At 67.1% G+C, this 55,301-nt stretch carries 61 protein-coding genes and 1 other annotated feature (2 of these 62 only partly in view); of the genes, 32 read left to right on the top strand and 29 right to left on the bottom strand.

Features of this window, described 5'->3' with window-relative positions:
- Nucleotides 1–882: the 5' portion of a tyrosine recombinase XerC gene (locus tag J7D54_RS06550; protein WP_182764828.1), read on the bottom strand. It extends 24 nt beyond the left edge of the window; the window shows 882 of its 906 coding nt (coding positions 1–882); the start codon lies at nt 880–882; its stop codon lies off the left edge, out of view.
- A 92-nt stretch (nt 883–974) separates the two neighbouring features.
- Between J7D54_RS06550 and def the strand changes: the two genes are divergently transcribed.
- Nucleotides 975–1,580, top strand: coding sequence for a peptide deformylase (gene def, locus J7D54_RS06545; protein WP_182764829.1), 606 nt, complete (start codon nt 975–977; stop codon nt 1,578–1,580).
- On the opposite strand, the gene J7D54_RS06540 is transcribed toward def, so the two are convergent.
- The 3 genes from J7D54_RS06540 to J7D54_RS06530 are packed head-to-tail and all read right to left on the bottom strand — an operon-like array spanning nt 1,558 to nt 3,867.
- Nucleotides 1,558–2,556, bottom strand: a complete 999-nt coding sequence (locus J7D54_RS06540) for a cation diffusion facilitator family transporter (RefSeq protein WP_182764830.1) — start codon at nt 2,554–2,556, stop codon at nt 1,558–1,560. The genes def and J7D54_RS06540 overlap by 23 nt on opposite strands.
- A complete protein-coding gene (locus tag J7D54_RS06535; RefSeq protein WP_182764831.1) occupies nt 2,553–3,035 on the bottom strand; it encodes a transporter substrate-binding domain-containing protein in 483 nt (160 codons plus the stop codon). The genes J7D54_RS06540 and J7D54_RS06535 overlap by 4 nt, the downstream gene beginning before the upstream one ends.
- Nucleotides 3,036–3,093: 58 nt before the next feature.
- Nucleotides 3,094–3,867 (bottom strand): RNA methyltransferase, encoded by a 774-nt coding sequence (locus J7D54_RS06530; RefSeq protein ID WP_182764832.1) that lies wholly within the window; start codon nt 3,865–3,867, stop codon nt 3,094–3,096.
- A 26-nt stretch (nt 3,868–3,893) separates the two neighbouring features.
- On the opposite strand from J7D54_RS06530, the gene J7D54_RS06525 reads away from it, so the two are divergent.
- From J7D54_RS06525 to J7D54_RS06515, 3 genes are read left to right on the top strand one after another with little or no spacing between them, the layout of a single operon-like run.
- Complete coding sequence (locus J7D54_RS06525; RefSeq protein ID WP_182764833.1) at nt 3,894–5,612, top strand: bifunctional chorismate-binding protein/class IV aminotransferase; 1,719 nt, start codon at nt 3,894–3,896, stop codon at nt 5,610–5,612.
- Nucleotides 5,609–6,580 (top strand): bile acid:sodium symporter family protein, encoded by a 972-nt coding sequence (locus tag J7D54_RS06520; protein ID WP_182764834.1) that lies wholly within the window; start codon nt 5,609–5,611, stop codon nt 6,578–6,580. Before J7D54_RS06525 ends, J7D54_RS06520 begins: the two co-directional genes overlap by 4 nt.
- Nucleotides 6,573–7,169 (top strand): pentapeptide repeat-containing protein, encoded by a 597-nt coding sequence (locus J7D54_RS06515; RefSeq protein ID WP_182764835.1) that lies wholly within the window; start codon nt 6,573–6,575, stop codon nt 7,167–7,169. Before J7D54_RS06520 ends, J7D54_RS06515 begins: the two co-directional genes overlap by 8 nt.
- A 16-nt stretch (nt 7,170–7,185) precedes the next feature.
- Here J7D54_RS06515 and J7D54_RS06510 read toward each other — a convergent pair whose 3' ends face one another.
- Genes J7D54_RS06510 through fabG form a run of 5 tightly spaced genes read right to left on the bottom strand, consistent with a single transcriptional unit; the run spans nt 7,186 to nt 11,216 of the window.
- Nucleotides 7,186–8,373, bottom strand: coding sequence for an SPFH domain-containing protein (locus J7D54_RS06510; protein WP_182764836.1), 1,188 nt, complete (start codon nt 8,371–8,373; stop codon nt 7,186–7,188).
- 28 nt (nt 8,374–8,401) lie between these two features.
- Nucleotides 8,402–8,878, bottom strand: coding sequence for an NfeD family protein (locus J7D54_RS06505; protein ID WP_245244178.1), 477 nt, complete (start codon nt 8,876–8,878; stop codon nt 8,402–8,404).
- A complete protein-coding gene (locus tag J7D54_RS06500) occupies nt 8,875–9,660 on the bottom strand; it encodes an ABC transporter ATP-binding protein (protein WP_182764837.1) in 786 nt (261 codons plus the stop codon). The genes J7D54_RS06505 and J7D54_RS06500 overlap by 4 nt, the downstream gene beginning before the upstream one ends.
- A 51-nt stretch (nt 9,661–9,711) precedes the next feature.
- Complete coding sequence (gene fabI / locus J7D54_RS06495) at nt 9,712–10,485, bottom strand: enoyl-ACP reductase FabI (RefSeq protein WP_182764838.1); 774 nt, start codon at nt 10,483–10,485, stop codon at nt 9,712–9,714.
- 14 nt (nt 10,486–10,499) lie between these two features.
- Complete coding sequence (gene fabG / locus J7D54_RS06490; RefSeq protein ID WP_209455229.1) at nt 10,500–11,216, bottom strand: 3-oxoacyl-ACP reductase FabG; 717 nt, start codon at nt 11,214–11,216, stop codon at nt 10,500–10,502.
- 94 nt (nt 11,217–11,310) lie between these two features.
- Here fabG and J7D54_RS06485 point away from each other — a divergent pair, with 94 nt between their 5' ends.
- The 5 genes from J7D54_RS06485 to J7D54_RS06465 all read left to right on the top strand — a co-directional run bounded on the left by J7D54_RS06485 (nt 11,311) and on the right by J7D54_RS06465 (nt 16,711).
- The gene (locus J7D54_RS06485) at nt 11,311–11,628 is read left to right on the top strand and encodes a DUF3099 domain-containing protein (RefSeq protein WP_182764839.1); all 318 of its coding nucleotides are present in this window, start codon (nt 11,311–11,313) and stop codon (nt 11,626–11,628) included.
- On the top strand, nt 11,625–12,419 hold the full coding sequence (locus J7D54_RS06480; protein WP_182764840.1) for an SURF1 family protein: 795 nt from the start codon (nt 11,625–11,627) through the stop codon (nt 12,417–12,419). The genes J7D54_RS06485 and J7D54_RS06480 overlap by 4 nt, the downstream gene beginning before the upstream one ends.
- Nucleotides 12,416–13,204 (top strand): putative RNA methyltransferase, encoded by a 789-nt coding sequence (locus J7D54_RS06475; protein WP_182764841.1) that lies wholly within the window; start codon nt 12,416–12,418, stop codon nt 13,202–13,204. The genes J7D54_RS06480 and J7D54_RS06475 overlap by 4 nt, the downstream gene beginning before the upstream one ends.
- A gap of 203 nt (nt 13,205–13,407) precedes the next feature.
- Nucleotides 13,408–14,766 (top strand): glycoside-pentoside-hexuronide (GPH):cation symporter, encoded by a 1,359-nt coding sequence (locus J7D54_RS06470; protein WP_182764842.1) that lies wholly within the window; start codon nt 13,408–13,410, stop codon nt 14,764–14,766.
- Complete coding sequence (locus J7D54_RS06465) at nt 14,744–16,711, top strand: alpha-glucosidase (protein WP_182764843.1); 1,968 nt, start codon at nt 14,744–14,746, stop codon at nt 16,709–16,711. Before J7D54_RS06470 ends, J7D54_RS06465 begins: the two co-directional genes overlap by 23 nt.
- A gap of 2 nt (nt 16,712–16,713) precedes the next feature.
- Here J7D54_RS06465 and J7D54_RS06460 read toward each other — a convergent pair whose 3' ends face one another.
- On the bottom strand, nt 16,714–18,141 hold the full coding sequence (locus J7D54_RS06460) for a phosphoglucomutase/phosphomannomutase family protein (RefSeq protein ID WP_182764844.1): 1,428 nt from the start codon (nt 18,139–18,141) through the stop codon (nt 16,714–16,716).
- Between the two features lie 81 nt (nt 18,142–18,222).
- On the bottom strand, nt 18,223–19,821 hold the full coding sequence (gene abc-f, locus J7D54_RS06455) for a ribosomal protection-like ABC-F family protein (protein WP_182764845.1): 1,599 nt from the start codon (nt 19,819–19,821) through the stop codon (nt 18,223–18,225).
- 142 nt (nt 19,822–19,963) lie between these two features.
- Here abc-f and J7D54_RS06450 point away from each other — a divergent pair, with 142 nt between their 5' ends.
- Entirely contained in the window at nt 19,964–20,107 is a 144-nt protein-coding gene (locus J7D54_RS06450) for a hypothetical protein (protein WP_182764846.1), read from the top strand.
- On the opposite strand, the gene J7D54_RS06445 is transcribed toward J7D54_RS06450, so the two are convergent.
- On the bottom strand, nt 20,100–20,798 hold the full coding sequence (locus tag J7D54_RS06445; RefSeq protein WP_182764847.1) for an SOS response-associated peptidase: 699 nt from the start codon (nt 20,796–20,798) through the stop codon (nt 20,100–20,102). The two genes, J7D54_RS06450 and J7D54_RS06445, sit on opposite strands and share 8 nt — an antisense overlap.
- 26 nt (nt 20,799–20,824) lie before the next feature.
- On the opposite strand from J7D54_RS06445, the gene J7D54_RS06440 reads away from it, so the two are divergent.
- The 4 genes from J7D54_RS06440 to J7D54_RS06425 are packed head-to-tail and all read left to right on the top strand — an operon-like array spanning nt 20,825 to nt 24,429.
- Nucleotides 20,825–21,385, top strand: coding sequence for a DoxX family protein (locus J7D54_RS06440; protein WP_182764848.1), 561 nt, complete (start codon nt 20,825–20,827; stop codon nt 21,383–21,385).
- Nucleotides 21,382–22,638 carry a 3-phosphoshikimate 1-carboxyvinyltransferase gene (aroA, locus tag J7D54_RS06435; protein WP_182764849.1) on the top strand — a complete coding sequence of 419 codons (1,257 nt, stop codon included), beginning with the start codon at nt 21,382–21,384 and terminating at the stop codon, nt 22,636–22,638. The genes J7D54_RS06440 and aroA overlap by 4 nt, the downstream gene beginning before the upstream one ends.
- Complete coding sequence (rsgA, locus tag J7D54_RS06430; protein ID WP_182764850.1) at nt 22,635–23,618, top strand: ribosome small subunit-dependent GTPase A; 984 nt, start codon at nt 22,635–22,637, stop codon at nt 23,616–23,618. Before aroA ends, rsgA begins: the two co-directional genes overlap by 4 nt.
- Before the next feature lie 22 nt (nt 23,619–23,640).
- Complete coding sequence (locus J7D54_RS06425; protein ID WP_182764851.1) at nt 23,641–24,429, top strand: inositol monophosphatase family protein; 789 nt, start codon at nt 23,641–23,643, stop codon at nt 24,427–24,429.
- On the opposite strand, the gene serA is transcribed toward J7D54_RS06425, so the two are convergent.
- The 8 genes from serA to J7D54_RS06385 form a co-directional block, all read right to left on the bottom strand.
- Complete coding sequence (gene serA / locus J7D54_RS06420) at nt 24,430–25,620, bottom strand: phosphoglycerate dehydrogenase (protein WP_182764852.1); 1,191 nt, start codon at nt 25,618–25,620, stop codon at nt 24,430–24,432.
- 90 nt (nt 25,621–25,710) lie between these two features.
- Entirely contained in the window at nt 25,711–26,484 is a 774-nt protein-coding gene (locus J7D54_RS06415; protein WP_182764853.1) for an ABC transporter ATP-binding protein, read from the bottom strand.
- Nucleotides 26,481–27,308 carry an ABC transporter ATP-binding protein gene (locus J7D54_RS06410; RefSeq protein WP_182764854.1) on the bottom strand — a complete coding sequence of 276 codons (828 nt, stop codon included), beginning with the start codon at nt 27,306–27,308 and terminating at the stop codon, nt 26,481–26,483. The genes J7D54_RS06415 and J7D54_RS06410 overlap by 4 nt, the downstream gene beginning before the upstream one ends.
- Nucleotides 27,305–28,114, bottom strand: coding sequence for an ABC transporter permease (locus tag J7D54_RS06405; protein WP_182764855.1), 810 nt, complete (start codon nt 28,112–28,114; stop codon nt 27,305–27,307). Before J7D54_RS06405 ends, J7D54_RS06410 begins: the two co-directional genes overlap by 4 nt.
- A complete protein-coding gene (locus tag J7D54_RS06400; RefSeq protein ID WP_209455228.1) occupies nt 28,111–29,070 on the bottom strand; it encodes an ABC transporter permease in 960 nt (319 codons plus the stop codon). The genes J7D54_RS06405 and J7D54_RS06400 overlap by 4 nt, the downstream gene beginning before the upstream one ends.
- A 6-nt stretch (nt 29,071–29,076) precedes the next feature.
- A complete protein-coding gene (locus tag J7D54_RS06395) occupies nt 29,077–30,582 on the bottom strand; it encodes an ABC transporter substrate-binding protein (RefSeq protein ID WP_182764856.1) in 1,506 nt (501 codons plus the stop codon).
- Between the two features lie 66 nt (nt 30,583–30,648).
- Complete coding sequence (locus J7D54_RS06390; RefSeq protein ID WP_182764857.1) at nt 30,649–31,647, bottom strand: LacI family DNA-binding transcriptional regulator; 999 nt, start codon at nt 31,645–31,647, stop codon at nt 30,649–30,651.
- A 355-nt stretch (nt 31,648–32,002) separates the two neighbouring features.
- A protein-coding gene (locus J7D54_RS06385) for an IS3 family transposase (RefSeq protein WP_182764961.1) occupies nt 32,003–33,270 on the bottom strand; the annotation gives its coding sequence in 2 pieces (ribosomal slippage) (nt 32,003–32,967 and nt 32,967–33,270; 1,269 coding nt in all).
- Nucleotides 32,837–32,971, bottom strand: a sequence feature (AL1L pseudoknot). It overlaps the preceding gene by 135 nt.
- Nucleotides 33,271–33,502: 232 nt before the next feature.
- Here J7D54_RS06385 and J7D54_RS06380 point away from each other — a divergent pair.
- Together J7D54_RS06380 and J7D54_RS06375 are read left to right on the top strand one after the other, a co-directional pair.
- The gene (locus J7D54_RS06380) at nt 33,503–33,778 is read left to right on the top strand and encodes a DUF3800 domain-containing protein (protein WP_182764928.1); all 276 of its coding nucleotides are present in this window, start codon (nt 33,503–33,505) and stop codon (nt 33,776–33,778) included.
- Nucleotides 33,779–34,078: 300 nt separating this feature from the next.
- On the top strand, nt 34,079–34,600 hold the full coding sequence (locus J7D54_RS06375) for a ClbS/DfsB family four-helix bundle protein (protein WP_182764929.1): 522 nt from the start codon (nt 34,079–34,081) through the stop codon (nt 34,598–34,600).
- Between the two features lie 34 nt (nt 34,601–34,634).
- On the opposite strand, the gene J7D54_RS06370 is transcribed toward J7D54_RS06375, so the two are convergent.
- Nucleotides 34,635–35,093: a hypothetical protein gene (locus J7D54_RS06370; RefSeq protein WP_182764930.1), complete on the bottom strand. Its 459-nt coding sequence runs from the start codon at nt 35,091–35,093 to the stop codon at nt 34,635–34,637.
- Complete coding sequence (locus J7D54_RS06365; protein ID WP_182764931.1) at nt 35,093–35,512, bottom strand: hypothetical protein; 420 nt, start codon at nt 35,510–35,512, stop codon at nt 35,093–35,095. The genes J7D54_RS06370 and J7D54_RS06365 overlap by 1 nt, the downstream gene beginning before the upstream one ends.
- Nucleotides 35,513–35,969: 457 nt before the next feature.
- On the opposite strand from J7D54_RS06365, the gene J7D54_RS06360 reads away from it, so the two are divergent.
- Nucleotides 35,970–36,500 carry a hypothetical protein gene (locus J7D54_RS06360; protein WP_182764932.1) on the top strand — a complete coding sequence of 177 codons (531 nt, stop codon included), beginning with the start codon at nt 35,970–35,972 and terminating at the stop codon, nt 36,498–36,500.
- Nucleotides 36,501–36,522: 22 nt separating this feature from the next.
- Nucleotides 36,523–36,780, top strand: a complete 258-nt coding sequence (locus J7D54_RS06355) for a hypothetical protein (RefSeq protein WP_182764933.1) — start codon at nt 36,523–36,525, stop codon at nt 36,778–36,780.
- 173 nt (nt 36,781–36,953) lie between these two features.
- Here the strand turns inward: J7D54_RS06355 and J7D54_RS06350 are convergent, their stop codons facing one another.
- From J7D54_RS06350 to J7D54_RS06330, 5 genes are read right to left on the bottom strand one after another with little or no spacing between them, the layout of a single operon-like run.
- Nucleotides 36,954–37,475, bottom strand: coding sequence for a hypothetical protein (locus J7D54_RS06350; protein WP_182764934.1), 522 nt, complete (start codon nt 37,473–37,475; stop codon nt 36,954–36,956).
- Nucleotides 37,476–37,527: 52 nt separating this feature from the next.
- Entirely contained in the window at nt 37,528–37,872 is a 345-nt protein-coding gene (locus tag J7D54_RS06345) for a hypothetical protein (RefSeq protein WP_182764935.1), read from the bottom strand.
- A 53-nt stretch (nt 37,873–37,925) separates the two neighbouring features.
- Nucleotides 37,926–38,567, bottom strand: coding sequence for a response regulator transcription factor (locus J7D54_RS06340; RefSeq protein WP_182764936.1), 642 nt, complete (start codon nt 38,565–38,567; stop codon nt 37,926–37,928).
- Complete coding sequence (locus tag J7D54_RS06335; RefSeq protein WP_182764937.1) at nt 38,564–39,706, bottom strand: sensor histidine kinase; 1,143 nt, start codon at nt 39,704–39,706, stop codon at nt 38,564–38,566. The genes J7D54_RS06340 and J7D54_RS06335 overlap by 4 nt, the downstream gene beginning before the upstream one ends.
- Entirely contained in the window at nt 39,703–39,891 is a 189-nt protein-coding gene (locus J7D54_RS06330; protein WP_182764938.1) for a hypothetical protein, read from the bottom strand. The genes J7D54_RS06335 and J7D54_RS06330 overlap by 4 nt, the downstream gene beginning before the upstream one ends.
- 686 nt (nt 39,892–40,577) lie before the next feature.
- Here J7D54_RS06330 and J7D54_RS06325 point away from each other — a divergent pair.
- The 13 genes from J7D54_RS06325 to J7D54_RS06265 all read left to right on the top strand — a co-directional run bounded on the left by J7D54_RS06325 (nt 40,578) and on the right by J7D54_RS06265 (nt 49,382).
- Nucleotides 40,578–41,477 (top strand): DUF4192 family protein, encoded by a 900-nt coding sequence (locus J7D54_RS06325; RefSeq protein ID WP_182764939.1) that lies wholly within the window; start codon nt 40,578–40,580, stop codon nt 41,475–41,477.
- 454 nt (nt 41,478–41,931) lie between these two features.
- A complete protein-coding gene (locus J7D54_RS06320) occupies nt 41,932–42,189 on the top strand; it encodes a hypothetical protein (RefSeq protein ID WP_182764940.1) in 258 nt (85 codons plus the stop codon).
- A 14-nt stretch (nt 42,190–42,203) separates the two neighbouring features.
- Complete coding sequence (locus J7D54_RS06315; protein WP_182764941.1) at nt 42,204–42,521, top strand: hypothetical protein; 318 nt, start codon at nt 42,204–42,206, stop codon at nt 42,519–42,521.
- 27 nt (nt 42,522–42,548) lie between these two features.
- A complete protein-coding gene (locus J7D54_RS06310; RefSeq protein WP_182764942.1) occupies nt 42,549–42,821 on the top strand; it encodes a hypothetical protein in 273 nt (90 codons plus the stop codon).
- A gap of 4 nt (nt 42,822–42,825) precedes the next feature.
- Nucleotides 42,826–43,431, top strand: a complete 606-nt coding sequence (locus tag J7D54_RS06305) for a DUF6349 family protein (protein WP_182764943.1) — start codon at nt 42,826–42,828, stop codon at nt 43,429–43,431.
- 448 nt (nt 43,432–43,879) lie between these two features.
- Nucleotides 43,880–44,098 (top strand): hypothetical protein, encoded by a 219-nt coding sequence (locus tag J7D54_RS06300; protein WP_182764944.1) that lies wholly within the window; start codon nt 43,880–43,882, stop codon nt 44,096–44,098.
- Nucleotides 44,099–44,135: 37 nt separating this feature from the next.
- A complete protein-coding gene (locus J7D54_RS06295) occupies nt 44,136–44,486 on the top strand; it encodes a DUF3846 domain-containing protein (protein ID WP_182764945.1) in 351 nt (116 codons plus the stop codon).
- A gap of 32 nt (nt 44,487–44,518) precedes the next feature.
- Nucleotides 44,519–45,817 (top strand): toprim domain-containing protein, encoded by a 1,299-nt coding sequence (locus J7D54_RS06290; RefSeq protein WP_182764946.1) that lies wholly within the window; start codon nt 44,519–44,521, stop codon nt 45,815–45,817.
- 198 nt (nt 45,818–46,015) lie between these two features.
- On the top strand, nt 46,016–46,153 hold the full coding sequence (locus J7D54_RS06285) for a hypothetical protein (RefSeq protein WP_182764947.1): 138 nt from the start codon (nt 46,016–46,018) through the stop codon (nt 46,151–46,153).
- 66 nt (nt 46,154–46,219) lie between these two features.
- Nucleotides 46,220–46,975, top strand: a complete 756-nt coding sequence (locus J7D54_RS06280; RefSeq protein WP_182764948.1) for a ParA family protein — start codon at nt 46,220–46,222, stop codon at nt 46,973–46,975.
- 1 nt (nt 46,976) lies between these two features.
- Nucleotides 46,977–47,486: a hypothetical protein gene (locus tag J7D54_RS06275; RefSeq protein WP_182764949.1), complete on the top strand. Its 510-nt coding sequence runs from the start codon at nt 46,977–46,979 to the stop codon at nt 47,484–47,486.
- Between the two features lie 196 nt (nt 47,487–47,682).
- Nucleotides 47,683–48,285, top strand: a complete 603-nt coding sequence (locus tag J7D54_RS06270) for a hypothetical protein (RefSeq protein ID WP_209455227.1) — start codon at nt 47,683–47,685, stop codon at nt 48,283–48,285.
- Entirely contained in the window at nt 48,282–49,382 is a 1,101-nt protein-coding gene (locus tag J7D54_RS06265) for an ImmA/IrrE family metallo-endopeptidase (protein WP_182764951.1), read from the top strand. The genes J7D54_RS06270 and J7D54_RS06265 overlap by 4 nt, the downstream gene beginning before the upstream one ends.
- Nucleotides 49,383–49,441: 59 nt before the next feature.
- On the opposite strand, the gene J7D54_RS06260 is transcribed toward J7D54_RS06265, so the two are convergent.
- Together J7D54_RS06260 and J7D54_RS06255 are read right to left on the bottom strand one after the other, a co-directional pair.
- A complete protein-coding gene (locus J7D54_RS06260) occupies nt 49,442–49,924 on the bottom strand; it encodes a hypothetical protein (protein ID WP_245244175.1) in 483 nt (160 codons plus the stop codon).
- Nucleotides 49,878–50,195, bottom strand: coding sequence for a hypothetical protein (locus J7D54_RS06255; RefSeq protein ID WP_182764952.1), 318 nt, complete (start codon nt 50,193–50,195; stop codon nt 49,878–49,880). Before J7D54_RS06255 ends, J7D54_RS06260 begins: the two co-directional genes overlap by 47 nt.
- 430 nt (nt 50,196–50,625) lie before the next feature.
- Here J7D54_RS06255 and mobF point away from each other — a divergent pair, with 430 nt between their 5' ends.
- Nucleotides 50,626–55,301, top strand: the 5' portion of a protein-coding gene (gene mobF, locus J7D54_RS06250) for a MobF family relaxase (protein WP_245244216.1). The gene runs 190 nt beyond the window's last position; the window shows 4,676 of its 4,866 coding nt (coding positions 1–4,676); its start codon is at nt 50,626–50,628; its stop codon lies off the right edge, out of view.

Below are 55,301 nucleotides of genomic sequence, written 5' to 3'. Positions count from 1 at the left end.
GAAGGCCTCGCGCAGGCGCTCCGAGGTGACGTGGGTGTAGATCTGGGTGGTGGCCACGGACGCATGGCCCAGCATCTCCTGCACGCTGCGCAGGTCCGCGCCCCCCTCGATGAGGTGGGTGGCCATCGCGTGGCGCAGCCCGTGGGGGCCGATCTCGGCCCCCGGCCCGGCGGCCGCCGTCGCCTCGTGGACCACCCGCCTCGCCACCCGCGGGTCGAGCGCGCCGCCTCTGGCGCCCAGGAAGACGGTGTCGGGGCTCGACGGCGTGCTGACCGCTGAGCGCACCCGCAGCCAGGCCTCGACCGCGCGGAGGGCAGGGAGCCCCAGCGGCACCGTGCGTTGCTTCCCGCCCTTGCCCAGCACGCTGACGGAGCGACGCTCGCGGTCCACGTCGCGAAGCGTGAGCGTGCACACCTCGGAGACCCGCAACCCGCTCGAGTACAACACCTCGACCAGGGCGAGGTCGCGCACCGCGATGGGGTCGCCGTCCTCGGCCGCGCGGTTCTCGGCCGCGGCCAGCGTCTCGGACACGGCACCGCTGGCCAAGACCCTTGGCAGCCGCCGCTGCCGCTTCGGCGCCTTCAGCCGAACGGCCGGATCAGCCCCCACGACACCCTCCCGCACCGCCCAGGCGAAGAACCCCCTGACGCACGCGACGCGGCGCTGCAGGGTGGACGCGGCCGCGCCGTCGTCGCGCATGACGCCCAACCAGGCCCGCAGCGTCGAGAGCGTCACTTCGCCGGGCGCGACGTCGGCGAAGGTGGCCAGGTCGCGGAGGTCCGTGGCGTAGGCCCGCACGGTGTGCGGGCTGAGGCCGCGCTCCGCGCCGAGGTGCGCGGCGTAGTCGTCGAGCAGCGCCGACCAACCGTGGGCGAATTCCATACCTGCCATCCTCCCCCGGCAGTGGCAGCCGCGCGCCAGCGACACCCGGTGCGGCATACTTGACCGTCGTACCCGAACCTTGAAGGAGCACAATGGCTGAGGCCGATCTCACCCAGGGCGGCAACGTTCTGCCCATCACCCGTTGGGGCACCCCGGTGATGCACAAGCAGACGGAACCAGTCACTGAGTTCGGCGAGGAACTCCACCAGTTGATCCGCGACATGTGGGCCACCATGAGGGCGGCTGAGGGAGTTGGGCTGGCCGCCACGCAGGTGGGCGTCGGAACCGCCGTGTTCGTCTACGAATGCCCGGATGCGGACGACAGGATCCACCGCGGCGTGGTGTGCAACCCCGTCGTAACGCTGCCGGAGGGCAAGGACCGCAACCTGGACGCCGCTGAAGAGGGCTGCCTGTCCTACCCGGGCGGCTACCAGAGCGTGGCCCGCCCCGATCTGGCCACCTGCACGGGCCAGGACGCCTACGGCAACGAGATCACGGTGAAGGGCACCGGCCTGCTCGCCCGCTGCCTGCAGCACGAGACGGATCACCTGGGCGGCACGGTCTTCGGCGACCGCCTCTCCGCGCGCGCCCGTCGCCAACTGGACAAGAAGGTCGACGAGCTGGCGTGGCGCTATCCCGACGACTGGCCGGTCTCCCCCAAGCGCGCAGCGGTCCCTATGCCCCAGAGCGAGGACTGACCTCGGAGGTCGACGGCTCGTCGATGTCGGAGGGAAGCTGCTTCACGGGCACGACGACGGTGTCCAGCGCCTTCCAGTCCGTGTCGCACAGTTGATGGCGCAGCGCGTCGAGCTCGGTGATGCCCGGGTGGTGGCCCTCGGCGGGCACGACGAAGACCTCGGAGTGGAAGACGTGTCCCATGTCGCGCACCCGCACCGCCGCCTCCCCCACCCACGCCTGGCTCAGTGCCTTCTGACGCAGCTTGCCGATCACCGGGTGCGGGTCCCGGGAGGCGATGGGGGTGGCCCTCTCGTCGAGGAGCGTGGCGACGGCGATCCGGAGGTTGGTCACGCCGTCCTTGACGATGCTGGCCGACACCAGGATGGCGGCGGCTGAATCCGCCCACCAGAGCCCGAAGCCGATGCCCGCGACGCCGGCGACGGTGGCCAGCGCCGTGGACCAGTCCGCCTTCAGCATGTCCGCGTCCGCGGAAAGCAACTGGTCGTGCAGATCCTCCGCCAGCTTCATCTTCATGCGGCCGAGGATGACGGCAGGCACCACAGTCATCGACATCACGATCATCATGGGCCAGCCGGCCCAGAACGTCTGGCCGAACAGCGACATGACACCCACCGGGGGCCTCTCCCCCATGACCAGTGCGCTGGCGCCGTTGTACAGCAGCGACAGGCCGAACACCAGCAGCGCGACGGCGGCCACCACATGGCCGGCCGACATCGCCCGGTGATGGCCATAGGGATGCTTCGGGGACCTGTTCTTACTCGCCCGCCACACTCCGAGCAGGAACGCGATGGGCGGCAGCAGCGCCAACATGTCCTCGACGAAGGCCGTGCGCATGGCCTGCGACTGGCCCGCCACCAGGCCCACGGCGACGATGATGATGACCATCACGACGAGCGAGATCCACTGCAGCCGGATCGCCTTGTGCAGCGCCTCCGATTTGTCCGGCGGCAGCGCGGAGTATCCCCGGCCCTTCATGGCTTCAGCCCTTCCTCGATCAGGTGACGCTCCAGGCTGGACAACAGTGCGTTCTCCCCCAGGCGCGTGGCGAAGACGAGCTTCTGTTCCTTGCCGTCCGGGCCGGCAGCCTTCCCGTAGGGCCGCGTCATGGCCGCATGCGTCGTCCACGGCGACTTAGCGGTCAGGCCCCCGGCCACCACGTCGAGTTCGCCGAGCTTGATCTTCTCCATGAGTTCGCTTTCGGCGCCCTCGACCCACTCGATCTCCGCGCCGATCGACTCGGCGTACCCGGTGAGGATCTCGGCCTCGGTGCCGGTGACCTCACCCTCGTCCGAGATGTCGATGTGGGGCGGGTGTACCGAGACACCGACGGTGAGCCCACCGTCCATCGCCCGCAGCAGGGTGTCGTCGGGGTCACGCGGGTACTCCGGTTCACTGCAGCCGGCCAGCAGCAGCAGCGCCGTCACCAACGTCAGCAGTCGCAGCAGCGCCTTCATGCCCGCAGTCTGCCAGCACCGGGGGCCATTCGGCGGCCGATGGGGCCCGCCGCGCTGCTCAGCGCAGCTGGTAGGCGAGGATGGCTGCGGCTGTGGCCACGTTCAGCGAGTCGACGCGGTCCGTCATGGGGATCCGGACGTGGTGCTCAGCGGCGGCGAGCCAGCCTCGGCTCAGGCCTTGGCCCTCGGTGCCGAGCATCAGGGCCACCTTGTCTGGAGCCTCGAAGGCATCGAGCTCGACGGCCCCCGGGGCGATGCTCGAGGCCACGACGGTGAACCCGGCCGCGCGGATCCGCTCGAGGTCCGCGTCGCCGCCCATCCGTCGCCAGGGCACCACCAGCGAGGCGCCCATCGAGCCCTTGATGGCGCGGCGGTAGAGCGGGTCGGCACTACGCTCCGACACGACGACGCCGTCCCAGCCCAGCCCGGCGGCCAGCCGCATGATCACGCCGAGGTTGGCGTGGTCGACGATCTCCTCGCACAGGATCAGCCGCCGCCCCGCGAGCAGCGCGTCCCAGGGCGCCTCAGGCAGCCGGTCGAACGAGCCCAGTGCACCGCGGTGCACATGGAAACCGCTGACCTCCTCGATCATCTTCTCCGTGCCCAGGTAGACAGGCACGTCGGGATGGGCGGCCAGGAGGGGGGCCAGCTGCTCGAGCCACCGCGGTTGCAGCAACAGGGCGCGCGGCCGCGCGCCAGAGGTGAAGGCCCGCTCGATGATCTTCAGCCCCTCCGCGATGAACCGGTCCTCGGATCGTCGCAGCTGGGCATCGCGCAGGGCCACGAAGTCCGTCAGGCGCCCGTCTGCGGGGTCACTCACCTCGATGATCACGGTGTCAGGCTATAGCCTTGCTGCTCATGGACCCGTTCGTGCTGCTCGACGACGCCCTCGCCGGGCGGGCCACGCTCATGACGGATCTCGCCCGGGTCGACAGTGTCACTCTGGGCACCATCGACGCCTCCTTGGACGCCGGCTGGCGCGAGGGGTTGCACGCCTTCGCGTGGTTGCCGTACGACATGGGCGAGGCGGCCCTCGGCATCGGCGGGGACGCCCGCGGCGCCCTCTTCTGGTTCGCCGACCGCTCCGAGGTCGACGCCGAGGAGTTCCTGCCCCATTCCCCCGCCTGGCTGACCGGCACCGCCCATGACGTGGACCGGGCCCAGTTCAGCGCCGGCATCGAGGCGGTCAAGGAGGCCATCGCCTCAGGCGAGACCTACCAGGTCAACTACACGCACCGCATCCTCTCCAGAGCGGTGGGAGATCCGCGGGCGCTGTACCGCCGGCTGCGCTCGCGCCAGCCCGTCTCGTTCGGCGTCCTCGCGCGCCTCCCCGAACCGGCGGCCCCGTGGACGCTGAGCCTGTCGCCCGAACTGTTCATCAACGTCGAGGGTTCCCACGCCGTGAGCAAACCTATGAAGGGCACCGCGCCGGTGACGGAACACCCGAGCACGCTCAGCCGTGACCCGAAGAACCGCGCCGAGAACCTCATGATCGTCGACCTCCTCCGCAACGACCTGAGCAGGGTGGCGGTGCCGGGCAGCGTCGACGTGCCCATGCTCTTCGAGGTGGAGAGGGTGGGGAGGCTGTGGCAGATGACCAGCACCGTCCGCGCGGAACTCGTCCCCGGCACCACCCCGGGCCACCTCCTCGCCGCCACCTTCCCCTGCGGTTCCATCACCGGGGCGCCCAAGATCGCGTCCATGCACCTCATCCGTGCGCTGGAGCGCGACCGCCGCGGGCTCTACACCGGGAGCCTGGGCGTCATCGCCCCCCACGACGGCCCGCTCGGCTGGCACATGACGCTGAGCATCGCGATCCGCACCGTGGAGATCGACGGCAACACCGCCAGGCTGGGCATCGGCTCCGGCGTCGTGGCCGACAGCACCGCTGACGCCGAATGGGCCGAATGCCGGGCCAAGGCCGCGTTCGCCGGCTCGCTGCTGCCCACCGTCCACCTCCGGGAGGCCATCCGGGTCGTCGACGGGGTCGCGCCGCTCGCAGACCGGCATCAGGAACGACTTTCGCGCTCCGCCGCAGCCCTCGGCCTCCCTCCCGCCACGGGCGTCGTCCACGACGCTGTGCGCGACGCTCCCAGTCGGGGCGGGTGGCGGTTGAGCGTCGACCTCGCGCCCGACGGCGTGGTGACCGTGGGAGTCAGCCCGCTCGAAGCCGTCGCCACCCCGGTCCGGCTCATCCTGTGCGGTGAGCCGTGGGAGCCGACCCCGCTCGCGGGCTTCAAGACCACTGACCGCTCGCACTACGACCGCGCCTTGGCCGCGGCAGCCGAGCGCGGGGCCTTCGACGCCATCGGCTTCGACAGCGGCGGCAGGGTGCTCGAGGGTGCCCGGACCAGCGTCTTCGCCCTCCTGGACGGCCGCTGGGTGACACCTCCGCTCACCCTGGGCATCCTCGACGGCGTGCAACGGGCCGCCGTCCTCGCAGACCCCGCCCTCATCGGCGCCGACGAGATCGACGAGGCTGAGTTCACCGTCGACCGACTTCTCGGCGCGGAGCGGCTGATCGTGACCAACGGCCTGCGCGGCTGCCTCGAAGCGACCCTGGAGACCACGGAATGAAACTGAAGCTCGACCTGACCATGGTCGCCATCCTCGCCAGCCTCGCCCTGGGGCTCATCCTGCCGCTGGAGGGTGGAGCGGCCGAGGTCCTCGACATCGTCACGAAGGTCGCGATCTTCCTGCTGTTCTTCGGCTACGGGGCCCGGTTGTCGACGGAGGAGACGGTGGCCGGGATCAGGCATTGGAAGCTCCACCTCACCATCCTGGCCATCACCTTCGTGATGTACCCACTACTGGCCGTGCCCCTGGTGTCCGTTCCCGAGGGGTGGCTGTCGGAGCCGATCAAGATCGGCCTGATCTTCCTGTGCCTGGTGCCCTCGACTGTGCAGTCGTCGATCACGTTCACGTCGCTGGCCGGGGGCAACATCCCGGCCGCGATGGTGTCGGCCACCGCCTCCAACGTGTTGGGCGTGGTGATCACCCCGCTGCTGACGGTGCTGTTCATCCAGTCGTCCAGCGGAGGCTCCATCGGCATGCAGCAGATCTACAACGTCATGGTGCAACTGCTGCTGCCCTTCATCCTGGGACAACTCTCACGGTTCGTCACGGCCGGCTTCATGGCCCGGCACCGCAAGGGGCTCAAGTACGTTGACCAGGGTGTGATCGTCCTGATCGTCTACGGCGCGTTCTCCGACCTACGGGCCTCCGGCGCGTGGCGCACCCTCGGCTGGGTGGATGTGGCCTGGGTGCTGCCGGTGACCATGGGGCTGCTGGCCTTCACGTTCTGGTTCACCTGGCACCTGGCGGGCAAGCTGGGCTTCAACCGGCCGGACAGCATCGCGATCATGTTCTGTGGCACGAAGAAGTCACTCGCCACCGGGGTGCCGATGGCGATGGTGCTGTTCCCCACAGCGACCGTCGGCGTGGTCGTCATCCCACTGATGCTCTACCACCAGGTGCAACTGCTGGTGAGTTCCGTCCTGGCCAACCGGCTCGGACGACACCGACAGGAGGACGGCCATGCGTGACCTGGGCGATCTCGGCGACGACGAGGTCTTCGTCGAGGAGACCTTCTCCGGCGCACTGGGGAACAAGGCCCTGAAGGCCATGGAATTCGACGCCTGCACGTTCACGGGCGCCTCCATGCTCGAGGGCCGGCTCTTCGGGGCCATGTTCACGGAGTGCCGGTTCGTCGACTGCGACCTCTCGCTGGCAGACCTGACGAACACGTCGTTCGTCTCGTGCACCTTCGAGCGCAGCAAGTTCGTGGGCGTCGCCTGGGGCAAACTCGGGGCCTCGGGCCTCGGCCAGCCATACTTCACCGAGTGCAAGCTCGACCTCAGCAGCTTCCAGCGGGCAACCGCGGAGCGGTGGGTGTTCGAGCGATGCTCGCTGACCGATGTGGATTTCTCACAGACCAAGATGATGCGCACCCGCTTCACCGACTGCGACCTCACCGGGGCCCGCTTCGCCGACGCGGACCTGCGTGACGTCAACCTCAAAGGCAGCTACGGCTACGGCATCGACCTGGCGTCGTGCCGCACGAAGGGCGTGCGCCTGACCCCGGACGACGACGCGCTCGCCCTCCTGCGGCAGTTCGGCATCCAGTTCGACTAACTCTGCGGGGAACGCCTCAGAGCTGCTCGTCGGCTTGCTCGGCCTGCTGCTCCATGTGCTGAGGGTCTCCCAGCGGGAGGCTGTCGGCGGCCTGGGACAGCGCGGGACGGCCCGCGGTCTGCAGCTTGGCAAGCTTGTTCTGTTCGAGGGCCCTCGCATCGGCGATGGCCTTCTGCACCGTCTCGTCCGAGCGCTGCTTGTCCTTCTCGGCCTGCTCCTCGATCTCCGCGTGCACGTCGACCTTCTTCGGCGCATGGAACCGGGTGCTGGCCTGCGAGACGTAGTCGCGGACGTCCTGCGCCTCCCCGCCGGCGATCTGCCCGAGGCCCTTCAGCGCGTCGTTGAGTTCGCTGGGCACGATCCACATCTTGTTCGCGTCACCGTTGGCGAGCTTCGGCAGCATCTGCATGTACTGGTACGCCAGCAGCGCCTGGTCCGGCTGGCCGGCGTGGATGGCCTCGAACACGTTGGTGATGGCCTGCGCCTCGCCCTCGGCGCGGAGCATGGCCGCCTGCCGTTCGGCCTGGGCGCGCAGCACCTGAGCCTCGCGGTCGCCCTGGGCCCGGAGGATCGCGGCCTCGCGGTCACCGCCTGCCGACAGGATCTGCGACTGCCGCTGGCCCTCCGCCAGCAGGATCTGGGCCCGCTTGTCGCGCTCGGCGCGGGCGCCCTTCTCCATCGCGTCACGGATGGTGGGCGGCGGCTCGATGGCGCGGAGCTCGACGCGGTTGACCTTGATGCCCCACTTGCCGGTGGCCTCGTCCAGCACGGCGCGCAGCCGCTGGTTGATCTCCTCGCGCGAGGTCAGAGCCGCCTCGAGGTCCATGCCGCCGATGATGTTGCGCAGCGTGGTCATGGTGAGCTGTTCGATGGCGGCACGGTAGTTCTGCGCCTCATAGGCGGCGCGCACCGGGTCGACGATCTGGAAGTAGATGACCGAGTCGATCGACACCATCAGGTTGTCCTCGGTGATCACGCCCTGCGGCGGGAACGGGACGACCTCCTCGCGCATGTCGAGGGTGTAGCGGATCTGGTCGAAGAACGGTACGACGAGGTGCGGCCCAGGTTCGAGGGCCTTGCGGAACTTGCCCAGCCGCTCCACGAGCGCCACCTGTTGTTGGCGGATGATCTTCAGCGTGGCGGCCAGGATCAGCACGACGACCACCGCCGCGCCGATGAGAATGAACAGTGACGGGTCAGGCATCGCGTTTCCTAAGATGGTGTGGCTGTGGCTACTGCGTGAGTGGGCGGTTACTGGGATAGACGCTGAGGGTGACGCCGTCGATGGAGAAGACCTCGATCTCCTCACCGGCCTCGATGGTGATCGACGGGTCGAAGGAGCGGGCCTCCCAGACCTGGCCGTCCACCTTCACTTCGCCGGCGATCCCGGAAACCATGGCGGTGGCGCGGCCCTTCGAGCCGACGAGGGTGTCGAGGCTGGAGCGGTAGCCCTTGGAGGCGCGCACCTTGGCCAACAGCGTGGGCCGGAGCAGGAAGAGGGTGGCGACGGCGGTGATCAGGGCAACGGCGATCTGGAGCCACACGAGCCCCGGGAACACCAGTGCCACGATGCCGCCGGTGAGCGCACCGGCGGCGAGCATCAGCAACGTCAGGTCGAGCGTGAGGAGTTCGGCGGCGGCCAGCCCCATGGCCAGCAGCCCCCACCCGGCCCAGAGGTTGTCGCGGAACCAGTCCATGAACTCGTTCATCGCCGGCTCCGGGCGGCCCAGCGTCCGTCGTGCTGCGTGACGGTCAGCGGCATGTCGAAGGTGGCGCTCAGGTGCTCGTCGGTCAGCGTTGCTTCGACCGGCCCGGAGGCCACGACGAGGCCGTCGCGCAGCAGCAGCGCGTGGGTGATCCCCTCAGGGATCTCCTCCAGGTGGTGCGTCACCAGCACGGTGGCCGGCGAGTCCTCGTCGAGGCAGATCTCGGAGAGGGTGTCGACGAGGGCTTCCCGCCCGGCGATGTCGAGGCCGCTGGCCGGTTCGTCCAGGAGCAGCATCTCGGGATCCGTCATCAGGGCCCGGGCGATCTGGACGCGCTTGCGCTCGCCCTCGCTCAGGGTGCCGAAGGTGCGCCCGGTGAGCTGGTCGACGCGCAGGGAGGCGAGCAGGTCGTCTGCCCGAGCTTCGTCGTAGACGTCGTACTCCTCGCGCCAGCGGCCGAGGACGCCATACGCGGCCGACAGGACCACGTCGCGGACCTTCTCACGCGCCGGGATCCGCTCCGCGAGCGCGAGTGAGGTGAACCCGATACGGGGACGCAGTTCGAACACGTCGACCGCCCCGACCACTTCGCCGAGCAGCCCCACGACACCGTCGCTGGGATACATCTGCGCGGACAGCACCTGCAGCAAGGTTGTCTTGCCCGCGCCGTTGGGCCCGACGACCACCCAGCGCTCATCCTCGTGGATGATCAGCGAGATGCGGTCAAGGAGCACATTGTTGCCGCGCTTGATCGTCACGCCTGCCAGTTCTGCCACCGTTGCCATGGCACCAACCCTACCGGCCGACCAATCCCCAGGGATGCGGGACGCGCGGTGTCAGGCGCCGGTCGAGTGGAGCCCGCCGTCGACGTGCACCATCTCGCCGGTGGTGGCGGGGAACCAGTCGCTCAGCAGCGCCACGACGGCCTTCGCCGAGGGCACCGCGTCGGAGGCGTCCCACGACAGCGGGGCCCGCGCGGCCCAGATGTCGTTGAACGACGACGCACCGGGGATGGCCTTCTTCGCCACGGTGTCCACGGGGCCGGCCGCCACGAGGTTCACGCGGATGCCGTCCGGGCCCAGGTAGCGGGCGAGGTAACGCGAGGTGGATTCCAGAGCGGCCTTCGCCACGCCCATCCAGTCGTACGAGGGCCACGAGTAGCGCGCGTCGAAGGTGAGCCCGACGACCCCGGCCCCGCGGTTGAGCATGGGCTTGGCCGCCATGGTCAGCGACTGCAGGGAGTAGGCGGAGATGTGCATCGCGTTGCCGACCGTCTCCCAGTCGGTGCTGAGGAACGCCCCGCCCAGTGCCTTCTCCGGGTCCGCGTAGGCGATGGAGTGCACGATGCCGTCCAGCCCGCCCTCGAAATGCTCGCCCAGCATGGACGGCAGCGCCGCCAGGTGCTCCGGGTCCGTGATGTCGAGTTCGATCAGCGGCGGCACGGTGTCGAGTTTCGCGACGGCGCGCTGGGCGGGGCCGACCGCGCGGCCGGCCGCGGACACCACGACGTTGGCGCCTTCACGCTGGGCGATGTCGACCACCGCGTAGGCGATCGAGGTGCGCATGGTCACGCCGGTGACCAGGATGTTCTTTCCTTCGAGCAGACCCATTGTCAGTTCCTTCCTCAGTGACCCATGCCGAGGCCGCCGTCGACGGGCAGCACGGCACCGGAGATGTAACCCGCGCCGTCCGAGGCGAGGAAGAGCGCGGCCCTGGCCACGTCGTCGACGCTGCCCAGCCGGCCTGCGGGGATCCGCTTGTTGTAGTCCGCGATGAGCTCGTCGCCGAGCACGGCGGTCATCTCGGTCTCGATGAAGCCGGGCGCGATCACGTTCGAGGTGATGTTGCGGGTGCCCAGCTCGCGGGTGAGGCTGCGCGCCATGCCGACGAGCGCGGCCTTCGACGAGGAGTAGTTGATCTGTCCGGGCGAGCCCAGGAGTGCCACCACGGAGGAGATGAGGATGACCCGGCCGAAGCGGGCCCGCGTCATCTTCTTCGTGGCGCGGCGCACGACCCGGAAGGTGCCGGTGAGGTTGGTGTCGATGACGGCGTTCCAGTCGTCGTCCGACATCCGCATCAGCAGGGTGTCCTTCGTGACGCCGGCGTTGGCGACGACGATCTCGACCGGACCGAGCTCAGCCTCGATGTGGTCGAAGGCCTGGTCCACCTGGCCCTGGTCCGTGATGTCGCAGGTGACGCCGAGGACGCCATCGGGCACGCCGCCGGAGCGGTACGTCGCTGCGACGCGGTACCCGGCATCGCGGAATGCCTCTGCCATCGCACGGCCGATGCCCTTGGAGCCGCCGGTGATGAGTACTACGCGTCCTTGTTCTTCAGCCACGGAGAGCAACTTACCCGACGGCAGTCTTGCTTGTCGCCGTGTCCCGGCGTGCGGCCACTCGGCTGCGCAGTGACGCGAAGACTATGCTCGAAGTATGGCCAAGACGGACGACGCAGCGCTGATCACCAGCGCCGGGCGAAGTCGCAGCCTCGATCTGGCGGAGCGGCAGAAGCGCTACCTGATCACCATGGGCGTGCGCACGGCGCTGTTCGTGGCCTTCCTGATCGTCCCTGGCTGGTGGAAGGTCGTCACGCTGGTACTCGCGGCCGTGCTCGCGCTCGCGGCGGTGCTGCTGGCTAACCAGGTGGACCACCGGCCGCCCCCACCGGCCCCCGCAGAGCCGTCGGCGGACGCCAAGTCCCTCACCGCCGGTGACGTGGTCAAGGGCACCCTCGAGGAGGACGATTCGTGACCCGCACACAGGTCATCCGCTACGTCGCGATCACATTGATCGGAGTGCTGCTGGCCTTCACCTTCGTCCAACTCGGCCGCTGGCAGCTCGACCGCCTCGACCAACGTCGCGAGCGCAACGCCACCGTCGTGGCCCATGAGTCGCAGGAGGTGCGGCCCTACCAGGAGGTGATGAGCGGCGAGATCGGCGACGACGACCAGTGGTACCGCGTCACGGCCACGGGCGAGTACGTGCCCCAGCAGTTCCAGGTCCGTTACCGTTCGCTCGACGGCGTCTACGGTTCCGAGTTCCTGGCCGTGCTGGAGACGGACCAGGGTGACCACCTGCTGGTCAACCGCGGCTTCCTGCCCCGCCAGGGCGCCGCACCCGAGGCCGAGAAACCCACGCTGCCCACCGGGACCGTCACGATCACGGGCTTCGTGCAACGCAATCAGCGCGGCGACGTGGGCGCCATGACCCCGCACGACGGCCAACTCCGCCTGATCAACTCCGACGTCCTCGGCGACGTCATGGGTCTTGAGCTGGTCAACGGCTTCGTGTCCGTGATCGAGTCGAGCCCCGCGGACTCGTCCGGCCTCACCCCCCTCGGCCCCCCGCCGCTGGACGAGGGCAGCCACTTCTCCTATGCGCTGCAGTGGTTCGCGTTCACGGTGATCGGCATCATCGGCCTGGTCGTGCTCATCCGGGGCGACATCCGCGATCGTCGCAAGGCTCGGAAGAAGGCCCAGGCTGCACCCGCCAGCGTCGTCAGCCCTGTCGACCTGCCACGCGCCGACGAGCAGCACAGATGACGCACCCGCTCGACTGGCTGAGCTGCCCCCATTGCGACCAGCCACTCCACCGGCACGACGGCGCCCTGCGCTGCCCGGGCAACCACACCCACGACATCGCCCGTCAGGGCTACGTCAACCTCTTGGGCCACGCCGCGCCGAAGAACGCCGATACGCCCGCCATGCTCGATGCCCGGGCCCGCTTTCTGGGCAGCGGCCTCTTCAGCCCCATCGCCGACGCCGTGGCCGACGCGGCAGCGGGCGCCACGCGGGTCCTGGAGGTGGGCGCGGGAACCGGGTACTACCTGGCCCACACCCTCAACGCATTGCCCGACGCGCAGGGCCTCGCCACCGACGTCTCCGTCGCGGCCGCTAAGCGGGCCGCGCGCGTCCATCCCCGCGCCGGGGCCGTCGTCGCGGACACCTGGGCGGGGCTACCGGTGTCCGACGGCGCCGTCGATGCCCTGCTGTGCGTTTTCGCCCCCCGCAACCCCGCGGAGTTCGGGCGGGTCCTCGAGCCCGGGGGCCGGCTGGTCGTGGTGGTGCCCCTCCCCACCCACCTCCGCGAGATCAGGGCACGCCACGGGCTACTGGACGTGCCGGAGGACAAGGCCGAAGCCGTCACCGCCGCCTTCCCTGGCTGGGACGCCGGCACGGCGACGGTCGAGCGCACCGCAGACCTCACCGCCGAGCAGACGCACGACCTCATCGCCATGGGCCCCAACGCCTTTCACGGTTCCCCGGCGGAGGTCGCCCCGGGCACGTGCAGTATCGCTGTGACGGTCCTCTGCCTGACCCGGCCCTGAGACACACCGGCCAGAGGCCGTGGGCGGACCCTGCTGGCCCCTTCAACGGTGGGAGTAGGCTCTCGATCTACTACGTTCGAGGTACTTGGGGGTTCCAATGGGTTGCAGCGTGGCCCTTTTCCGGGGTCTATGGCCCATCTGCGTCACTAGGGTGTGCAGCATGACGTTGGACCCCGACCAGGGCAGCTTCCGGGTTGACCACAATGACGCGTAACCGTTGGGGCTTCGGCCTGGGCACTCTGGGGCGCGACATGGTCGCAGCTCTGGTGTCGATGTACCTCCTGTTCTACCTCACCGACGTGCTCGACGTCAGCGGCGCGCAGCTCGCCGTCGTGACGGTCATCCTCGTGGTGATGCGCATCTTCGACGCCGTCAACGACCCCTTCATGGGCGTGATCGTGGACAACACCCACACCAGATGGGGCAAGTTCAAGCCGTGGATCTTCTGGGGCGGGCTGCTCTGGGGCATCGCCACTCTGATGATCTTCTTCGACACCGGCGTCGACGGCTGGAACTACGTGATCCTGTTCACCGTCCTGTACCTGGTGTGGGAGATCGCGTTCACCATCAACGACATCGCCTACTGGTCCATGCTGCCCTCGCTGACGCGTGATCAGAAGGAGCGCGAACGCATCGGGGTGGTGGCCAGGATCTGTGCCAACGTCGGCCTGTTCTCCATCGCCGTCGGCCTGGTACCGCTCACGCGCTGGTTGACCGACGTGTTCGGCTCGGAGCGCACCGCCTGGTTCGCACTGGCCGTGGCACTGGTCGTGATCATGTTGGCGTTCCAGTCGCTCAACCTCCTCCTCACGCGCGAGAGGGTCACCACCAGGCCTGAAGCCACCCCCCTGCGCGAGCTCTTCACCGTCATCTTCCGCAACGACCAGCTGATGTGGGTCACGTTGGCGATGGTGGCCTACATGGCCGGCTACATCACCACCACGTCGTTCGGCCTCTACTACTTCAAGTACATCTTCGACGACGAGGGCGCGTACCCCATTTTCGCGGCTGTGCTCGGCGTCACGCAGATCGCCGCCCTCGCCCTCTTCCCACTGGTCTCCAGGGTGCTGAAGCGCCGCCAGATCCACCTGCTCGCCACCGTGCTGTGCCTCGCCGGCTACGTCGTGTTCCTCTTCTCCGGCACCTCGCTGCCGCTGGTGGCGGCGGCCGGCGTGCTGCTGTTCAGCGGTCAGGGCGCGATCCAGCTGCTCATGGTGATGTTCATCGCTGATTCCGTTGAGTACGGCGAGTGGAAGCTCGGCCGCCGCAACGAATCCATCACGTTCTCGCTGCAGCCGTTCATCTATAAGCTCAGCAACGCCATCGCCAGCGGCGTGGTGGGCGCCACCGTGATCATCTCCGGCATCGACGAGGCCACCAGCGCCGCAGACGTGACCGTCAGCGGCGCCACCACTATCCGGCTGTCGATGCTCGTGCTCCCCATGATCCTGATGGCCGTCAGCTACCTCATCCTCCGGGCCAGGTACACACTGGACGAAGAGTTCTACGCCCGCGTGGTGCGAGAAGTGAAGGAGCGCCATGTCGTACAGGCTGCTGACTAAGCGCAGCACCATCCACGACCTCTACCGCCACCCCATGGGGCGCGACATCGTGGACAAGCTCTTCCTCCAGACCGGCCTCCCCAGACGCCTCATCTACCTCTTCGCGGGCCTGCCCATCGGCGTCGTGGAGAAACTGACGGAGCGCATCAGCGGTCCGGGCATGGTGGACATGATCCTCGGCCTGGTCAACAGCGAGACGGAGCGCCCCCGCAGGGGCCGCGCCCCGGACCCGACGCCGTGGTGGCGCGAAGCGGTCTTCTACCAGGTCTACCCGCGCTCCTTCGCCGACTCCAACGGCGACGGGGTCGGCGACATCCGCGGCATCATCGGCAAACTCGACTACCTTCAGCAGCTGGGAGTGGACTGCCTGTGGCTGTCTCCCGTGTTCGACTCCCCGAACGAGGACATGGGCTACGACGTGCGGGACTACCGGGCCGTCATGGAGGAGATGGGCACCCTTGAGGACCTCGACGAGCTGATCGCCGAGTGCCACGACCGCGGGCTGCGCATCATCCTCGACCTCGTGGTCAACCACACCTCCGCGCATCATGAGTGGTTCCAGAAGGCGCTCAAGGACCCCGACGGCAAGTACGGCGGCTACTACTTCCTCGAGAAGGGCTCCCCGGACCAACCGCCGAACAACTGGCGCTCCTTCTTCTCCGGCCCCGCCTGGCGTTGGTTCCCCGAGGCCGAACGCTGGGCGTTGCGGCTCTTCGCCGAGGGGCAGGTGGACCTCAACTGGGACAACGACGAGGTGCGCGCCGAGGTCGCTGACATCGTGACGTGGTGGATGAAGCGCGGCATCGACGGCTTCCGGCTGGACGTCATCAACTACATCTCCAAGAAGCCAGGGCTGCCGGACGGGCATCCGTTCATCGGCGAGCTGCTCGAGTTCATCGGCGTGGAGCACTACTTCTACGGCCCGCGGCTCCACGAGTTCCTGCGGGGGCTGCGCCGGGAGGGGTTCACGCGCCGCGAGGCGCCGGTCTCAACCCCCCGTCGGAAACTGCCCGACGGCGAGCTCGGCGACCCACTGCCCCCGGACATGATCGGCATCATGGTGGGCGAGACCCCCGGCATCGGTATGGAACTCGGGCGGCTGCTGAGCGGTTACGGGCGCGGCGAACTTGACCTCATCTTCAACTTCGACGTGCTCGACAACCCCGGCCGGACCAGGTGGCACACCTACGACTACAAGCTCTGGTACCTCAAGCGCTTCTACCGCGCCTACGACCGGCACCTGGCCCCCAACGACTGGATCGCAGTCTTCCTCGACAACCACGACAACCCGCGGATGCTGTCCAAGTTCGGGGGTGGCCGCGAGGCAGACCCGGCCGTGCGCACGGCGATCGGCAAGATGCTGGCCACCATCCAGCTCACGATGCGCGGCACGCCGTTCCTCTTCCAGGGGCAGGAACTGGGTGCCACCAACCACGCTTTCGAGGACGTCGAGCAACTCCGCGACGTCGAGTCGATCAACCGGCACGCGGATCTGCTGACCGCGGGCATGAGCAAGGTCGAGGCGTGGAAGCAGATCCTCGCGGGCACGCGCGACCACGCCAGGGTTCCCATGCGCTGGGATCCCGACGGCGGGTTCAGCGAGGCCCCCGCGTGGTTGGCAGGCACGGACACCACACCGGGATTCTCCGCGAAGGAGCAGATGGAGGACCCGGATTCGGTGTTCGCGTGGCACCGCGCGCTGATCGCGCTGCGACGGAAGTTCCGCGCGCTCACGCTGGGCGACCTGCGGTGGGTCCACCGGCAGAAGAAGTACTACTTCGCCTACCAGCGCACGCTGGGCGCTCAGCGGTTCCTGATCGAGTGCAACACCACGGGGCGCAAGATCAAGCGGCCGCACGTGCGGGGCACGATCGTGCCGGTGCTGGGCGGCCCCCGCAGCCCCGTGATGGAGCCGTGGGAGGCGACCGTCAGCCGGATCTACTGACCTCAGAGGCCCAGGAAGGCACGCATCTCTTCGCAGGCGGCTTCGGCACGCTCCTGCGAGGGGAGCTCGCAGAAGATGCGCAGCAGCGGCTCGGTGCCGGAGAAGCGAGCGATGATCCACCCGTCCTCGAAGTACACCTTCGCGCCGTCGCGGTAGGACACGTCGACGACCTTCTCGGTGAATTCGGGGAGCTTCTTCTCCACCATGAGGGTGTTGAGGATCTCGGGCTTGCGCTCCTGCGGGAACTTGAAGTCCGTCTCCGCCATGTAGTGCGGGTCGAACTGGCCGGTGATCTCTTCGTAGATCTGGCTCATGGGCTTGCCCACCACGGCGATCATCTCGACGAGCAGCGCTGCGGCGTAGATGCCGTCCTTGCCGGAGATGTGGCCGCGCACGGTCAGGCCGCCGGAGGATTCGCCGCCGATGATGGCGTCGGTCTCGAGCATCTTGCCGGAGATCCACTTGAAGCCGACCGGCACCTCGTAGGACTGCTCACCGAACTGCTCGGCCACATCGTCGAGCAGCGACGTGGTGGCCACGTTGCGCACGACGGCGCCCTTCCAGCCCTTGTACTTGAGCAGGTAGTAGTAGAGGATCACAAGCAACTGGTTGGGGTGGAGGAAGTTGCCCTTGTCGTCGATCACGCCGATGCGGTCGGCGTCGCCGTCCGTCGCGATGCCCAGGTCGCACTTGTTGTCGAGGACGTAGCGCTTGAGGGACTCCAGCGTCGCGCTGGTGGGCGACGGCATGCGGCCACCGAAGAGGGTGTCGTGCCTGTCGTGGATGACCTCGACGTCTGCGCGGGCCGTCATCAGGATGGTCTGCAGCGACGTCTTGGACACACCGAACATGGGGTCCAGGGCGATCTTCAGGTTCGCCCTCTTGATCGCCAGCATGTCGACCTGCTCGACGATGGAGTCGATGTAGCCGTTGAAGGGGTTGATCTCGGTGATCTTCCCGGCGTCGAGTGCCTTCTCATAGGCGATGTGGCCGATGGCGTCTTCGCCTTCGCCCTCGAGCAGCCCCATCCGGCGTTCGACGTCCTGGGTGATCTCCTCGTCGGCGTCCTTGCCGCCGGCGGTGAACACCTTGATGCCGTTGTAGAGCGCGGGGTTGTGGGAGGCGGTGATGGCCATCCCGTAGGGCAGGCCCTGGTCCTTGACGGTCCACATGATCATCGGGGTGGGCGCCTGCGCCACCTTGATCACCTGCGTGCGGATGCCCTCGCCCGCGAACACCTCTGCGGCCCAGTGGGCTGCGACATCCGAGAGGAACCGGCGGTCATAACCGATCACGATGCCGGTGTCCGCCGCCCCTTCTTCCCTGATGCGCTGTGCAAGTGCCCCACACAGCAGTCGAACGTTGCTACGGATGAATTCGTCGCCGATGATCGCACGCCATCCGCCGGTACCAAACTTGATTCTCGCCACGACTTCACCCTAGACCCGCGCATCAGATGAGCCAGGCACAGTGCCCGGATTGCGAGCGAATGAACAGAAAGTGTGAACGTTCTAGGCCAGATCGATCAATTCGGCATAGTCATCGGTCCACAGGTCCTCCACGCCGTCGGGCATGATCAGCACCCGGTCCGGTTCCAGCGCATGCACCGCCCCCGGGTCGTGCGTGACCAGGACGACCGCCCCGGCATAGGTCCTGATCGCGTTGAGCACCTCGGCCCTCGACGCGGGGTCGAGGTTGTTGGTCGGCTCGTCGAGCAGCAGCACGTTGGCCGCGGAGACCACCAGCATGGCCAGCGCCAGACGGGTCTTCTCGCCGCCGGAGAGCACCTTGGCGGGCTTGGCCACGTCGTCGCCGGTGAAGAGGAAGGAGCCCAGCACCTTGCGCACCTCGGTGTCGCCGAGGTTGGGCGAGGCCGAGACCATGTTGTCCAGCACGCTGCGGTTGACGTCGAGCGTCTCGTGCTCCTGCGCGTAGTAGCCCACCCTGGCGCCGTGGCCCAGTTCGACGCGGCCCGCCGTCGGCTCCTCCATGCCGCTGAGGAGCCGCAGCATGGTGGTCTTGCCCGCGCCGTTGAGGCCGAGGATGACCACCTTCGAGCCCTTGTCGATGGCAAGATCGACGGCGGTGAACACCTCGAGCGATCCGTAGGACTTGCTGAGGTTGAAGCCGCGCAGCGGCGTCTTGCCACACGGGGCGGGCTCCGGGAACCGGATCTTGGCCACCGCGTCCACCTGCCGCTCCCCCTCGACGGAGGCCAGGAGCTTCTCCGCGCGCTTCGCCATGTTCTGCGCGGCGACCGCCTTGGTGGCCTTGGCCCGCATCTTGTCGGCCTGCATCATCAGCTGGCCGGCTTTGCGTTCGGCGTTGGCGAGTTCGCGCTTGCGGCGACGCTCGTCGGTCTCGCGCTGCATGAGGTAGCGCTTCCAGTTCATCGAGTAGATGTCGAGTTCTGCCCGGTTGGCGTCGAGGTGGAAGACCTTGTTGACCACCGCGTCGAGCAGTTCGGTGTCGTGGGAGATGACGATGAGGCCGCCGGGGAAACCCTGGAGGTAGCTGCGCAGCCAGACGACGGAATCCGCGTCCAGGTGGTTCGTGGGCTCGTCGAGCAGCAGGGTGTCGGCGTCTGAGAAGAGGATGCGAGCCAGCTCGATGCGGCGACGCTGCCCGCCGGACAGGGTCTTGAGGGGCTGCGCCAGGATTCGATCGGGCAACCCGAGGTTGGCCGCGATGCGGGCCGCCTCGGATTCAGCGGCGTAGCCGCCGGCGGCGACGAACGCGGCCTCGGCGCGGCTGTAGGCCTCCATGGCGTCGTCGCGCACCCGACCCTCGGCGGTGGCCATGCTCTCCTCAGCCTTGCGCATCCGGCGCACCACCACGTCTAGACCGCGGGCGCCCAGCACCCGGTCGCGGGCCAGCTGCTCGGGGTCGCCTGAGCGCGGGTCCTGCGGTAGGTAGCCGAGTTGCCCGGCGCGGGTGACGGCGCCGCCGGCCGGCTGGCCCTCTCCGGCCAGGATCCTGGTGAGGGTGGTCTTCCCGGCACCGTTGCGGCCGACGAGGCCGATCCGGTCACCGTTGATCACCTGGAAACTCACCGGGGACAGTAATAAACGCGCTCCCGCGCGCACTTCGACGTCCTTTACCTGCAGCACCCGCCCAGTGTTCCCCGCCGGACCCGGATCAGCCAAACCGACCTCTCCGGCAGAGCCGAGCCCAGTGCCCTGCGTCGGTGCAGAGCCCCCATCGACCGCCCCGAAGCCCGCCGCGACCACCCCGCCGGTGAAGTAGCCGTTCGTGCGCACCGCCCGCACAGGCCGCGGCGCCTGCCGTTCCTCCACGCTGACGACGGTGTACGCGGCCACGCCCGGAGCAACCGGCGGTTACGCGTTCACGCAGAGCGGCGAGTGGGTGTTCGACAACATCCTCACGTTCAGCTGACCGGCTCGATCAGTTCGGGTCCCTCGGTCCCCACCTTGTTCACCGTCCGCGACACCTTCCGGTGCCCCAGGTCCAGCGGTGCGGTCAACATCGCCACGGCGGCCTGGGCATCCGTGAATGCGGGGTCCAGCCAGTCGTCCCAGCTGTCGCGCGGCACCACCATGGGCATCCGGTCGTGCACCCAGCCCAGCTCATCCGTCGCCTCGGTGGTGATGATGGTCGTTGTGGACAGCCAGCCGTCCGGTCCCTTCCAGAACTCGTAGAGCCCGGCCATCACCATGAGCCCCGACGGGGGGCTGAGGAAGTACGGCTGCTTGACTGGCTTCTTCTTCCCCGCCACGTCCTCGGAGCGCCATTCGTAGTACCCCAGGGCCGGGAGGAGGCAGCGGCGAGCGGAGGCGGCCTTCCGGAACGACGGCTTCTCCGCGACCGTCTCCACCCTGGCGTTGATCAGCCTCGCGCCACCGTCGGGCGACTTCGACCAACTCGGCACCAGCCCCCACTTCAGCGGCACCAACTTCCGGGTGACCCCGCCATCCTCCGCCCTGTCGACGACGGCGGGCACCACGTCGGTGGGCGCGATGTTGAAACGCGGGGTGGCCACCTCGGCCATCTCCTCGTCGATGAAGGAGATCTCGAACTCCTCCACCAGTTCACTGGGATGAGCCGTCGCCGCATACCGTCCACACATGACAGCAAGGCTAGTAGGGTTGCTCCATGAGTCTCTTGCGATTCGTAGCCCGAAGCCTGTTCGCCAGCTACTTCATCTCAGAAGGTGTCAAGGCGGTCACCAAGCCTGCCGACACCGCGCCAGATGCCGAAGCGTTCACCCACACCTTCACGCCGCTCGTGCAGCGCATCGTGCCGGCCGACCTTGCGTCCTACGTGCCCGAGAAGGCCGAGACGTGGGTGCGCATCTCCGGGGTGGCCCAAATCGTGGGCGGCGCCATGTTCGCCACCGGCATTGGCCGTCGCCTCGGCGCGGCCATGCTCGCCAAGGCCAGCGTCCTGAACCTCGCCATCTCCATGCCCGCCAAGCAGGCCACCAAGGAGGCCAAGGAGCATGCGCGTCCGGAGATGCTGCGCAATGCGGCCCTCCTCGGAGCCGCGGTGCTCGCCACGCAGGACCTGCAGGGCAGGCCCAGCCTCGGCTGGCGTTCCGCGCACGCCGCCAAGGTCACGGAGAAGAAGGTCTCCGCCCTGAGCAACGACGTGAGCCGGAAGGCCCGGAAGCAGGCGAAGAGGATCGGTAAGAAGCTCGAGGCTGTCACTCCTTGACCAGCCATTCGCTTCCCTCCGCCTCCTCCCCCGTCATTGGGGAACTGATCGTTCCCGGTTCCAAGTCGGAAACCAACCGCGCCCTGGTTCTTGCTGCCCTCGCAGACGGGCCCAGCACGCTTCGCGGCGTGCTCGACTCGCGTGACTCGCAGTTGATGATCGACGCGCTGCGCGCGCTGGGCGTCTCCCTCGAGGCTCGGGGCGACGCGTTGCGCGTCACCCCGCCGGTCCGTTTCCGCGGTGCAGCCAACATCGACTGCGGCCTGGCAGGCACCGTCATGCGCTTCGTGCCCCCCGTGGCGTTGCTGGCGGACGGGCCCAGCTCCTTCGTGGGCGACCCGCACGCTTCGGAACGCCCCATGGGGCCCCTGCTGGACGGCATGCGCCAGCTCGGCGCCCTCATCTCGGCAGATGCCGTCCCGTTCCGGATGGTGCCGCCCGCGTCGCCGGGGTCAGAGGCGGTCATCGACTCCTCTGGTTCGAGCCAGTTCGTCTCCGGCCTGATGTTGATCGGCGCGCTGCTGCCGCAGGGGCTGACCATCCGCCACACCGGGAACACGCTGCCGTCACGTCCGCACATCGCCATGACCGCGCAGATGCTGCGCGACCGGGGTGTCACCGTCAGCGAGCCTGACGAGAGCACCTGGGTGGTGGCACCGGGCAGCATCCAGGCCCGCGACACCACCATCGAGCCGGATCTCACCAACGCCTCGGTGTTCCTCGCGGCGGCCGCGGCCACCGGCGGGCAGGTCACAGTGCCCGGCTGGCCGCAGCAGTCGCTGCAACCGGGGGCGCTGTTCCTGGAGGTCGCCGAGCGCATGGGCGCCACCGTCGAGCATCGCGGGGACCAAGTCACCGTGACCGGCCCCTCACAGCTGCGTGGCGTCGACGTGGACCTCACCACCGCGTCGGAGCTGACACCGTCCATCGCCGCGCTGGGTGCTCTGGCACAGGGCACCACCCGCGTACGCGGCGTGGCGCACATCCGGGGCCACGAGACGGACCGCCTCGCTGCGCTGGTTTCTGAACTCCGCAAGCTCGGCATCCGGGCCGAGGAGACTGACGACGGCCTCACCATCGAGGGCGGCACCGGGCTCAACCGGGCCGAGATCGAGACCTACGCCGACCACCGGATGGTCCACTTCGCCGCCCTGGTCGCGCTGAAGCAGCCGGGCATCACCGTGACGGACCTGCAGTGCGTCTCCAAGACGATGCCGGCTTTCCCGCAGGACTGGGCGAGGCTGGTCGGTTGAGCAGCCGCTGGGACAAACACGACCGCGACGTCGAGGACTTCGACAGGCCTCGTCGCCGCACCCGTCCCCGCACCAAGGAACACCCGGACTACTCGGCGCTCCCCGTCGCGCGGGTGATCTCCGTGGACCGCGGGCGCTACCGCTGCCTGCTGGAGGGCCGTCCGGTCACCGCGGTGCGTGGCCGCCTCATCAACCGCAAGGGCGGCATCATCGTCGGCGACGACGTCCGCCTCGACGGCGATGTCACCGGCGACGAGGGCAGCCTCAGCCGTATCGTCGAGGTGATCGAGCGCTCTACGGTGTTGCGCCGCAGCGCGGACGACGTGGATTCCTTCGAGCGCCCCATCGTCGCCAACGCCGATCAACTGTTCATCGTGACCGCGCTGGCTGATCCGCCTCCGCGGACGGGCATGATCGACCGCATCCTGGTGGCGGCCTTCGACGCCAAGATCAGGCCGGTGCTCTGCCTGACGAAGTCAGACCTCGCCTCGCCGGACGAACTGAAGCGCGCCTACGAACCGCTCGGCGTGCCCATCGTCGTCACGGAGCCGGACGCGGACCTGACGCAGATCCGGGAAGCCATCCAGGACAGGGTGACGGTGTTCGTGGGTCACTCGGGCGTGGGAAAGTCGACACTGGTGAACCGCCTCATTCCGGATGCGAACCGCGCCACGGCAGAGGTGAGCGAACTCACGGGTAAGGGTCGCCACACGTCAACCTCCGCGGTGGCGATGGAGGTCCCCGGCGGCGGGTGGATCATCGACACCCCCGGGGTGCGCTCGTTCGGCATCATGCACGTCTCCCCGGAGTCGCTGGTGGGCGCCTTCCCGGATCTCAGGGAGTTCGCCGAGGACTGCGCGAGGGGCTGCAAGCACGAGACAGGGGCTGTGGACTGCGCATTCGACGATGCCGTGGCCGACGGGCGGCTCTCTCAGGAGCGGCTCGCGTCCTTCCGCCGGATGGAAGCGGCGTTCATCTAGCGGTTGCCGCTACGGTGGTGCCATGGCACAGACAAAGGACCTCACCGACGACGTGCGCCTCGCACATCTCATGGCCGACGACGCTGATTCGCTCTCTATGAGCAGGTTCAAGGCGCTGGACCTCCAGGTCCGGTCCAAGCCGGATGCGACCCCGGTCACCGAAGCCGACACCGCCGTCGAGGAGTCCATCCGCCGCACCCTGGCACGCACCCGCCCCCGCGACGCGGTGCACGGCGAAGAGTTCGCCGACAGCGGCGACTCCCCGCGGCGCTGGATCATCGACCCCATCGACGGCACCAAGAACTACCTGCGCGGCGTCCCGGTCTGGGCCACGCTCATCGCGCTCGAGGTCGAGGGTCACATCGTCGCATCCGTCGTGTCGGCGCCCGCCCTGGGGAGGCGCTGGTGGGCGACGTCGGGCGGCGGCGCCTACACCGGCCGCTCCATCCTCAACGCCACCGAGCTGCGGGTGAGCAAGGTGGAGAACATCGCGGACTCGTCGTTGTCCTACTCGGACATCGCGGAGTGGGTCGATTCAGGCAAGGGCCAGGGATTCATCGACCTCATGCGCGAGTCGTGGCGCACCCGCGCCTACGGCGACTTCTGGAGCTACATGCTGGTGGCCGAGGGGTGCGTCGACGTGGCGGCGGAGCCGGATCTGGAGCTGTACGACATGGCGGCCCTCGACATCATCGTGCGCGAGGCCGGCGGCCGCTTCACGAACCTGAGCGGCGAGGACGGCGTGAAGGGCCCTGGTGCACTCGCCACCAACGGGCTCCTCCACGACGCCGTCCTCGGCTACCTCAGCTGATCAGAGCACCCGGACGCGCAGCGTCTCGTCGAGGGCCTCGAGCTCGGTGAGCAGCCCGTTGACATCCGCCGCGGCGATGTCGGTGATGGCGTAGCCCAGCGCACCCTTCGTCGACAACGTCTGCGACAGGATGTTGATGTCGTGCTTGGCCAGCAGGGAGTTCAGGCGGGCCATCACGCCGGGCACGTTGTGGTGCAGGTGCACGATGCGACGCTCGCGCACCGGACCGGCCGCGACCTCCGGCAGGTTGACGCTCATCGACGTGGAGCCGGCGTTCTGGTAGTCGTTGATCTTGCCGGCCACGTAACGCCCGATGTCCTCCTGCGCCTCCTGCGTGGAACCCCCGACGTGCGGGGTCAGGATCACGTTGCTGAGGCCCTGCAGCTTCGACACGAAGGGCTCGTCCTTGCTCTTGGGCTCCGTCGGGTAGACGTCGACGGCAGCGCCGGCCAGGTGCCCGGAGACCAGCGAGTCGTGGAGCGCGTCGAGGTCGACGACGTGGCCGCGGCACAGGTTCAGGAACAGCGAGCGGGGGCGCATCTTGGCGAACTCCTGCGCGCCGAACAGGTCCTTGTTCTCCGAACGGCCGTCCACGTGCACCGAGATCGTCTCGGCCTGGGCCAGCAGGGCGTCGAGGCTCTCGACGCGACGGGCGTTGCCCAGCGCGAGCCTGTCGGCGACGTCGTAGAACAGGACCCGCATGCCCAGCGCCTCGGCGACGATCGACAACTGCGAGCCGATATTGCCGTAGCCCACGATGCCCAGGGTGCGGCCACGCACCTCGTGCGATCCGACGGCGGACTTGTCCCAGACACCGTTGTGCATGTCGCGGTTGCGGTCCGTCAGCCTCCGCGCCATCGCGATGATCTCGCTGATGGCGAGTTCGACGACCGAGCGGGTGTTGGAGTAAGGCGCGTTGAACACGGCGACACCGAGCTCCGTGGCTGCCTCGAGGTCGATCTGGTTGGTGCCGATGCAGAAGGCGCCGATCGACTTCAGCTGGGGCGCCGCTTCGAGCACCTTCCGGGTGACGTGGGTGCGAGACCGGATGCCGAGGTAGTCAACGCCGTCGAGCGCCGCGACAAGGTCGCGCTCTGCGAGGGCGCCGGGGCGGAGCTCCACCTCAAAGCCTTTGGCTTCGAGGGACTTCACGGCGTCTTCATGGATGTTCTCAAGGAGGAGTGCCTTCACGATGGGACACTTTACGCGCCCGCACCCGTGGAGTTCGCGCCCGTCCAATCAGCCATGAGCGAATCGCCCCGTCCTGAGCGGCGGAAACCCTTACAACGTCAGGGTGGCGTCCACCAGCGCCCGGGTGTACGGCTGCTGCGGGTGGTCCAGCACGTCGGCGACAGCGCCCTCCTCGACGATGTGGCCGCGCTCCACCACCAGAACCCGGTCACACATGTGGCGCACGATCGCCAGGTCGTGCGACACCAGCACTAACGCCAGCGAGCGTTCCCGCACTTCGTCGGTGAGCAGGTTGAGCACCTGGGCCCGCACCGAGACGTCCAGCGCCGACACCGGCTCATCCGCCACGAGGAACGCGGGGTCAGAGATCAGCGCGCGGGCGATCGCCACCCGCTGGCGCTGACCGCCGGAGAGCTGGTGCGGGAACCGGTCCAACGTGTCGGCGCTCAACCCGACGCCCTCCAGGGCCCGGGCCACCACCTCGACGGAGGGTTCAGGCACATCGCCCCTCCCCCGCAGCACCGGTGAACGCAACGGTTCGGCGACGATGTCGCGCAGCTTCATCCGCGGGTTGAGCGAGGAGTTCGGATCCTGGAACACCATGGAGGCGGAGGCCCGCAGCCAGCCGCGTTTCCGTTCGGGGAGGCCGACGATGGAGCGGCCGTCGAACAGCACGTCCCCCTCCGACGGCGGTACCAGGCCGAGCATCAGCCTGGCCATGGTCGTCTTGCCGGAACCGGACCCGCCCACGATCCCGACGCGCTCGCCCGGCGCCACCACGACGTTCGACGGGTGCAGCGCGACGAACGGCCGCCCGGCCCTGCGGTAGGTCACGGCTGCGCCACGGAGTTCGACGATGTTCATGCCTCCTCCACCCGGTAGAAATCCGCCACTGAGGGGAGCCGCTCGCCGGGCGGCACCGCATCGATGCGCGCAGAGGCGATGAGGCCCTGGGTGTAGGGATGCTGCGGCTGGGCGATCACGGAGCTGATGGGCCCCTCCTCGACGATGCGTCCGTCCAGCATGACGATCACGCGGGCGGCGATCTGGCGCACGACGGCGAGGTCATGGGAGACGAAGAGCGCGGAGCGGCCCTCGAGTTGCTCGGCGAGCAGGGCGAGGATCTGGCGCTGGACGAGCACGTCGAGCGCGGTGGTGGGCTCGTCGCAGAGCACCAGCCCGGGCCGGTTGGCCAGCGCCATGGCGATCAGCGCCCGCTGGCGCTGACCACCGCTGAGCTCGTGCGGGAACGAGTCGGCGATGCGTTCGGGATCCGTGATGCCCACCCGACCGAGCCAGGCGAGGACTTCGGGGCGGATCCGGCCACGGCGGTCGCCGTGGTGCAGTGCGACGACCTCACCGATCTGGCGGCCCACCCGCATCGTCGGGTCCAGCGCGGTCATGGGTTCCTGGAAGATCATCGCGATGTCGTCGCCGCGCAACGCCCGGTATTCCCGTTCGGGCAGGCCCACCAGTTCACGGTCGTCCAGCCGGATGGAGCCGGTGACCTGGGCATGGTCCGGCAGCAGTCCCATGATGGCCAGTGCGGTGACGGACTTGCCGGACCCGGACTGGCCGATGATGCCGAGGCTCTCGGCGGCGTCGACGGTGAACGACACACCGTCGACGGCCCTGCGCTGGTGTCGCCCGAACGTGACCGTCAGGTCCGTGACCTCGAGGTAACTCACCGGATCTCCGTCAGCCGTGGGTCGAGGAGGTCTCGCAGACCGTCCCCCAGGAGGTTGAAGCCCAGCGTGGCGACTGCGATCGCCAGGCCGGGCCACAACGCCTGGATGGGCTCGCTGAAGATGTAGTCCTGCGCCTCGCGCAGCATGCGGCCCCACGTCGGCTCGGAGGCCCGTGAACCGAGCCCCAGATACGAGAGCCCGGCCTCGGCAAGGATCGCCACGCCGAAGCTCACCGACGCCTGCACTCCCAGCACAGGGGCGATGTTCGGCAGCACGTGGCGCACCGCCACGGCCGTCCCGGGGGTCCCGCTGAGGCGGGCCGCCTCGACGTAGCCCTGCGACATCACCTGTAACGTCGCGGCCCGTGCGATGCGCAGGAAGGCGGGGACGGTGGCGATGGAGATCGCGAGCATCGCCGTCCAGGTCGACCCGCCCAGGGCGGCGGCGAACAGGATGGCCAGCAGCAGCGCCGGGAAGCCGTAGAGGATGTCGGCCAGGCGGGCGGGGATCTCCCCCATCCAGCCGCGCTTCATACCGGCGAAGATCCCGGCCGGCACGCCGACGACGGCGGCCCCGGCCACCGACACGATGCCCACGAGGAGCACGATCTTCGCGCCGTTGATGATGCGGGAGAAGATGTCGGCGCCGAATCCGTCCGTGCCCAACAGGTGGGGCCAGCCGGGCTCAGCCAGCCGCTCGCCCACCATCGCTGTGGGGTTGTACGGGGTCCAGAAGACGCCGGCCACGGCGAACATCACCACCGCGCCGATGAGGACGAGACCTGTGTAGAGCGTCGCGCGCTTCATGCCGCGTCCGCCGCACGTCGGAGACGGGGATCGATGAGTTGATAGGCGACGTCCACCAAGAAGTTGATCACCAGCACGCTCCACACCAACAGCAACACGATGGCCTGGACGACGGCGAGGTCTCGCTGTGACACAGCCAGCAGCAGCGCGGAACCCAGGCCCGGCAGCGCAAAGACCTGCTCGATGATGATGGCGCCCACCAGCAGGGTCGCCAACTGGAGGCCGATGACGGTCAGCAGCGAGATGGCGATGTTACGCAGCCCGTGCCGGAACAGGGCCCCGGCCCTGGACCAGCCGACGGCGCGGGCGGTGCGGAAGTAGTCCTCCTGCATGACCTCGATCACCGACGAGCGCACGTAGCGCGAGATGACGCTGCCCTGCACCAGTGCAAGCGAGACGACGGGCAGGACGAGCCGCGTGAGCCACTCGCCGATGGAGTCCCAGTACGACACGTAACCGCCGGCGGGTAGCCAGCGCAGCTGGATCGCGAAGATGATCACCAGCCAGATGCCGGCCCAGAAGGCGGGCACGGCCAGCCCCACCTGCGACAGGGCGGAAACGGCCGCTCCGTCGGCGTGCCGCCGTCGGACCGCCGCGTACGCCCCCGCCGGAACCGCCACCAGCACCGCGACGAGCATGCCCAGGATGGCCAGCGACAGCGTCACCTCCAGGCGCGCGGCGATCAGGGGCGCGACGGCGCGGCCACTGATGTAGGAGGCGCCGAAGTCGAACCGGAGCACACCCCAGAGCCACTCGAGGTACCGCAACCCGAACGGGCGGTTGAGGCCGAGCCGCTCCCGCAGCGCCTCCGCCTCACCCGGCGCCGCGTTGGAGCCGAGGATGATCTGGGCCATGTCGCCTGGGAGGGCGTTGGCCACCACGAAGATCAGGAACGAGGCCAGCAGCAGGCTGGCGAACAGCCACGCCGCCCGCACCAGCACCCGTCGCAGGGCCACGCGCGATCAGCCCCTGGCGAGCATCGTCAGGTCGAACGACAGAGAGATCTGGTTGACCTGGACGCCCGAGATGTCGGGGGTGGTGATGATGATGCTGGGCAGCAGGAACAGCCAGTCGGCGGCCGCATCGTCGGACAGGAGACGGGCGGCTTCCTTCAGCTTCTCGGTCTGCTCCTCCGGGGTGAGTGAGGCGTCGGCCTCCTTCAACAGCTCGTTGTACTCGGGGTTGTTGTAGGCCCAGTAGTTGCCCTCGAACGAGAACGCCGTCATATCGCGCGGTTCCACGTGGGCCACGATCGTCATGTCATAGTCGTGGTTGCCGTAGACCTGCTCGAGCCAGCGGCCCCATTCGAGTTCCTCCACCACGACATCGATGCCCACGGCCTTGAGTTGTTCGGCAATGAAACGGGCCGACGGCGGCGCGTAGGGCAGCACCGGGACGCGCAGGCGCAGCGTGAGGCCGGACTCGTGGCCCGCTTCCTTGAGCAGTTCGCGCGCCTTGGCCGGGTCGAACGGGTAGGCCCGCGAGAGGTCCTCGTACCAGGGGTCTGTCGGCGGCACGTGCGAGCCGATCAGCGGCCCCATGCCCGCCCAGACCGCGTCGACGAGAGCCTCGCGGTCGATGGCGTGGTTGATGGCCTGACGGACCTTGAGGTCCTTGAGGGGCTCGGATCCGTGGTTGAAGCCGAGCACCACTTCGCCCGTGGTGGTGCCCTCATGGATGGTGTAGCGCGACTCGTCGCGGAACTGCTCGATGGACTGCGGCACGGTGAGGTTCGAGATGATGTCGAGCTGTCCCGAGAGCATCGCCGCGTTCATGGCGTTGGGGTCCGAGTAGTAGCGGAAGTACACGTCGGAGAAGCGGCCCGGGGTGCCCCAGTAGTTCGTGTTGGGCTTGAGCTGGATGTAGGAGCCCTCTTCCCACGCGTCGAAGACATAGGGACCGGAGCCCACGGGCACGGTGTTGATGGTGCCGAAGCCTGCGGGATCGGCCACGATCCCCATCGGGCCGCTCAGGTCGTACAGCCAGGCATGCGACGGCTGCTTCAGCGTGATCTCGACGGTGGACTCGTCGATGGCCTCGATGGTGTCGACAGGTCCCCACTTGTCCCGGATCTGCGCCGTCGCGGTGTCGCCGCGGTTGCGCTCGAAGTTGGCCACGACCGCCTCCGCGTCCAGCGCAGCACCGGAGGCGAATTGGGCGCCGGACTCCAGCGTGAAGGTGTACACGAGCGAGTCTTCGGAGATCCGCCACTCGTTGGCCAGCAGCGGCTTGATGTTGCCGTCCGAGTCCACCTTCACCAGCGTCTCGTAGACGTTGTACAGCAGCACGAACGGCGTGCCCGCACCGGCCACGGTGATGGGGTCGAGGCCGTCAGGCCGGGTGGTGACGCCGATGTTGAGCGTCGACTCGGCTGTCTCCGGGGCAGGGTCAGGGCGGGCGCAGGCGCTCAGCACCACCGATGCCACGAGGGCCAGGATGACGGCCACCGACAGGCTGCTACGGCGCATGAGGGGTTCCCTTCGAGGGTCTGGCTAGAGCGTCATCAGTGTAACCAGTAGGTTTTTGGTGCGCGATCATCCAATCGCTCCTGAGCCGTCACGGGCGATCAGGACCGGGGGTATGGTGACGCCCGTCAGGTCCACCCCGGGGTTTGCGATCTGCGCCAGAACCATGTCCAACACCGTCGCCGCCACCTCCTCCACGGGTTGCGCCATGCTGGAGATGCCGAGCTCCCGCGCCACGGGGGTGTTGTCGAAACCGATGATCCACCGGCCGGATTCACTGCGTCGGCGCAGCACGGTGAACGCGCCCAGCGAGAGGGTGTCGGAGGCACAGACCACCGCCGTCGCCCCCATCGCCAGCAGTTGCGTCATGCCGGCTGCGCCGTCGTCGACGGTGTCCTCCACCTCGACCGCCAGTTCGTGCTCCGCTTCGGGCGTGAGCCCAAGGGCCTCAGCCCAGCCGGCGCGCCGGTCCTTGCCCACCGGGGAGCCGTCGGACCAGCCCAGGTACCCGATGCGCTCGTGCCCCTGGCTCCGCAGGTGGGCAGCCGCCTCGGCTGCGCCGGCGCGGCCGTCGACGTCAGCCCAGCGCCCGTGATCGGGCGCGCCCCACGGTCTGCCGAAGGCCGCGAAAGGTACGCCTGCGTCCTTCAGCTGCTCCGGACGACGGTCGTCGAGCCAGGTGTCGGTGAGGATGCAGGCGTCGATGGCCAGCGTGCGGCGCAGTTCGACGAGCTTGTCCACCTCCTCGTCGTTGGTGCGCGCCGGGAACAGCACGACGCGGTAGCCGCTCTGATCGGCCCGTTCGACGAGTGAGTGGGTGAAGGCGTCCATGATGGAGCCACTGATGCCGTTGCGGGGATTGCTCAACCTGAGGCCGAGCGACATGGCCCGCTGGTTGCGCAGCGCGCGGGCCGCCGCCGAGGGGCGGTAACCGGAGCGTTCGATGGCCTCCTGGACCCGCGCCCGGGTCTCCGGGCGCACCCTGTCGGGGAAGTTGAGGACATTGGAAACCGTCTGCCGTGACAGGTTCAACTCGGCGGCCAGGCTCGCAAGCGTCGGCTTGTTCATCTCACCCCCTGGATCGTTCAAGTTGCAGCAATGGTGCTCTGCAACGACGCCGGGGTCAAGCGACGCGGCCGAGCATCACATCCAACTGGTCGAGCGGGCCGCCCGTGGGCGATGCAGCACGGGCATGAGAAAAACTCCCGGCCAGATATCTGGCCGGGAGTCTTCCGGTAGTAGCGGGGACAGGATTTGAACCTGTGACCTCTGGGTCTGGGGTTTCTGACCTCTGGGAGTGGTTGACCTTTGGTGATGCCGAAGTCGACGGCTGGGTCGAGGCACCGGCACCGTTTCGTCTCGATGGCAAACAGATACAACACCAAATCAGTGTGAATCGCACTGGGCCTGATGGAGGCTCGGGCTATTGGATTCCGACCAGGTGTTGGTCGGTCCGTTTCGTAGCGTAGAGCGTTTCCTCGAACTCTGCTGGTGGGACGTCGGACAGATAGCTGTGCAAGCGCTGGTGGTTGTGCCAGTGGACCCAGCTCAGTGTGGCGAGTTCGACGTCTTCCACCGTCTTCCAGGGGCGTCCTTCACGGGCCGGGCCGCGGATCAACTCGGCCTTGTAGTAGCCGTTCACCGTCTCGGCGAGGGCATTGTCATACGAATCGCCGACGGTGCCGATCGAGGGCACCGCACCGATCTCAGCGAGGCGCTCGCCGTAGCGGATCGACGTGAACTGGGACCCGGCATCGGAGTGACACCGCAGCCCATCGAGCTGAGTGCCGCGTGACCAGCGGGCCATTTCGATGGCGTCGAGGACCATCGTGGTCCGCATGTGGGACGCGACCCGCCAACCGACGACCATTCTCGAGCAGGCGTCGATGATGAAGCAGACGTAGGCGATGCCGGCCCAGGTCGGCACGAACGTCAGGTCGGTGACCCACAGCTGGTTCGGTGCCGTGGCAGTGAAGTCGCGGCGGACCAGGTCGGGGTGCCGCGGCATGCCCGGGTCGGGCTTGGTGGTGCGGACCCGTTTGGTTCGCCGCACGCCTTCGATCCCGGCGGCGCGCATCAGTCGGGCGACCTGGTCGCGGCCCACGTCGTGACCTGCACGTCGGGCTGCCTTCCAGATCTTCCGCGCACCGTAGACGCGGTAGTTGTCCTCCCACAGCCGCCGCACGACTGGGCCCATCACCTCATCACGCTGAGCCCGTGCCGAGGGTTGCCGGCCCTTGATCGCGTAGTAGCTGCTTGGGGCCACCTGCAACACGCGGCAGATGAGCTCGACCCCCAAACGCCGTCCCGCGACGATGTCGTCGCGGTTGGCGTCGATGAACGCGGCTACTTCTTGTGCTGGCGGTCGAGCTCCGCCCCGAAGAAACTCGCTGCCCTCTTCAAGATTTCGTTGGCACGCCTGAGCTCACGGTTTTCCTGCTCAAGCGCCTTCAACCTCTCCGAATCGCCGGTGCTGACCCCGGCGACGTGGCCCTCATCGATGTCAGCTTGGCGAACCCAGGAACGCACCGATTCGGTGCCGTAACCGAGCTGGGCCGCGACGCGTTGCACCGTGCCGTGCCCGGTTCCCAACTCGGCACGCAGTGTCCTGACCATCCGCACCGCAGCGGCCTTCTCTTCAGGGCTGTAGCGACGCGTGGTCGGCTTCCCCGGGGTGGTGTCCTTCGGCATGAGACCATCCTCGTTTCAAAACGATGGAGACTCCAACCAACCCAGTGCGATTCAGCCAGCCGTACTGGAAGGACCTGGGGCGAGCAGTCGCGGTCGAGTGCCTCTCGACGCTCGCATCGACCGAGGGCCTCACCGTTGGTGCGGTGTTCCGACATGGGGCTCCCGAGGACGTGGCCCAAACTCGGCATACCGCCTACAGCGCTCTGGTCCGGCGTTCTAGGAAGAACTGGCTGTGAGCGACTCGTTGGCGCTGATCTTCATGGATGGCGACGGCAGTGATTCCATCTACCGCACTACCCATCGTGGTCTCAGCTTGGGGCAGCGCCGGGTGATCGAGGATGCAATCTATCTGGACTCGTCACACTCGCAGCTGGTCCAGATGGCAGATCTGGTTGCGTGGTGTGCACACGTCGTCGCAGATCCTCATCCCAAGAACGAGTTTGCCGCCAACTGGTATCACCAGTATCTAGCTGCCAGAGATCCCCGCCGGACACCGGAAAGGCTCTGACCCCCCGCGGGATGTACGGCGCCGGCCAGACGAGGCGCCGCACAAAACAGCTAGACCCCCTGATCCACGTGTGTGGGGGGGTCTGCACTGCAAACTGTACCACAATCGCTCCTCAACAGCTTCGCCCCGCCTGCTCTTGCTGCGAGAGTTGGACCTTGGATGGAGTTTGAGGTGGCCCCGTGGCACACCCTTGCAGACCGCCTCCATACAGAGTCGTATCCTTTGGGTGAGTTCCCGTGCCCGAAGGAGAGGCCCCATGCATTCTCACCATGATCATCGTCTTCGCGTCAGGGGCCCGCAGTGACTGTTCCTGCCAGCAAGGACGAACTCATCGCGGCGATCGAGAAGACCTACCAGCAGTTGGACAAGGACCTCGACCGAGTTCCGGCCGACGCCGCCCGCGAACCGGTGCTGGCTGGTCATGCCGCTGGAACCATGATGAGCCCGGCCGATCTGGTCGCCTACCTGATCGGCTGGAACCAGCAAGTCCTCACCTGGCACCGACGACGCGCCGAGGGACTCCCAGATGAATTCCCCGCCCCCGGCATCAAGTGGAACGAACTGGGCCTGCTCGCACAGCGCTACTACGCCGAACACGCCTCCGAACCATGGGACGGCCTGCGCGGCCAACTCCTCGACGCCAAGAACGAGATCCTCACCCTCACCGAGGGCTACTCCAACGAGGAACTCTACGGCGAGCCCTGGTACGGCAAGTGGACCATGGGGCGCATGATCTCGTTCAACACGTCATCGCCCTACACCAACGCCCGCGGCCGCATCAGAGCCTGGCTCCGCACCGGCCCAGCTCGCCAAGCCGAGTGAACTCGTTGCCGGCAGATGTCCAGGCCCAGTCGGGTCAGCTGTCGTTCTCTGGAGGTGCTGTGCGTTCGAGCAGGGCAAGGGTGGGCTTGTAGAGCAGGGCTGTCAGCAGCGATGAAACGAGCACACCCACGGTGTCGGTGAACACCACGGTGTACATCAACGCCAGCACGAGCCATGCCGCCACGTCCGCCAAGCGCTCGATCCAGAACCCTGGCGGGAGCCGGCCCGGGTTACGGCCAGGGTTGTGCGTCGCGGCGGTGACGTAGAACTTCTCGATGGGATCAGCGACCAACGAATAGAGCCACAGCACCGGGTACATCCACAACACGTGCAGCAGCACCGTCCAGACGGGGACCCGCAGCGTTCCAAACCACGGAACCGCAGCCGTCACAACGATCCCGGCGAGCATCGGCAGGGCCGCCACGAGGACGGCACCTGCCAGGAGCAGCGGTACCCACGCGGGGCCGTGTCGAGCCGGATCATCAGCGCTCATCAGATCAGGAAGAACACGATCCACTGGGCAGTTGCTCGGGCGACATCCACCGGCAACCCTTGGTTGACAAGGAAGATCGTGATCCCGTATTCGGTGGTGGCGCTCATCTGATCGATGACCTTCACGATCTTGTCGGCCCAGGGCCGGATCGTCTTCGGCAGATACGGACGGCCGTAAGTCAGGGCAGCTTTGATGGCCTTCTTCGCGATCGCAGTCCACGAACGTGATGCAATCCCATCAGCGCGGCCAGCTGCTTCTCCTGCTGCGTGGGCGGCTTGGAGATCGCCCGCGGCACGGGCTGTGTTGGCCACCTCGAGCCACTGTGGTGCTGTCAGACCGCCGAACGTGGTGGAGGCTTGGTGGGTGGCAGCAACAACGGCGGCTGGCTGGGGCGTCGCGTGGGAAATGGCGGGGGTCAAGCCCCATCCTGCCACCGCAGTGGCTGCGGTGAGCGCCGCAGCGACCAGTCTCGTACGCGGGTGTGATCGAGTCATGATTACCTCTTCATGTAGTAGCCGATGGTGTGACCATACGAGACAAGAAAGGCCTCACGAGCAGCACAGAACCAGCCCTGCCCAAATGGAGGTCAATGTCAGACCGATTGGATAGTAGAGGCCCGGTGTCGACGGTCCTCTCGGTGTAACTGAGCGGGGACCCGCATGCCCTCTGGAAATGAGCCAAGACGCTGCCCGCAAGTAGCCCAGGATCCCCATCCGCGCACGGCAGCCATCCGTCCATCACGGCGCCGAAACTCCATCCGACCAGACAACGCAGACTGGCCAGATGACCGTTGTTGGGAGAGCCAGGAGACGGCACGATGAGGAGTGCAAGCGCATCGAGATCCGATGACGCAGCCATGGAAGAAGGAGCTATCAAATGCAACCCCGTGTCAGGAACGCCTTGGCCTCGATGACGATCCTCGCAGTGGCGATCGGCGGAGCAGGGTTGTGCACCCCGGCGAATGCAGCGGAAACGACCCCGACCCCTTCCTATGCCTCTGCCCAGGTTGCCACGGCGGAACCCGCACTCAATCCCAGGCTCACGACCACCGCAGCCGACCTCATGAGCGCCCTGGAACTCATCGATCAGATTCCCACCTCCGTACTGGAAGCTGGGGACGTCGCCACGCACGACTGGGTGGCCAACAACTTGGTGGTGCCGCGCGCAAGCATCCTCGGCTGCACTGGAGCCATCGCAGCATTCCTCGCCTCCAACTTGTTCGCTGCTGCCAAGATTCTGAAGATCAAGAAGCTGATCAAGAGCCTCGGAGGCGTCACTGAGGCGGTCAAGGTCATGTGGGGCGCAAGTTTCTCCTATGAGAAGATGAAGGCCGCAGGAGGCGCCCTCGCAGGACTGGCAGGTGAGCTCTTCGGAATCACCGCGATCAAGACTCAGTGCTTCAGCTGACTCTCGGAAGGAGCCAATGACAATGATCAAATCCATCGAACTAGGTGCAGGTTTTCTCTTCTTAGTGAGTTCTGCACTCTTCGCCGGAGATGGGCAGTTCCTCGCAGCAAGCGGTCTGGCATTGGTGTCAATGATGATCTTCTTCTTCGGAGCGACACCCGCCAAGGAGTTTCAGTTGGGCCTCAATGGCGTCCCCTCCCCATCTGAGATCCGCCGGCACCGGGACAAACACCCCGGCGTGTCCATCACCCAAGCCATAGAGGACCTCAGCCGAGCCTGACACTCAACCAAGCCAATCAACCTCGTCGAGGCATTGTTCAACAGCAACGTCTCGACGAGGTTGATCATGTGCCGGCTGAAGGCCCAACTGCACCGAGGCTGAAGCTCGTCCCCATACCGTTGACTGATCACGCGCCGATACCGCTGCATCCTTCGGGCGGGCCCAGCTGATCCTCAATAGCTCGGCGATGACGCGTTGGAAGAGATCGTTGGCCCGATGCAAGAAGAGCCCTTGGGAGGCGACCACCTTACTGAGCAGCGCATCGAATTGCGGGTCCTCGCCGAGGATGTCATGTCGAAGCGGCCTTCGAGGCGGATCCAGACATCTGGATCGGTGAAGTAGAAGAACATACCGACGGTACCGCCCTGCATTGTGGCACGGATGTAGGCCTCCAGCTTCTCAGGAGGGAATCCACCCACATCCCGTTTGGGCCTGGCACCGCGAAACATCCTGTAGTCCTTCCTCCGGTCGGCCTCGACGTAGACCACACACCGAGGAAAGAAATGCATCATCGCCAGCAGCACGAAGGAAAACCTCCCCGCATAGTCATCATTGCGGGCGACTTCCATATGGTCGATGAAGTCAGCACTCAGATCACCGGGAGGGACCTGAGGCATAATCCCGATGACCCGCAGCTCCGGGGCTTGAGCCATCTCCTCAAAATGCTGCCAGTGCGCCTCGTTCTTCCTGGTCATCTCCCTTCGATCTCACCATTCTCTTTGATGGATACCTTCTGCCCGGGCAAGCTCAGTCAATGTCATCGGCGGGCAGCTCCGGATTCGTCGCCGGTGTGTGGATCCATTGACGCATCGCGATGCTGGCCACGGCCGCGACGAGAGCCATGCCCGTCATCTGCGGAAAGGCCGGGTGGCCGATCATCGAGGCGCTGATCGTGGCAAACACTGCAATCGATGTCGCGCAGTGATAGGCCAGCGTCGGCCGAGCCCCGGTGCGTTGGACCATGGAGACACCAACGATCACCACCGCCAGCAATGCCCCGGCAACACCCACCCGCCAAAGCGGCAGCACGTCGAAGAGAGCCACCGCGCAACCGACAATAGTCACAACGAAGAGCTTTACGATCACGTCCATTTCTGGCCTCTGGTCTCTCGAGTTTCGGTCGCTTGGTCGATGCGCGGCATCAGTCAGACCAAGCCCATCTGGATGCAGCGCACTGCGGTTGACACCCGGGAGTGGGTGTTGAGCTTCGCCGCGGCGCTTGCCAGGCGCGCCTTGACTGATGACTCCGACAAGTAGAGGTCGGCGGCGATCTCGGCATTGGACTTGCCCAGGACCAAGAGCCGCAGCGCATCAAGTTCCGCTTCAGTGAGATCCACTGACTCAGGAAGAGGGCTACCTTCGGGTGCCAAGGTCTCGAGGATCTCCGGCGACACCACACTGGATCCGGTCGCAGTTGCACGGATGGCATCGAGAATGGCGCGAGGACGCGCACTCTTGAGAAGGTAGCCGTGGGCGCCGCGGCTCAAGGCGGTGCGAATGGTCACGTTGTCATCGAACGAAGTCAGCATCAACACACGGGTCTCAGGGCTGAGAACGACGGCCCTGGCCAAGACCTGCAATCCGTCCAAGACAGGCATCTGGATGTCGACCAACGCCACCCGAGGCGGTGACGAGGCGATGAGCTCCAATGCTTCCTCGCCATCTGCAGCGGTACCTGCGAGATGAAATCCCTCCTGGGCAGCGATCAGGGACCCGAGGGTCTCCCGGACGAACAGGTCATCGTCGGCCAAGACCACGCTGACGGGCTCTTGTTTCACGAGCCTCATGCGGTCCTCACCTGTGCGGCGGGCAGAGACAAGCGAACCATCCACCACTGCGCATGAGCGGTGGCCGTCAGCAATCCACCAGCCGCCGTAGCCCGTTCGCTCATACCGAGGATCCCGAACCTGGGGCGGTCAGATGTGGCAGCATCGTTGGCCCGGTAGGGGTTGGTGATTGACACCTCCACCTGCGGCCCGGTCCACGACGCAATCAGTGAGCACTGCCCGGGTGCGGCATGGCGCTCGATGTTGTTGAACACCTCGACCAGGATCCTCGACAGCGTCTCATTGACAGGCCGAGGCAACTGGTCGAACTCGAAGTCCACGTGCTGGGCCCACTGGAAACCTGCCTCCTTCAGGGCCTCCGAGCGTTGTTTGATAAGCGCCTGAGTCGGCACCACGAGATTGCGGGGGTGATGGGGATCCTCGGCCCGCAGCAGCCGCACGATGCTGCGCATATCCGCGATCGCCCGCCGGCACTGCCCCGCGATGATCTCCAAGTCCTCACTGCTGGCCTGGCCCTGTTCCTGGCAGATATCCGCTCTCAGCGCCGCCACCGACAACTCGTAAGCGACCGTGTCATGCAACTCGCGGGAGATCTCCCTCCGGAGCGAGACGATTGCCTCCGAACTCTCCTGCTCCCGGCGTCGGCGTCCAGCCCGCAGTGCGTACCCGATGAGCACTGCACAGGCCACCAGAGCAAGCTCCAGCACGATCGATGGGATGAAGCCGGCCAGCGTCGGCGACGACACCGAGTTCCAGTAGTCGACACTGTGGAGAGACAGCACCCACAGCGCCAATGCTGCGCTGAACCACACATGCCCAGCGGTCATGCATGCCACCAAAGGCAATAACAAGCCGCTCAGCGCCCCTGTGTACTGGTCTGGCATCAGCACCACAGCCATACTGGCCAATACCACCGCAGCCACAGCCGATGCCCGCGGCCACCAAGGCGCGACCCCACCAGCCATCACCGCCGCTACCGAGACGGCCATCGCGCCAAGACGCAGCCCATCAATTGCGCCGTAATACAACACGGCCAAGGCTAGGAACACCGCCACCGCTGGGAAGACCCACATCTCCCATCTCGTCAGAGCAGGAGCACGCGATTCAGAAATCACCTCTTTGCTCACCAACTGCGTCATGCGCCCCGGTCACAGATGCCCAGCAGCCGCATCAGCCACGGGCAGGCCCCTGCTGCCACGGTCTGCACCGCAGCTTGCTCCACCGTCGGCATCCCGTGCGTCGGCGAGGCCGCCGCCGCGCTGCCAGGCCACGCAGCGAACGTAGTAATCAACAGGGCCGTCGCCAATCGAAAACGGAGTTGCATCAGGGTCCCCTCAAGCTTTACGGGCATGATCTGCCGCCAACCTACCGACACAAACTCACGTCCGAGACCCTGCCCCCAGCTACGGCAGCACATCACGGCCCACTCCGACGTGCGGATGAGACTCGCCCGCAAACGGCAGTTCCATCCGTGACGCCCAACGATCTGCTTGTGTCCCGCCTCACGCTACTGAACGCTCCGGGAGAGAGGACTGCCTACCGGGATAGCGTGTCCGACCGGACGGTCTTCGATCAGGAAACTGTCCGATCGGCCAGCAGCCACTCCCACCTGTCGCCCGCGCCACGACATCGCCGCCTAAGAACCGAGGCACCGTGCAGCTCGTGCCACACCGGGGGAAAGGTCGGCAGCACGCTCCGCGTGCCACAACGACACGCCTGACGGCGCGACCCCAGACACTACGTGTCAACCCAATTTTTCCCTTCTGGCGTTTCCATCGTGGCCGTCCGCGAGAACGCCGCCACCACCAGCGCTACGCGCTCCCTACCGGTCCTCACGAAATCACCGACGCGCTCGCAAGCTCGCTTATTCCGCCGACGATTTCGCTCCGGTCCCCGGGCTCCGGGGGGCGGACAGCAACCCCGCTCCCGTCCAGGATTCCCATCGCCCAGAAGGGCAAAAACAAAGGCGGGACCAGCCAAGCCCCCCACACGCCGCTAGGAGCACTCACCATGAACAAGAAGACCATGAGCATCAGCACCGTCGACGACCTGCTTGCCACCACCGTCACCATGTACGGGTTCTACCCGAGCGAGTCCGTGGTCGTCATGGCCATGCGCGGTAACAACCCGCTGTTCTGCGGACGTCTCGACCTGTCCGAGATGGATACAACCCCGAACCAGCTGGTCGACGCCATCCACACCAACGACGTCACCGAGATCATCGTGCTGGTCTACACCGAGCAGGACCCCCACGCCATCGCGAGGAAGGTCGCAGCGTTCGTCGCACACTTCGAGGTGGACATGCTTCACTTCCTCGTCACGGACGCGGCCACCGCATGGCACGCCGCCGACGACGGCAGCATCTACGACGCGCAGCCCGTCGATCTCCGGTCCAGCACCCCAGTGCTCAGCGCACTGTACGAGGATCACACGATCCACCAGAGCCGCGACGACGTCGTCGCCGCCATGCGCCCGGCAGCCGACCGCAGCGCACTAGCCGACGAGGAGCCCGACGCGCTCGCAGAGCTCCAGGAGCAGCACCCCACCAGCGAGGCGCGCTACGAGTTCACCCGCAATCTGCTGGCGAGGGTGTCGGCGCTGACGATGGCGGAGGCCCTTCAGGCCGTGGCTGGCGTGCACGAGCACATTGGCGCCCTCATCGACACGATGACCCGTGACGAGGCCAGCCAGTGGCTGCCGCGCCTCATCGAGATCCGCCGCAACGCCCTCGACGAGGCCGAGGGTGACGCCGTGGCCATCATGGCGTGGGCAGCGTGGCTCAGCGGAGGTGGCGCGGCCCTCACCGAGTCCCACGAGCAGCTGCGCAACGTCGACCCGGACCACGAGCTGGTGCCCATCCTTGACGCCATCCTGACCCGAGGGATCGACCCGAAGACGTGGCGACCGTAGCCACAGCCTCCCCGGGGCCGGCATCGAGCCGGCCCCCACGGGGCGAGGGGAACCAATCCCCTCGCACACCCCAGAACCCCGAAACGTCGACGCCTACGGCGCCGGCAGACCACTGGCCCACAGGGCCGGCAGCACGCTCCGCGTGCCACAACGACACGCCTACGGCGCGACCCCAGACACTACGTGTCAACCCATTTTCTCCCTTCTGGCGTCTCCATCGTGGCCGTCCGCGAGAACGCCGCCACCCCCAGCGCTCCGCGCTCCCTACCGGTCCTCACGAAATCACCGACGCGCTCGCAAGCTCGCTTATTCCGCCGACGATTTCGCTCCGGTCCCCGGGCTACCGGGGGGCGGACAGCAACCCCGCTCCCGCCCAAGATCCACGATCGCCCAGAAGGGCAAAAACAAAGGCGGGACCAGCCAAGCCCCACACACACCACTAGGAGCACTCACCATGAAGAACGCGACGTATTGGGCCATCGGTCGCCGCGAAACCGGCTCGGAGTGGGTGACGGTGTTCGGCGCCGCCCTCAACCAAGGCCACCCGAACATCGACCCGGGAACCCCCGGCCACGGGGCCAACCTCTACACCACCAAGGACAAGGCCGAGGCGGCTTTCAACGCCCTGCCGGCCGACTCCTACGGCCGCACCCAGGGCCAGGTGCACGCCGTCACCCCCGCAGGCCTCTCCTACTACCGCGCCGCTCACTGAAAGGACCCACCCGCATGCTCTCCACCTTTTGGGCCGCGATCGCCGCCCAGCTCGATCTGATCCGTACCCAGCGCCCCACCACCGTCGCGGAAGTCGGCCGCATCCTCGGCAGCGACCCTCAGCTCGCCGCAGGCGGCACCATCGCCTTCTTCGCCGGGTCCGGCGGCGACGATCAGCTCGTCGACGCGCTCATGGACGCCGGATGGAACATCGACTGGATCGACGGTGATTACCACTACACCGCGACCCACCCAGCCACCGGCCAGATGCTCAACTACGTCGAGGGCGACATCTTCGAGATCGCCCCCGTCCCGAAGTTCCCCACCCACTGACACTCACCACTCGAAGGCGACCCGATCATGGCCGAAATCGTCTGCGCAGCGCTCACCCCGAAGGGCGACGCCATCTGGAGCAGCCCCCACCTCACCGTCCACGAGAGCCTCACCAGCGACCACAGCGGCGAGCGGTTCGCCAAGTGGCTCGACATGCTGGCCGACGTCGTCGAGAACGACACGCCCAGCGACGCGGTCATCCACATCGAGGGCACCCGCGCCGCCTACGAGTGGATCCTCACTCTCGCAGCTGCGCTGCCGAAGGTCACCCACATCCGCATCCGAGACGACGAGAGCTAGGACCATGCTGGATCAAGACTGCCTGTTCGACCTCGACGAGCTGCGCCGCCAGGAGGTCGCTGAGACCCCCTGGCACGGCGCGCCGCTCGCCTACACCACCGACTACTACCCGGTGACGGAGCTGGAAGCCGCGTGGGACCGCTACATCGCGGAGCACGGCCACTTCGGTTGCATCCCGCGCAGCCACATGTGGCACACGTGGAACCCGCTCTTCACAGTGCGTGACGTCAATCTGGAGTCCGGCCACAGCCTCGTGGTCCTGTCCGCAGATACCCGCTGCGACGAGGATGACCACGACCACACCGCCGCACCGCTGCCCGGAAAGCTCATGTATCAGGCGATCTGCGAACAGTGCCAATGGCACCGCATCGGAGCCGAAAGCGAGGTGGTGATCGCGTGGCACGACCACGCGATGCCCGGATGGCGCGACCTGCCCGCCGTCCCCGCCAAGACGAAGAACGTCACCGCGTGGGCTCAGGAACACTACCCGGCCCAATGGCAGTTCGACGGCGCACCGATCGTCACCGCCCGCGAACATCCATCCGCGAGCCGCGCGGTGGCCGGACGCAGCCCATGGAAGGGCTACGACATCGCGGCCGAGACCATGTAGCCGAACGACACCCAACGCTCCGGGCCCCGACGGGGCCCGGGCGAGGGGAACCAATCCCCTCGCACACCCCAGAACCCCGAAACGTCGACGCCTACGGCGCCGGCAGACCACTGGCCCACAGGGCCGGCAGCACGCTCCGCGTGCCACAACGACACGCCTACGGCGCGACCCCAGACACTACGTGTCAACCCAATTTTTCCCTTCTGGCGTCTCCATCGTGGCCGTCCGCGAGAACGCCGCCACCCCCAGCGCTCCGCGCTCCCTACCGGTCCTCACGAAATCACCGACGCGCTCGCAAGCTCGCATACTCCGCCGACGATTTCGCTCCGGTCCCCGGGCTCCGGGGGCGGACAGCAACCCCGCTCCCGTCCAGGATTCCCATCGCCCAGAAGGGCAAAAACAAAGGCGGGACCAGCCAAGCCCACACGCACCACTAGGAGCACTCACCATGGCCCTCGATACCGTGACCGTCACCAGCTACACCAACGACCTGGGCAACTCCGGCGTCAACATCACCGGACCCAAGGGCACCATCCTCGTCACCAAGGACGGCGACCGCTTCAGCGACCGCTACCTGTCCTGGTGGTCCGACCAGATCACCACCCTGGCCTCCAGCCGCAACCAGCAGCGACTCATCGACGACGCCATCCGCCGCGTCACCGCCTAACCCACTCACACCACTCACCCCGCTAGGAGAACTCACCATGAGCAACACCGCCACCATCACCGGCCTTCTCATCCCTGATCAGGGCACTCCCACTCTCGTCGAGGTCGAGAACCACTGGCGCACCATCGCTGCGGCGATCGGCGCCGACTACATCGAGACCGTCTACAGCGACGTTGCCGAGGAGGCCGGTCTGGTCGTCGTGGTCGACGAGTGGGGACGGATCACCGGTCGCCGGGGGGTCAACATGCCGGCCACTCTCCTGTTCGGCCACCCCACCGGCCCGCTCGTCGGAGACGTCCTCATCCTTGGCGACGATGACGAGGAGTTCACCTCGATCCCCCAGGCAGCCGCCGATCTACTCCTCGGCCACACCCCGGCCGGCGCCTAAGCCGTAGACTCCCAAGCAAGGAACCCAGACCCATGACCCGCACGCTCGACGAGGCCCTCCTCGACACCATGCCCGCCCGTGAGATCGGCATCCTGACCGGCTCACCGCTGTGGGCCGAGCTCAAGACCGCCGTCGAGCAGCTGGTCACCGCTGAGGACACCGCGTCAGCGCTCCTCACCCGGATCGCCCCGGACGCCAGCCCGAACGAGACGCTGGAGATCCTCCGCGCCGCGATGACCGCCACGGTCACCACAGCACCGGCACTGTCCGCCGAGGATGCCCACCTTCAGCGCCTCGTCCAGGCGGCTGCCGATTTCTACACCGGGCAGTACACCGGCTCGGGAGCCCAGCGCTACATGCACGCACGCTTCGGCCCGGTTATCGACACCGCCGGCTACACCATCGGCTACGCCCCGGCAGGTTGGACCACCCTCGTCGACCACCTTCGCGCCACCCTCAACGCCGCCGACGCCGACCTCGTCGCCGCAGGGCTCGCCACCGTGAGCAAGCGCGGCACCCTTATCGACATCTTCCGCGACCGCGTGACCTTCGCCGTCACCAACAGCGCCGGTCTCATCGTCGGGTTCTCCGCCCGCTGCGCCCCCGGCGCCCCCGCCGGCACCCCCAAGTACATCAACAGCCCCACCACCACCATCTTCGACAAGGGCCAGCTCCTGTTCGGCCTCGACGAAGGACGCGCCGCACTGAACCGCGGAGCCACCCCGGTCCGAGTCGAGGGGCCCATGGACGCCGTCGCCATCACCCTGGCAGGGCAGGGCTCCGCCGTCGGACTTGCCCCGATGGGAACCGCCCTAACCGATGACCAGGCCGCGCTCATCACCGCCGCCGCCCCCGCCAGCCGAATCGTCCTGGCAGCCACTGACGCCGACGCAGCCGGACGGGCAGCCGCAGCACGCGACTTCGCCACCTACACCGCCCACGGGCTGGACCCGCGCGAGCTGATCCTCAGCTCGCACCTCGACCAGCAAACCCCGAAGGACCCCGCCGAAGCCTTCGAGCACGACCCAGGCAGCCTCACCATCGCCCTGCAACTGCCCAGCATCGCCCCGTCGCTGGCCTCCACCCTCATCCGCGACATGCTCACCGACCCCAACATCGACACCGACAACCTCCACAAGCGCTACGCGATCGCTGCCGCCGCTGGCCGACTCATCCACCAGCTCCCCGCATCCGCTCGCGATCAGGAGATCGCCTCCGCCGCCGCCGCGATCGCCCACCTCACTAACACCCTCGCCAGCGAACCCGACTACGCCCACATCATCGCCAACCCCCCAGAAATGTCAGACCTCGACGACACAATGGCCCCCTAAGCACAACCGCTCACCCCACCACCCTCACTCAGACCACTAGGAGTACTCACATGGAACCCATCGCGTGGCAGTTCACCTGCCGACGAGCCGCCTGCCGGGGATACGCCCCCCCGCACCTGGATCGCCAAGGGCGACAAGCAGACCGCAGCAGGCGCCGCGCAGGAGCGCGGCTGGCGACCCTGCACCGAGATCAGCGAGATGATCCGCAAGCTGCTCCGCCCCGACGACCCGAAGCGCCGCCCGAGCCTTGCCCACTGGTACTGCCCAGACTGCGCCCGCCTCCTCATCGTCGAGGCCCGCCGGGAGTTCGAGAAGAAGCGTCAGCCGAACGGCTGACACCACACCGCTGTCGACACTAGCCCCGCTACACTCACTAACACCACTAGTAAGGATGATCTTTCGATGACGACCTACGCCGTCGCCCTGTCCAAGGGTGGCTCCACGAAGACCACCACCGCCGCCGACCTCGTCGCGGCCCTAGCTGATCGCGGCCGCAGAGTCCTCGCGATCGACCTGGACCAGCAGGGCAACCTCACCACCCGCATGGGACTCACCGACTCCTCACCGGTCGAGGCAGTCGCGTCGGAGGTTCTGCTCGGCAGCGCCACCGCCGAGCAGGCTGCCGTGCCGGCCCCCAGCGTCGACGGCGCGTGGGTGCTGGCCGGCACCCACGATCTGGCCGACCTGGATCAGCGACCCGAGGTCATCACGGCGCTTCGTGACTACCTGCCCGACCTCCACGACTGGGACGACGTCGTCATCGACACCCCGCCAGCGCTCGGCCTGGTCACGCTCGCCGCGCTCGCTGCCGCTGACCAGGTGATCGCGGCCGTGGCGTGCGAGACCGAGGCCTATGACCAGCTCACCCGACTCCAAGACGTCATCGAGCACAGGATCGCCCCCAGGCTCCGTCGGGGGCAGAAGATCCACTGGATCATCCCCACCCGCTACGACGCCCGCCGGCTCCTCGACCGCGACGTCGTCGACCAGCTCACGCAGCAATGGCCCGGCCGAGTCACCACCCCCATCAGGGAAGCAGTCGCCGCCCGCGACGCCTACACCGCCGGCCTACCCGTCAGCCGCTACGCACCGGGTTCCGGGATCGCCACCGACTACGCCGCCGCCCTCGCCACCATCATCAACGCCCAGGAGCAGTGACATGACCAGCCAGCCCCGCCGCCGCACCCTGGCCGACCGCAACCGAGATGCCATCATCCGCGACCCGCACCCCGAGTCCACACAACGCCCCGAACGACGAGCTCGCACCACCACCACCGACACCACCACACTGAGCGTGTCGATGACCCAAGCCGAGTACAACGACGTCAAGGCCGCGTTCCTCGCAGACTGGCAGAACAACCGCCAGCATGACACCCTGCCCTCATGGGTCGGTGCCGCCCTCGAGCGGCACGCACACCTCACCCCAGCCCAGCGATCCGAGCTGAACGGCAGCGGCCCCAAGGGAAACTCACCGCGCAGCTTCACCATCGCCAACATCGTCGCTGACGCCATCAGCGACGCCATGGCCGCCGACGCGGCCGCCGGCATCTTCCTCACCCGCAGCGGCTGGTGCCACAACGCCCTCAGCGTCGCCGTGGCCACCGCCCGCGACACCAACGGCGGAACCCTACCCAGCGCACCCCCACGCCTCCCAATCCGCCTCGCTTGACCCGTCACGAAACCACCACGACGAGACAGCCCGCGTTACGGACCATGTCCACTCCCTAGACGCAGACAGTCGCCGGCTAACACCCTCAGTTCAGACACGACCATTCTTGAAACCCACAGATGTAACATTGATGGGTATATTATTGACGGTGAGGCGTTTGGAGGAGAATATGACAGGTGATGTAACTCTGGCGGAGGTGCTGGCGCAGCTGGGGCCAGTGACCGGAGTCCTGGATGAGGCAATAGCTTCCGCGATCGCGATCGCGGAGGAACGTTGCCGTGGGCTGGGCTCGCGGTTCAACAGTGCCCGATCGATGATGGTGCGAGCGTGGACCCGCGTGGAGCTGGAGTCCGCACCGCTCGCTGAAGGGTGGACCCTGGCCGGCGACACCAACCGAATGGGCCAGTTGATCATCCGCAAACCGGGAGTGATGGACCTGCGCTTCCTGAAGGGAAACCCGCTACAACCCGGTCGAGTTCCCCACGCCGGTCTGGGCGCCGCGCGTCGTGCCGCATGGCGCCAGGATCCGCTGCCCGAGCTGTGGCCAACCGCCGCCCAGCGTCACACCTTCCTTCTGCTCTGGGACTACCTCGATGCCGAGGCCCGGACAGAGGGGTTCACCCTTCGGGTGGCACACCCCATCAGCCCTGGACGGTTCGGCCACCGAGTGCCATGCGACCTCGACATCGAGATCCCACGAGGTGGCACCATGTTCGAGGATCTCCGCTTCGAGGCACACGACGACGAGGAGGATTTCTTCGCCGTGCACATCGACAGCGACGAGGACTTGGGCCAGTGAGCATCCCCAACGGACGCCGGCTGCTGGCGCTGCGAGAGCTCCACAGCATCACCCAAACCCAGATGGCCAGCACGCTGGGAATCAGTCAGCCCTCACTGTCTCAGATCGAGAAGGCGGAGCGCCCCCTCCCGGCCGAACTCATGGCGCACGCCGCCGACACGTACCGAGTTCCGCCAAGCTTCTTCCTCGTTCCGCCCACGGTGTTGGAGATCAGCGTCGCGACCTTCCGCAAGAGCAGCGCCGCGAAGGTCTCCGATGAACGCAGGATCGTGCGTCTCTACCGAGAGGCCGCACGAGCATTCTCTGCGGTCTCGCAAGCATCGGGATACCACGAGTTCCACGCACCGGCCGAGGTGACCGACTCGACCGCAATCGACGACGCGGCCAGCGCGCTGCGACGTCTCGGCGGGGTTGCCTCCGATGCGCCCATTCTCAACATGGTCCGCTTCCTGGAGCGGCTCGGCATCGGCGTCGTCACCGCACTCGACGCCCCCTCGACGGGGGAGGCACCGACCCACTCTGGGATCTCGATTCCCCACCCGGACGTGACTCGACCCCTCATCGCGCTACCCACCACCGGACGAGGTGACGCTGCCCGATTCACTCTGGCTCACGAGTTGGCGCACCTGCTCTGGGACCAAGGAACCACCGGCCCGTCAACCAGCACCAGGTCCCCACAAGAGAAACGAGCTCACGCTTTCGCCGGCGCCCTGCTGCTGCCGACCGAAGTCCTCCACCAACGCGTGACAGACACACTGAATCTCCACGGCTACCTACCGATCAAAGCCGAGTACGGAATCAGTGTCGGAGCCATCATCATGGCCGCGAAACGCGCCAACATCATCAGCGCCGATCGAGCACGAAGCCTGCACATCCAACTCTCCTCTCGAGGGTGGCGCAACAACGAGCCAGTGCATGTCGCTGAGGAACGGCCGTTGCTGTTCGGACAGGCCCTCACCCGAGCCACCACGAAACCGTCCCGCTCGGCCGAGGACCTCACAGGCTTGCCGACATCACTCCTGGAACGCTGGACCGACACCGAACTCCTGGCACCCCCGGTGCAGCTATCGGCATGGCGAAACCGGCCCACCACCTGACCCGCTAACACCCACAACAACACGCATCGTTGCCACCGCGTCACGCCTCCCACGCCGGCTCACCACAGCGTGATCTGATACCGATCAAGTTCGGTGAGCCCAGCGTCGACGGCCTCTGCGATGCTGCGCTTCGACTTTGCCGCGTCGCGTAGCTCGCGGGCACGTCCGCGGGCGCCGCGTTTGTCTCGCAGCGGGGACCGTGGTGTGCCGCGGCGTTGAAGGTACTCAATGCGGTTCGAGCTGAACGTCGAGGCATGGAGATGTCCCGGGTTCTGGCACAGAGGGTTGTCGCAGGAATGGCTGACGACTTCGGGCATCTCCTGGACGTCGCTGCCGGCGTTGATCAGCCACCCGAAACGATGCGCCACAACGACTACTCCGCCACCGATCCAGAAACGGCCATGGCCCTTGCCAGAGATCGCGCCAGTCCATAGCCAACACGACGCCGAACCTGCACGCGAGATCTTCGCGAAGTAGCGCTCGACGATCGCGTCGTCACTCGCCGCGTTCAGCAGCGTCGTCAGGCGTTCCGTTGACGTCATCGCTGCTCACTTCCGACGCATCGTCATCGACGGTCTCAACAAGTTCGTCGAGCTTGGGCACGCGACCCACTGTCTGACCAGTTCGCTGAGCAATCTCGCTGCGCGTGAGCCCCGCCTCATACATTGCCGCGTAGCTGTTGTGCAGCGCGTCCTGGGCGACTTCCCAATCTGCGACGAGACCGACGAGCCGATGCTCACGTTCCCGGAAGGCAGCGGAGCGCTCACGCGCACGCTTTCGAGCTTCAGTTCTGGTCAATGCCGTGCGTGCCATGGCGCTCCTCACGCTGGGGGGGGGTGCGGACAGTCTAGCCGCGCGGCCGGGCCACAGGCCCGGAGGGGCGTTCGGGTTGCCCACATGTGCACAGCTTCGCCAGAAAGTGAGACGCGCAACCTGCACACATGAATGGACAACCCTCAGCGGCCACAGCCCCGCCCACAGCGTGCACGGCTCTACGCCCCGCACACACCGATGGACAGCACCGCACCCGCGCGAAGGACACACCTAGACGGTGTGGCGATTCCCAGGTTTCGTCCACCCTGCCCTTCGGAGCATGGACGAAATGAGATCGACCGTTGGTCGAGACACTCATGGGCCACAAGTGGAAACCTCCGCAATCGGAGGCCCATCAGTGTCACACTACTTGCATTTCTAACCACTCGGTGAAATGTGCCCTCCAGTTCGGCCTATACTCAGCCCCGTGATGACGATCTCCAAGCTCAGCGCTGGAGACGGCTACGCCTACTACACCTCCGTCACAGTCAGCGCCGATCACCACATCGGCAAGAACCAGGAACTAGGCGACTACTACCTCGAAACGGGAACACCTGAAGGCCAGTGGTTGGGCGGCGGAGCAGCCAGCCTCGGGATCGATGGATCCGTCAGCGAAGCACAGATGAAGGCCCTCTTTGGCGAAGGCCTCCACCCCAACGCCGACGTCCTGGTCGCACACCACATGAGCACCGGAATGAGCGCCACACAGGCACTCAAAGCCGTGCTACTGGGCCGCAAGTTCTACGGCTACCAGACCCCCGATAGTGAACTCGCAACCGCCATCAAGAACGCCACCGTTGCGCGCGAAACCGAACTGGGTCGAGACCTCACCCCAGACGAACGGATCGCCGTCAGGATGCGCCAAGCAGGCATCATGTTCCGCGACCGAAATGGCCGCGCCGGCGCACCGCACGAGGTCGCAAGGTTCCTCGCAACCGAGCTGACCAAGGGACAAAACGCGGTCTCCGGATTCGACCTCACCTTCTCTGCTCCCAAGTCCGTGTCCGTCGCCTGGGCCATCGCACACGAGCCCCAAGCAACGGCGCTTGAGGCTGCCCACCAGCGCGCCATCGAGCGCACCGTCGAGTTCCTTGAGACCGAAGTCGTCCGGGCTAGAACCGGCACCAACGGCATGGCTTACCGCACCACCAGCGGTCTCCTGGCCACACGATTCAGGCACTGGGAATCCCGCGAAGGTGACCCCCAGCTCCACGACCACGTCGTCATCGCAAACCGCGTCCAGATCACTGAAGCCGACGGCTCCACCCGCTGGCTCACCATCGACGGGCAGAGCCTCTACCGGGCCACCATGAACGCCTCATCTGTGTACAACAAGCACCTCGCAGATGAACTGAAATCGCTCGGCTTCGATCTTCGCCAGCGCGTCTCGCCCTCGGGTTCCCATCGCGGAATGGAACTGCGGATGGTGACCGACAAGCACCTGGACATGTTCTCCTCGCGCAGCATCGCCATCGCCCAACGCACCGCAGAACTCGTCGCAGACTACGTCAACCAGCATGGCCGTCAACCCGGAACCAAGGAACTCCTGGCCCTCAAGCAACAGGCCACTTTGGACACCAGAACACCGAAGTCCCAGGCAGTCACCCGCGACGATCTTCGCCAGCGGTGGAACCAGATCATGGGCCGATCTGCCGACAGTTTGCGCACCCAGATCGAGTGGGCAATGAAGCACCCGGACGCCTATCAGCTGGTGACTCCACCGCCGATCAACATCACCGAGATCGCCGGACAACTGGTCGACGAAGTCTCCGCGAAACAGTCGACCTGGACCCGCAATCACATCGAAACCCGGCTCAACATCTGGGCCGCTGCACAGCCCGGGATCGTGGATGATCTGACCCTCCAGGCGATCACTCACGAGGCATTGACCCACGCCAGCTTCTCCATCACACCACGGCTGAATCTGCCCCACCATGATGACCTGATCAACGACGACGGCAGCTCGATCTACCAGCCTCCAGCCGCCGAGCTATACACCTCGACCGCAGTGCTGGAAGCCGAAGACCTGCTCCTCAACGCCGCTCAGGACGTGGCCCTTCCCGCCGTCTCCCAGGCGCATTTCGAGGCCGCGCTGGCCTATCACGATGGGCCGCTGAATCAGGGACAGATCGACTTGGCACACCAGGTCGCGTGCTCCGAGAGCATCGTGACCGTGGGCATTGGTCCGGCCGGCACCGGCAAGACCACCGCGATGAAGCTGGCGATCGCTGCCACCAGTAACGCGGGCGTTTCGGTCCACGGAATCACCGTGTCTGCCGCTGCCGCCGAGCAGCTCCAGCAGGCCACGTCGATGACGTCAACCACCATCGCCAAGTGGCTCCTCGATACCGGCAACGGCACCCGCGCCATCAACGCTGGCGACGTGATCCTCGTCGATGAAGCTGGCATGGCGTCGGCCCGAGATCTCGCCGCGATCACCGAACGAGCCACCCGCGCCGGCGCGTTCGTCCGCCTCATTGGAGACGACCGCCAGCTCCAAGCGATCGGCGCCGGCGGATCACTCAGGATGCTCGCCGCCGAGGTCGGCGCCGTTCGCCTGGACCAGGTCCACCGATTCGTCGACGAGAACGAAGCCGCCGCGTCGCTCCGGCTCCGAGAAGAGGGCGACGTCGACTGGCACCTGGCCAACAACCGTGTCCACGGCGGCACCAACGCCCACGTCTTGACTCGCGTCGTTGAAGCATGGGAAGCAGACCAAAACCACGGCCAAACGTCGCTGATGATGGCCGGCACGAACAACACCGTGGCCACGCTCAATCAGATGGCCCACGACCAGCGCGTGGTAGAAGGAAGCGTCACCATGGACCGCAGCATCGAGCTGGCTGACGGCAGCCTCGCTGGCATCGGAGACCGCATCATCACCCGCCGAAACGACCGCCGTCTCACCACCGGAACAGGCCACAACTTCGTGAAGAACGGCGACGTGTGGACCATCACCGACATCGGTGACGACGGCCACATCGACGCCGTCGACGACCTCGGCCGCAGCATCGAGCTACCCGCCGACTACGTCGCCGGCTCCACCGGGCTCGGCTACGCCACCACCGTGCACCGAGCCCAAGGCCAAACCGTCGACCACGCTCACCTCATCATCGACGACACCACCAGCCGCGAAGCCCTCTACGTCGGCCTCACTCGAGGTCGACACTCCAACCACGTCTACGCGATCACCGACGGCACCTCGGCCGCAGACATGCTCCGCAACGCCGCAGCCACCAGCAAGCAAGCCATCTCGGCCCGTGAACTCATCAACCAAGCGCACGCCGAAGCCCACCACCCCGCACGGATGGTGCGGATCCTGGGCGACATGCAGCAGCGCGCCGACCAACAGCGCTACACCAGCCTGCTGCGCGCCTGGGACCCGCAGCTCGCCGCGGCGATCACCACCAGCGACAAACGCCACCGGCTTTACACCGCGCTCGCTGCCGCAGAAGACGCCGGATTCACCGCCGAACGGATGCTCACCCTCGTCGCCGGCGTCGACTCCCTGTCCGCCGGCGACGACCCCACCGGGCTGATCGCATGGCGCATCAACAAGCATCTGGCCACCGCCACCACGGTCCGCTACTCCACCCAGCTCCGCCCTGCCCGCGCCATGGGCCACGGCCAGCTCGCCACCGCCCTGGACACCGCCACAGCGGCCCGTGAAGGGGCCTTGCAGGACCTCCGGGCAGCACGGCAAGCCGTCGGCCCCGAACTGCGCCCCGCAGCCCTGAAGGACGGGCGAGACGTTCCATCCTGGGTTGACCGCCGCCACGGGCAACTCACCGACGACGAGCTGCGCGAGCAACTCCACACCCACCGCACCATCGCGACGACCATCGGCGGCGCGATCCGAGAGACCATGACCGCCCGGCGTGAGCTCACACGAGAACTCCTCACCCACGACCCGGACAGCCCCTCCCGCCACGCACTCGGCCAGCGCATCGAACGGCTCACCGGCCGTATCGACCAGCTCCGCGACGACCGACGCGGCCGCACCCGCACCGAAGCTGAACTCCGCGAGGAAACCATCATCCGCGCCCGCATGGACGGACGCTCCTGGTTCGTGGAGAACGTCCAACGAGACGCCGCCCGCGACCTCACCCACGCCGACGTCAAGACCAACGCCGCGATCGCCGGCGCCACCCTCGACGAAGCACAGACCCGCTGGCGCAACGCCAGCGACCTGCAACGAGGGCTGTGGGTCGAGCAGAAGCTGCGCACCTACGAACCAGACACCGGCATCAACCAGCGGCCCGCCGGCACTCCCGGCTGGAGCATCCCCGGCCGTGGCCTCAACGATCCGCACCTGCCCCCCACCTGGCGCGAACCACTCACCGACATGGCCGACACCGTCGCGGCCGCGATCCGTGACCGGGGCGCAGCTATCGCCCTCAACCCAGCCCCCTGGGCCACCAACTACCTCGGAGCGGTCCCCGCACCCGACACCCCGCTACGTGCCCGGTGGGAAGCCCTCGCAGGGCAGATCGACACATGGCGTGGCCTCACCGGCCACGACGACCCCAGCAAGGCCCTGCCCCCGCCGTCGCGGAGCCACGACGCCAGCCGCATCCCACAACGCGACCTCCACGTCCTCCACACCGCAGCCGCCGACCTCCGCCGCGACATCGTCGCCGCCAACAGCATCGACGACACCCGCCCACCCATGCGGATCCCTCTGCCCGTCCGTACACCGGCACCGACCACACCAGCGCCCGACGACCTCGCCACCCGAGCCCGCCGGACACCCGTCACCATCCAGACTCCAGCGGTTTCACCTGCTCCCGCGCGGCGCCCCACACAGACCCGGCCGAAGAAGCCGAACCTGCTGCACCTCCAGACAGCGAAACTCAAGCCCGTGCAGGTCTCCCCCATCAGCGCCTGGGTCACCGCACGCAACCAGCAGGCCGACGTGCTCCGCGCTGCCCAGAGCCAGCTCCACCACCTCCGCAACGCCCCGCTTGCCCCCGGAGAATCCGGCCTCGCCCGCCTCGCGGCCGCAGACAAAGCCAAGGCCGACGTCGCCACAGCAACCGCCACCCTCAGAAGCATCGAACGCCAAGCCCCACGCAGCCCCCTGGCCGTCGTCGAGAACGTCTTGTC

This window comes from Tessaracoccus sp. MC1865 (assembly GCF_017815535.1).
Lineage (GTDB): Bacteria > Actinomycetota > Actinomycetes > Propionibacteriales > Propionibacteriaceae > Arachnia.
The sequence above is the reverse complement of the archived record's forward strand: the minus strand, read 5'-3'. Positions and strand labels throughout refer to the sequence as shown.

Coding starts and splice junctions, on each gene's coding strand:
- def (WP_182764829.1), top strand. CDS start 975: ATGGCTGAGGCCGATCTCACCCAGGGCGGCAACGTTCTGCCCATCACC.
- J7D54_RS06540 (WP_182764830.1), bottom strand. CDS start 2,556: ATGAAGGGCCGGGGATACTCCGCGCTGCCGCCGGACAAATCGGAGGCG.
- J7D54_RS06535 (WP_182764831.1), bottom strand. CDS start 3,035: ATGAAGGCGCTGCTGCGACTGCTGACGTTGGTGACGGCGCTGCTGCTG.
- J7D54_RS06525 (WP_182764833.1), top strand. CDS start 3,894: ATGGACCCGTTCGTGCTGCTCGACGACGCCCTCGCCGGGCGGGCCACG.
- J7D54_RS06520 (WP_182764834.1), top strand. CDS start 5,609: ATGAAACTGAAGCTCGACCTGACCATGGTCGCCATCCTCGCCAGCCTC.
- J7D54_RS06515 (WP_182764835.1), top strand. CDS start 6,573: ATGCGTGACCTGGGCGATCTCGGCGACGACGAGGTCTTCGTCGAGGAG.
- J7D54_RS06510 (WP_182764836.1), bottom strand. CDS start 8,373: ATGCCTGACCCGTCACTGTTCATTCTCATCGGCGCGGCGGTGGTCGTC.
- J7D54_RS06505 (WP_245244178.1), bottom strand. CDS start 8,878: ATGAACGAGTTCATGGACTGGTTCCGCGACAACCTCTGGGCCGGGTGG.
- J7D54_RS06500 (WP_182764837.1), bottom strand. CDS start 9,660: ATGGCAACGGTGGCAGAACTGGCAGGCGTGACGATCAAGCGCGGCAAC.
- fabI (WP_182764838.1), bottom strand. CDS start 10,485: ATGGGTCTGCTCGAAGGAAAGAACATCCTGGTCACCGGCGTGACCATG.
- J7D54_RS06485 (WP_182764839.1), top strand. CDS start 11,311: ATGGCCAAGACGGACGACGCAGCGCTGATCACCAGCGCCGGGCGAAGT.
- J7D54_RS06475 (WP_182764841.1), top strand. CDS start 12,416: ATGACGCACCCGCTCGACTGGCTGAGCTGCCCCCATTGCGACCAGCCA.
- J7D54_RS06470 (WP_182764842.1), top strand. CDS start 13,408: ATGACGCGTAACCGTTGGGGCTTCGGCCTGGGCACTCTGGGGCGCGAC.
- J7D54_RS06465 (WP_182764843.1), top strand. CDS start 14,744: ATGTCGTACAGGCTGCTGACTAAGCGCAGCACCATCCACGACCTCTAC.
- J7D54_RS06445 (WP_182764847.1), bottom strand. CDS start 20,798: ATGTGTGGACGGTATGCGGCGACGGCTCATCCCAGTGAACTGGTGGAG.
- J7D54_RS06440 (WP_182764848.1), top strand. CDS start 20,825: ATGAGTCTCTTGCGATTCGTAGCCCGAAGCCTGTTCGCCAGCTACTTC.
- J7D54_RS06425 (WP_182764851.1), top strand. CDS start 23,641: ATGGCACAGACAAAGGACCTCACCGACGACGTGCGCCTCGCACATCTC.
- J7D54_RS06415 (WP_182764853.1), bottom strand. CDS start 26,484: ATGAACATCGTCGAACTCCGTGGCGCAGCCGTGACCTACCGCAGGGCC.
- J7D54_RS06405 (WP_182764855.1), bottom strand. CDS start 28,114: ATGAAGCGCGCGACGCTCTACACAGGTCTCGTCCTCATCGGCGCGGTG.
- J7D54_RS06395 (WP_182764856.1), bottom strand. CDS start 30,582: ATGCGCCGTAGCAGCCTGTCGGTGGCCGTCATCCTGGCCCTCGTGGCA.
- J7D54_RS06390 (WP_182764857.1), bottom strand. CDS start 31,647: ATGAACAAGCCGACGCTTGCGAGCCTGGCCGCCGAGTTGAACCTGTCA.
- J7D54_RS06370 (WP_182764930.1), bottom strand. CDS start 35,093: ATGAGCGCTGATGATCCGGCTCGACACGGCCCCGCGTGGGTACCGCTG.
- J7D54_RS06360 (WP_182764932.1), top strand. CDS start 35,970: ATGCAACCCCGTGTCAGGAACGCCTTGGCCTCGATGACGATCCTCGCA.
- J7D54_RS06355 (WP_182764933.1), top strand. CDS start 36,523: ATGATCAAATCCATCGAACTAGGTGCAGGTTTTCTCTTCTTAGTGAGT.
- J7D54_RS06350 (WP_182764934.1), bottom strand. CDS start 37,475: ATGACCAGGAAGAACGAGGCGCACTGGCAGCATTTTGAGGAGATGGCT.
- J7D54_RS06345 (WP_182764935.1), bottom strand. CDS start 37,872: ATGGACGTGATCGTAAAGCTCTTCGTTGTGACTATTGTCGGTTGCGCG.
- J7D54_RS06340 (WP_182764936.1), bottom strand. CDS start 38,567: ATGAGGCTCGTGAAACAAGAGCCCGTCAGCGTGGTCTTGGCCGACGAT.
- J7D54_RS06335 (WP_182764937.1), bottom strand. CDS start 39,706: ATGACGCAGTTGGTGAGCAAAGAGGTGATTTCTGAATCGCGTGCTCCT.
- J7D54_RS06330 (WP_182764938.1), bottom strand. CDS start 39,891: ATGCAACTCCGTTTTCGATTGGCGACGGCCCTGTTGATTACTACGTTC.
- J7D54_RS06325 (WP_182764939.1), top strand. CDS start 40,578: ATGAACAAGAAGACCATGAGCATCAGCACCGTCGACGACCTGCTTGCC.
- J7D54_RS06320 (WP_182764940.1), top strand. CDS start 41,932: ATGAAGAACGCGACGTATTGGGCCATCGGTCGCCGCGAAACCGGCTCG.
- J7D54_RS06315 (WP_182764941.1), top strand. CDS start 42,204: ATGCTCTCCACCTTTTGGGCCGCGATCGCCGCCCAGCTCGATCTGATC.
- J7D54_RS06310 (WP_182764942.1), top strand. CDS start 42,549: ATGGCCGAAATCGTCTGCGCAGCGCTCACCCCGAAGGGCGACGCCATC.
- J7D54_RS06305 (WP_182764943.1), top strand. CDS start 42,826: ATGCTGGATCAAGACTGCCTGTTCGACCTCGACGAGCTGCGCCGCCAG.
- J7D54_RS06300 (WP_182764944.1), top strand. CDS start 43,880: ATGGCCCTCGATACCGTGACCGTCACCAGCTACACCAACGACCTGGGC.
- J7D54_RS06295 (WP_182764945.1), top strand. CDS start 44,136: ATGAGCAACACCGCCACCATCACCGGCCTTCTCATCCCTGATCAGGGC.
- J7D54_RS06290 (WP_182764946.1), top strand. CDS start 44,519: ATGACCCGCACGCTCGACGAGGCCCTCCTCGACACCATGCCCGCCCGT.
- J7D54_RS06285 (WP_182764947.1), top strand. CDS start 46,016: ATGATCCGCAAGCTGCTCCGCCCCGACGACCCGAAGCGCCGCCCGAGC.
- J7D54_RS06280 (WP_182764948.1), top strand. CDS start 46,220: ATGACGACCTACGCCGTCGCCCTGTCCAAGGGTGGCTCCACGAAGACC.
- J7D54_RS06275 (WP_182764949.1), top strand. CDS start 46,977: ATGACCAGCCAGCCCCGCCGCCGCACCCTGGCCGACCGCAACCGAGAT.
- J7D54_RS06260 (WP_245244175.1), bottom strand. CDS start 49,924: ATGACGTCAACGGAACGCCTGACGACGCTGCTGAACGCGGCGAGTGAC.
- J7D54_RS06255 (WP_182764952.1), bottom strand. CDS start 50,195: ATGGCACGCACGGCATTGACCAGAACTGAAGCTCGAAAGCGTGCGCGT.